This is a genomic window from Tildeniella sp. (assembly GCF_059505325.1).
The window spans coordinates 1-57671 of sequence record NZ_JCACKI010000029.1; the positions used below are offsets into that span (position 1 = coordinate 1).

At 48.4% G+C, this 57671-nt stretch carries 51 protein-coding genes and 3 pseudogenes; 29 read left to right on the plus strand and 25 right to left on the minus strand.

Translation table 11 applies throughout. The annotated features are described in order from the left end of the window. Positions 1-248 precede the first annotated feature (248 nt). Positions 249-614: a hypothetical protein gene (locus AC5JO6_RS11735; RefSeq protein WP_496081246.1), complete on the minus strand. Its 366-nt coding sequence runs from the start codon at positions 612-614 to the stop codon at positions 249-251. Positions 615-950: 336 nt separating this feature from the next. Then, complete coding sequence (locus AC5JO6_RS11740) at positions 951-1157, minus strand: hypothetical protein (protein WP_496081247.1); 207 nt, start codon at positions 1155-1157, stop codon at positions 951-953. A 393-nt stretch (positions 1158-1550) separates the two neighbouring features. On the opposite strand from AC5JO6_RS11740, the gene AC5JO6_RS11745 reads away from it, so the two are divergent. After that, entirely contained in the window at positions 1551-1829 is a 279-nt protein-coding gene (locus AC5JO6_RS11745) for a hypothetical protein (RefSeq protein WP_496081248.1), read from the plus strand. 240 nt (positions 1830-2069) lie between these two features. After that, positions 2070-2621 (plus strand): hypothetical protein, encoded by a 552-nt coding sequence (locus AC5JO6_RS11750; RefSeq protein ID WP_496081249.1) that lies wholly within the window; start codon positions 2070-2072, stop codon positions 2619-2621. Between the two features lie 150 nt (positions 2622-2771). On the opposite strand, the pseudogene AC5JO6_RS11755 reads toward AC5JO6_RS11750, so the two are convergent. Then, positions 2772-3361: pseudogene (locus AC5JO6_RS11755) on the minus strand (transposase); the annotation flags it as partial. A 135-nt stretch (positions 3362-3496) separates the two neighbouring features. Between AC5JO6_RS11755 and AC5JO6_RS11760 the strand changes: the two are divergent. Further along, positions 3497-4003, plus strand: coding sequence for a hypothetical protein (locus AC5JO6_RS11760; protein WP_496081250.1), 507 nt, complete (start codon positions 3497-3499; stop codon positions 4001-4003). Between the two features lie 129 nt (positions 4004-4132). Here the strand turns inward: AC5JO6_RS11760 and AC5JO6_RS11765 are convergent, their stop codons facing one another. Both AC5JO6_RS11765 and AC5JO6_RS11770 read right to left on the minus strand, forming a co-directional pair. Beyond that, complete coding sequence (locus tag AC5JO6_RS11765; RefSeq protein WP_496081301.1) at positions 4133-4969, minus strand: IS4 family transposase; 837 nt, start codon at positions 4967-4969, stop codon at positions 4133-4135. Further along, a pseudogene (locus tag AC5JO6_RS11770) lies at positions 4952-5071 on the minus strand (transposase DNA-binding-containing protein); the annotation flags it as partial. The pseudogene AC5JO6_RS11770 and the gene AC5JO6_RS11765, both read right to left, overlap by 18 nt. A 1551-nt stretch (positions 5072-6622) precedes the next feature. On the opposite strand from AC5JO6_RS11770, the gene cas6 reads away from it, so the two are divergent. From cas6 to AC5JO6_RS11830, 12 genes are all read left to right on the plus strand, one after another. Then, positions 6623-7285: a type I-MYXAN CRISPR-associated protein Cas6/Cmx6 gene (gene cas6 / locus AC5JO6_RS11775; protein ID WP_496081251.1), complete on the plus strand. Its 663-nt coding sequence runs from the start codon at positions 6623-6625 to the stop codon at positions 7283-7285. Positions 7286-7299: 14 nt separating this feature from the next. Continuing rightward, positions 7300-8808 carry a type I-MYXAN CRISPR-associated Cas8a1/Cmx1 gene (gene cas8a1, locus AC5JO6_RS11780; protein ID WP_496081252.1) on the plus strand — a complete coding sequence of 503 codons (1509 nt, stop codon included), beginning with the start codon at positions 7300-7302 and terminating at the stop codon, positions 8806-8808. Positions 8809-8851: 43 nt separating this feature from the next. Beyond that, positions 8852-9763: a DevR family CRISPR-associated autoregulator gene (locus AC5JO6_RS11785; RefSeq protein ID WP_496081302.1), complete on the plus strand. Its 912-nt coding sequence runs from the start codon at positions 8852-8854 to the stop codon at positions 9761-9763. Continuing rightward, positions 9760-10398, plus strand: a complete 639-nt coding sequence (gene cas5 / locus AC5JO6_RS11790; protein ID WP_496081253.1) for a type I-MYXAN CRISPR-associated protein Cas5/Cmx5/DevS — start codon at positions 9760-9762, stop codon at positions 10396-10398. Before AC5JO6_RS11785 ends, cas5 begins: the two co-directional genes overlap by 4 nt. 656 nt (positions 10399-11054) lie before the next feature. Next, complete coding sequence (locus AC5JO6_RS11795) at positions 11055-11909, plus strand: TnsA endonuclease N-terminal domain-containing protein (RefSeq protein WP_496081254.1); 855 nt, start codon at positions 11055-11057, stop codon at positions 11907-11909. Next, complete coding sequence (locus AC5JO6_RS11800) at positions 11910-14276, plus strand: TnsB C-terminal domain-containing protein (protein ID WP_496081255.1); 2367 nt, start codon at positions 11910-11912, stop codon at positions 14274-14276. It abuts the gene before it with no gap. Continuing rightward, positions 14266-16014, plus strand: a complete 1749-nt coding sequence (locus AC5JO6_RS11805) for an AAA family ATPase (protein ID WP_496081256.1) — start codon at positions 14266-14268, stop codon at positions 16012-16014. Before AC5JO6_RS11800 ends, AC5JO6_RS11805 begins: the two co-directional genes overlap by 11 nt. Before the next feature lie 77 nt (positions 16015-16091). After that, positions 16092-17048 carry a TniQ family protein gene (locus AC5JO6_RS11810; RefSeq protein WP_496081257.1) on the plus strand — a complete coding sequence of 319 codons (957 nt, stop codon included), beginning with the start codon at positions 16092-16094 and terminating at the stop codon, positions 17046-17048. A 752-nt stretch (positions 17049-17800) separates the two neighbouring features. After that, positions 17801-19495 carry a beta-carotene ketolase CrtO gene (gene crtO / locus AC5JO6_RS11815; RefSeq protein WP_496081258.1) on the plus strand — a complete coding sequence of 565 codons (1695 nt, stop codon included), beginning with the start codon at positions 17801-17803 and terminating at the stop codon, positions 19493-19495. A gap of 70 nt (positions 19496-19565) precedes the next feature. Beyond that, a complete protein-coding gene (locus tag AC5JO6_RS11820; RefSeq protein WP_496081259.1) occupies positions 19566-20687 on the plus strand; it encodes a saccharopine dehydrogenase family protein in 1122 nt (373 codons plus the stop codon). A gap of 226 nt (positions 20688-20913) precedes the next feature. Then, the gene (locus tag AC5JO6_RS11825) at positions 20914-21663 is read left to right on the plus strand and encodes a DUF561 domain-containing protein (RefSeq protein WP_496081260.1); all 750 of its coding nucleotides are present in this window, start codon (positions 20914-20916) and stop codon (positions 21661-21663) included. Positions 21664-21829: 166 nt separating this feature from the next. After that, complete coding sequence (locus AC5JO6_RS11830; protein ID WP_496081261.1) at positions 21830-21991, plus strand: DUF6888 family protein; 162 nt, start codon at positions 21830-21832, stop codon at positions 21989-21991. Here AC5JO6_RS11830 and AC5JO6_RS11835 read toward each other — a convergent pair. From AC5JO6_RS11835 to AC5JO6_RS11850, 4 genes are all read right to left on the minus strand, one after another. Further along, positions 21960-22205, minus strand: coding sequence for a DUF4351 domain-containing protein (locus AC5JO6_RS11835; RefSeq protein ID WP_496081262.1), 246 nt, complete (start codon positions 22203-22205; stop codon positions 21960-21962). The genes AC5JO6_RS11830 and AC5JO6_RS11835 overlap by 32 nt on opposite strands. A gap of 36 nt (positions 22206-22241) precedes the next feature. Then, positions 22242-23366, minus strand: coding sequence for a THUMP domain-containing class I SAM-dependent RNA methyltransferase (locus AC5JO6_RS11840; protein ID WP_496081263.1), 1125 nt, complete (start codon positions 23364-23366; stop codon positions 22242-22244). Between the two features lie 610 nt (positions 23367-23976). Beyond that, positions 23977-25305 (minus strand): ATP-binding protein, encoded by a 1329-nt coding sequence (locus AC5JO6_RS11845; protein WP_496081264.1) that lies wholly within the window; start codon positions 25303-25305, stop codon positions 23977-23979. A gap of 10 nt (positions 25306-25315) precedes the next feature. Further along, complete coding sequence (locus AC5JO6_RS11850) at positions 25316-25723, minus strand: Fur family transcriptional regulator (RefSeq protein WP_496081265.1); 408 nt, start codon at positions 25721-25723, stop codon at positions 25316-25318. 819 nt (positions 25724-26542) lie between these two features. Between AC5JO6_RS11850 and purS the strand changes: the two genes are divergently transcribed. Next, entirely contained in the window at positions 26543-26818 is a 276-nt protein-coding gene (purS, locus tag AC5JO6_RS11855) for a phosphoribosylformylglycinamidine synthase subunit PurS (RefSeq protein WP_496081266.1), read from the plus strand. 31 nt (positions 26819-26849) lie between these two features. Here the strand turns inward: purS and AC5JO6_RS11860 are convergent, their stop codons facing one another. Both AC5JO6_RS11860 and AC5JO6_RS11865 read right to left on the minus strand, forming a co-directional pair. After that, positions 26850-27092, minus strand: a complete 243-nt coding sequence (locus AC5JO6_RS11860; protein WP_496081267.1) for an RNA-binding S4 domain-containing protein — start codon at positions 27090-27092, stop codon at positions 26850-26852. Positions 27093-27158: 66 nt separating this feature from the next. Then, complete coding sequence (locus AC5JO6_RS11865; protein ID WP_496081268.1) at positions 27159-28253, minus strand: glycosyl transferase; 1095 nt, start codon at positions 28251-28253, stop codon at positions 27159-27161. Between the two features lie 467 nt (positions 28254-28720). Between AC5JO6_RS11865 and AC5JO6_RS11870 the strand changes: the two genes are divergently transcribed. Then, positions 28721-29953, plus strand: a complete 1233-nt coding sequence (locus AC5JO6_RS11870) for a DUF3095 domain-containing protein (protein WP_496081269.1) — start codon at positions 28721-28723, stop codon at positions 29951-29953. Between the two features lie 28 nt (positions 29954-29981). Here the strand turns inward: AC5JO6_RS11870 and AC5JO6_RS11875 are convergent, their stop codons facing one another. Then, positions 29982-31190 carry an aminotransferase class V-fold PLP-dependent enzyme gene (locus AC5JO6_RS11875; protein ID WP_496081270.1) on the minus strand — a complete coding sequence of 403 codons (1209 nt, stop codon included), beginning with the start codon at positions 31188-31190 and terminating at the stop codon, positions 29982-29984. A 92-nt stretch (positions 31191-31282) separates the two neighbouring features. Between AC5JO6_RS11875 and AC5JO6_RS11880 the strand changes: the two genes are divergently transcribed. Beyond that, positions 31283-32746 (plus strand): TM0106 family RecB-like putative nuclease, encoded by a 1464-nt coding sequence (locus tag AC5JO6_RS11880; protein WP_496081271.1) that lies wholly within the window; start codon positions 31283-31285, stop codon positions 32744-32746. A 38-nt stretch (positions 32747-32784) separates the two neighbouring features. Here the strand turns inward: AC5JO6_RS11880 and AC5JO6_RS11885 are convergent, their stop codons facing one another. Continuing rightward, on the minus strand, positions 32785-32988 hold the full coding sequence (locus tag AC5JO6_RS11885; protein ID WP_496081272.1) for a hypothetical protein: 204 nt from the start codon (positions 32986-32988) through the stop codon (positions 32785-32787). 99 nt (positions 32989-33087) lie between these two features. After that, complete coding sequence (locus tag AC5JO6_RS11890) at positions 33088-33969, minus strand: LysR family transcriptional regulator (RefSeq protein ID WP_496081273.1); 882 nt, start codon at positions 33967-33969, stop codon at positions 33088-33090. 142 nt (positions 33970-34111) lie between these two features. Between AC5JO6_RS11890 and AC5JO6_RS11895 the strand changes: the two genes are divergently transcribed. The 3 genes from AC5JO6_RS11895 to AC5JO6_RS11905 all read left to right on the plus strand — a co-directional run bounded on the left by AC5JO6_RS11895 (position 34112) and on the right by AC5JO6_RS11905 (position 36085). Continuing rightward, positions 34112-34474: a SnoaL-like domain-containing protein gene (locus AC5JO6_RS11895; protein ID WP_496081274.1), complete on the plus strand. Its 363-nt coding sequence runs from the start codon at positions 34112-34114 to the stop codon at positions 34472-34474. Positions 34475-34567: 93 nt separating this feature from the next. After that, positions 34568-35542, plus strand: a complete 975-nt coding sequence (locus AC5JO6_RS11900) for a glutathione S-transferase family protein (protein ID WP_496081275.1) — start codon at positions 34568-34570, stop codon at positions 35540-35542. 204 nt (positions 35543-35746) lie between these two features. Then, positions 35747-36085 carry a hypothetical protein gene (locus AC5JO6_RS11905; protein WP_496081276.1) on the plus strand — a complete coding sequence of 113 codons (339 nt, stop codon included), beginning with the start codon at positions 35747-35749 and terminating at the stop codon, positions 36083-36085. A gap of 47 nt (positions 36086-36132) precedes the next feature. Here the strand turns inward: AC5JO6_RS11905 and AC5JO6_RS11910 are convergent. Continuing rightward, positions 36133-36369, minus strand: a pseudogene (locus tag AC5JO6_RS11910) (IS1 family transposase); the annotation flags it as partial. A 291-nt stretch (positions 36370-36660) separates the two neighbouring features. Beyond that, positions 36661-36984, minus strand: coding sequence for a hypothetical protein (locus tag AC5JO6_RS11915; protein ID WP_496081277.1), 324 nt, complete (start codon positions 36982-36984; stop codon positions 36661-36663). Positions 36985-37154: 170 nt separating this feature from the next. On the opposite strand from AC5JO6_RS11915, the gene AC5JO6_RS11920 reads away from it, so the two are divergent. Then, on the plus strand, positions 37155-39326 hold the full coding sequence (locus AC5JO6_RS11920) for a hypothetical protein (protein ID WP_496081278.1): 2172 nt from the start codon (positions 37155-37157) through the stop codon (positions 39324-39326). A gap of 166 nt (positions 39327-39492) precedes the next feature. Here the strand turns inward: AC5JO6_RS11920 and AC5JO6_RS11925 are convergent, their stop codons facing one another. The 4 genes from AC5JO6_RS11925 to AC5JO6_RS11940 all read right to left on the minus strand — a co-directional run bounded on the left by AC5JO6_RS11925 (position 39493) and on the right by AC5JO6_RS11940 (position 44212). Continuing rightward, entirely contained in the window at positions 39493-40911 is a 1419-nt protein-coding gene (locus AC5JO6_RS11925; RefSeq protein WP_496081279.1) for a 1-acyl-sn-glycerol-3-phosphate acyltransferase, read from the minus strand. Positions 40912-41072: 161 nt separating this feature from the next. Next, on the minus strand, positions 41073-42437 hold the full coding sequence (locus AC5JO6_RS11930) for a recombinase family protein (RefSeq protein WP_496081280.1): 1365 nt from the start codon (positions 42435-42437) through the stop codon (positions 41073-41075). A gap of 30 nt (positions 42438-42467) precedes the next feature. After that, positions 42468-42830, minus strand: coding sequence for a VOC family protein (locus AC5JO6_RS11935; RefSeq protein WP_496081281.1), 363 nt, complete (start codon positions 42828-42830; stop codon positions 42468-42470). A 41-nt stretch (positions 42831-42871) separates the two neighbouring features. Further along, on the minus strand, positions 42872-44212 hold the full coding sequence (locus tag AC5JO6_RS11940) for a lipid-A-disaccharide synthase-related protein (protein ID WP_496081303.1): 1341 nt from the start codon (positions 44210-44212) through the stop codon (positions 42872-42874). A gap of 93 nt (positions 44213-44305) precedes the next feature. Between AC5JO6_RS11940 and AC5JO6_RS11945 the strand changes: the two genes are divergently transcribed. From AC5JO6_RS11945 to AC5JO6_RS11960, 4 genes are all read left to right on the plus strand, one after another. Continuing rightward, the gene (locus AC5JO6_RS11945; RefSeq protein WP_496081282.1) at positions 44306-44605 is read left to right on the plus strand and encodes a hypothetical protein; all 300 of its coding nucleotides are present in this window, start codon (positions 44306-44308) and stop codon (positions 44603-44605) included. Continuing rightward, positions 44602-44850, plus strand: a complete 249-nt coding sequence (gene yidD, locus AC5JO6_RS11950; RefSeq protein WP_496081283.1) for a membrane protein insertion efficiency factor YidD — start codon at positions 44602-44604, stop codon at positions 44848-44850. The genes AC5JO6_RS11945 and yidD overlap by 4 nt, the downstream gene beginning before the upstream one ends. An 85-nt stretch (positions 44851-44935) precedes the next feature. Then, the gene (locus tag AC5JO6_RS11955) at positions 44936-45679 is read left to right on the plus strand and encodes a M15 family metallopeptidase (protein ID WP_496081284.1); all 744 of its coding nucleotides are present in this window, start codon (positions 44936-44938) and stop codon (positions 45677-45679) included. A 195-nt stretch (positions 45680-45874) separates the two neighbouring features. Further along, entirely contained in the window at positions 45875-48193 is a 2319-nt protein-coding gene (locus AC5JO6_RS11960) for a protein kinase domain-containing protein (protein WP_496081285.1), read from the plus strand. Between the two features lie 7 nt (positions 48194-48200). On the opposite strand, the gene AC5JO6_RS11965 is transcribed toward AC5JO6_RS11960, so the two are convergent. The 3 genes from AC5JO6_RS11965 to patD all read right to left on the minus strand — a co-directional run bounded on the left by AC5JO6_RS11965 (position 48201) and on the right by patD (position 51210). After that, positions 48201-49967 (minus strand): dipeptide ABC transporter ATP-binding protein, encoded by a 1767-nt coding sequence (locus tag AC5JO6_RS11965; RefSeq protein ID WP_496081286.1) that lies wholly within the window; start codon positions 49965-49967, stop codon positions 48201-48203. A gap of 174 nt (positions 49968-50141) precedes the next feature. Further along, positions 50142-50702, minus strand: a complete 561-nt coding sequence (locus tag AC5JO6_RS11970; protein ID WP_496081287.1) for a TFIIB-type zinc ribbon-containing protein — start codon at positions 50700-50702, stop codon at positions 50142-50144. A gap of 139 nt (positions 50703-50841) precedes the next feature. Next, entirely contained in the window at positions 50842-51210 is a 369-nt protein-coding gene (patD, locus tag AC5JO6_RS11975; RefSeq protein ID WP_496081288.1) for a heterocyst frequency control protein PatD, read from the minus strand. A 369-nt stretch (positions 51211-51579) separates the two neighbouring features. On the opposite strand from patD, the gene AC5JO6_RS11980 reads away from it, so the two are divergent. From AC5JO6_RS11980 to rpsU, 3 genes are all read left to right on the plus strand, one after another. Further along, on the plus strand, positions 51580-53862 hold the full coding sequence (locus AC5JO6_RS11980) for a RelA/SpoT family protein (RefSeq protein ID WP_496081289.1): 2283 nt from the start codon (positions 51580-51582) through the stop codon (positions 53860-53862). A gap of 579 nt (positions 53863-54441) precedes the next feature. After that, positions 54442-55737, plus strand: a complete 1296-nt coding sequence (locus tag AC5JO6_RS11985) for a Sll1247 family protein (protein WP_496081290.1) — start codon at positions 54442-54444, stop codon at positions 55735-55737. A gap of 305 nt (positions 55738-56042) precedes the next feature. Next, entirely contained in the window at positions 56043-56222 is a 180-nt protein-coding gene (gene rpsU, locus AC5JO6_RS11990; protein WP_496081291.1) for a 30S ribosomal protein S21, read from the plus strand. 259 nt (positions 56223-56481) lie between these two features. On the opposite strand, the gene AC5JO6_RS11995 is transcribed toward rpsU, so the two are convergent. Both AC5JO6_RS11995 and AC5JO6_RS12000 read right to left on the minus strand, forming a co-directional pair. Then, the gene (locus AC5JO6_RS11995) at positions 56482-56844 is read right to left on the minus strand and encodes a hypothetical protein (RefSeq protein WP_496081292.1); all 363 of its coding nucleotides are present in this window, start codon (positions 56842-56844) and stop codon (positions 56482-56484) included. A gap of 403 nt (positions 56845-57247) precedes the next feature. Further along, the gene (locus AC5JO6_RS12000) at positions 57248-57553 is read right to left on the minus strand and encodes a hypothetical protein (protein WP_496081293.1); all 306 of its coding nucleotides are present in this window, start codon (positions 57551-57553) and stop codon (positions 57248-57250) included. Positions 57554-57671 lie beyond the last annotated feature (118 nt).

The window sequence follows — 57671 nt, forward strand, 5'->3', positions numbered from 1 at the left end:
CGCATCACTACATTCTCAGCTTGAGTCTCAAAAAAGTTTTCTACACCACTAAGGCCCCCACGTTCATTTTGGGCTAGGGAAATGGCTCTATGAGACGACAATGAGCAGCTTCCCAACTTTTGGCGCAGTCTTGGATGACTGACCAAAGCGACCATGTTTGGGAGCAGATCATTGAGCAGACGTTTCGTCTGCTAAGTAATGCCTATTCGCTCCATCCGTATGTTGCTTGCGCAGCTTCAAGCGGTTATTCAATTGACTGCATCATTGCTCGCGCTTGACAGCGAAGGTGCCCATATATTTTCAATTTTGAGCTCTTCAAGTGATTGAATCTTCATCGGTTGAATCCTTACCATCTGTATCCAATCGTCACATACCTGAGTTTGGTTAATGAGTCTCAGCAATGCTTGTGGTGTCAAGGCATCGGTTTGAAGCCGCTGCCACAGGCTGCGAATATCAGTCTCATCTGGGTAGAGAGTTTCCAATAAAATTTTCCAGCGCTCAGGATTTTCAAGCATATCCTGAGCGATCGCTATGAGTGAATCGGCCTCAATCAAGATGCAACTGCCGGGATGAAGATGATCAGCATCAACACGAAGAATCGCAAAGAGTGGCATAAAGGAAACACCTCAGAAATATGCTTAAGCGTCAGTGATGATGAGCGACTAGCTGAGTTTTACAGGCGCTATGGCACCAAGTTGCTGCCTCAGGGCTTCAATGTCCCGGCTGAGCACAAGCGCCTGTTCCACGGCAGAACTGCATGCCAGTATGCCAGAACCGTACAAAACGGTACTCACAACGGTAAAACATCAGCCGCAAAGTCTTCTAGAGCGGGTGCTTCTTGACCAGCATGGCGACAAAGCTGTTGCATGGCCTCAAGGCGGTTGAGCTTTGTGGTACCAGTCATTGATAGAAGGTCATGTTGTTGGGCCGTCTCAAGTAGAACCAGTAATTTATGAACGGAACGAATCATATTGCAAGCGTGCTTCCAAGCGGCGCTTCAGCGATGCTAGACAACCAAGCTGCAAAGTGTAGTAAGCCGCTCGCGGTGCAGTGTCTTTAGCGGCTCGGGCAGCTTCGGCAAACAGTTTCCTGTCTTCGTTGTTGGACACCTTTTGCTCATCGGCAGCCCAAAGACCATAGAGCTGTACTTCAATCATTGGTTGACCTCTGCTGCATCACGAGCTAGATAGTTTTTCCTCAAGGCTGACCCTTTAGTACTTTCTTACGAGGCATCAAACCCTTATTGAACACTAATCCCGTGAAAATGCAGCCGCAATCAGGTTGCTGTGTTGCAATCATTTGCTCTGCTTAATGCCTTCAATTTGTTTGTAGCAGATTCTCCTTATCACTATTAAATCTATTTCCCAATGAACTTAACATTATTGAGTCATTAAAAGGGTGAAACATTCTTGATAAATACTGGATAGTATCCAGTGTATAGAGGTAAAAACAGTGCTAAGTTAACCCCACAGTTTCCCCCCGACATCGCTTCAATGTTTCACACGCGGAGTAAAGGTAGATCATTTACCACGAATGATTTGCCAAGAAGCATGAAGCCCAGAGAATTTTGTCGTGCCTGGTTCCACGCCACGCCGGCAGCAGAAGAAACGCGAGGTTACCGCAGACAGTGCGTTAAGCTCCTTGCTGAAGTGATTGGCTTAGAGGAAGACACCGTTGAACGCTGGGGTTCAGGGCTTGATTTCCCTGGCATGCCTGCTCAATACGAAAACACACTTGGCTATGCTCTTACCATTAAGCAGATGTTGGAAGCGGCTGGTAGTCAACGGAGCATTTTTGAGGCGGTTCTGGAACAGAGGAAAAAGTTATAAATCTTTACATCAAATTTCTTACTGGAAGTCATACACTCTTTGTCTTGACCTTCAGACGTAGCTTTTCTATTGTGGAAGTTGCTTTGAAAATGCATTGAGTGCCGTCGGTAGAAAACCAATAATCAGCTAAAGCTTCTAGGGGTTAGCTGAAATTTTGCCATGGCACTATGAGAGCGATCAGCGCATCGCTTGCCATCAAATGAGTCATGTCGATCACTCAACCATGTGTGCTTAGAGCCTATGAACCCGATTATTTACGCTTGTTGCCAGACGGAAGATCGCCTCAAACGTTCTGAAGCACCCTACCGTTTGGAGTGGTCCACTGTCGCTCCTCAGCTAGGCACAGTCATCTCAATGGGAGCTCAAGCGCGTTGGAGTGTTGTAAAAATAACGGTTTATCGCCCCGAGACGGCTCAAACAGTGGCTAGTATCTACTTAGTTTATGTCCATCCAGAAGGGCTTTCCGTTCCACCAGATTCAGAATGGGATAACGACTTCATCATGGACTCAGAGCATGGTCTTTATCTTGAAGTTGTGGCCATCGGCGAAGAAGAATTAGCACTCGGCGCACTTGGAAGTTCGCGTATACCCAAGGTCGGCGATCAGGTGGAAAGCGATGTTGATCCAATGGACGCAGACATCATTATTTATGATCCACCCAAATTTTGGACTATGCGTCAAGTCGTGTCTTACTCACCAGTGATGGAAATGCGCCTCGTAACCTCAGAGGAAATTAATGCAAGGGCTTTTTTGTGTTGGTGTGAACCTACAGAAGTAACTTCAGCCTCTTAAACCAAGAAGTGGTTAGGCGAAGTTTTGCTCTGCGTGCAAATTTTCATCAACTTCGGGCTCTTGTCCACTTTTAATACTGCTGGTGAAATATTGCTTAACCTGTGCTGTATTTCCACAACTTCGTGAAAATTTGCAACTTGCCAACGGAGTCACGAGCCTTACGTACTGAGAAACCCGAGTCTTTGCTTGTGGATTTCAACTAGCCAATTGAAAATCCGCTTCAAGTTGATCGCTGTGGCGGTCATCAAAGGCTGTAGATGGATTTTGGCTAGACCCACATAGCGAGCATGACCGAGCCCATCAACACAAACCCCTTCCGAGAGGGTGCCTTCGATCCCTGCACAACAGGCATACTCTTTTTTATAGTCAATTATTGTTTCTCGTTGTCGAACGGTCTGTAATGCTTTGTACTGTTGTTCTAGACGGATAGTGATTGTCCGTCTTTATCGCTTGCTCTGAGTATAGAAGGATAAACTGGGACAAACCGAGCAGTCAGCACGCAAGAACTCAACTTTGATCACCTCGTTATGTCGACCAGCGATCGCGGGTATCCAAGAGGGGCTGGTCTTTCCTCCAGGGCTGGTCACGACTTGCTGTTGCCAGTCGACCGTAAAGTCATTGGCTGCAAATCTTTTTGCTTGCTTCGATTGTCACCAATGGTTGAGGCGAGTCGGTCCGAGTAAATCTACTTGATAATCGGCTTAAGCGGTGACTAACAACTCAGCGTCGAGACAGCCAGTAAGAAGCGGTATGGTAACGGAACGTAGTCACTTCTTTACGATCTCCTGCACGTCTCACGGAATGTAAACGCCTGTAGCAACAGCCCCTGACGTATCAGTCATGACCATATCTTGCCCTTATAAAGAGGTACCCGCATGACAGACCTACAGTTTGATCTCCTTGGCGCTGACTATCGACGCATCCACCACTTTCTGATCGAGCAGCGCACAGAGGGCAATATCGTCATTATCACGAGCAACATTACCCGTGATGTCCACGGTAATCCCATTAACACGCCTAATCCACAAGCTGGACAGGACATCTGTCACCACACTAGCGACCTGCTGTTACCCAGTCGAGCCTACTGGTCACCGCGTCAGTTTAGTGGCTACAACTACCGCCTCAGCTGGCGCAAAAGCCGAGACGATTACGACACACTCAACCCCGAATACGAGCGGCTGAAAGACTTACTGGCAAGGGACGGTCAGATCCCAGACTACGAATACACGCTCTATCGCACAGACGGTGCCTTGTGTCGCTATCAAACCAGCTATTTCCTGTGTCAGGACTACTTGGGTGATGCCGTCAGGATTGGTGTCAGTCGTCCGCAAGACTGGCAACTGCTGGAAGCAGCACCCACCGCACCCACACCTGAAGCTTAAGTCGCACTATCAGAGGTGTCAGGCGAGCCTTAACAGATGAGCAACGTGGAACCTTAATGCTTCTGAACCAGTGGGGGTGTCACTTTAGCCATAACGGGCTTACTACTCGTGTGGTCATAGCTATTATCCTCATTCACAGCACCTGAACTGTTTGCCGCCAACGAAGCCGTCACGATCTTCCTTGCCAATGTCACTGTCATTTCTGTCAATCGGTAGCGTCGTCAGCAAGAGCCAGCGAATGGGCTTACCCTCGGTTGGTGGAGTGACTTCTTCGACCAACAGCACATTTAAGGTCACTGGTTGACACTGCTTGGGCTGTTTGTGATGACGTGGCACTTCAATCGTTACCTGCAGCCCACGCACCGTTAAGGTCGCACTTCGAGCCGGTCGTTCAGGGTTGCGCTCCAGTGTCAGCGTCTGTTGTCCCAGCACGGGCGCTTGCTCAATCGCTGGGATGAGATAGCCCAACTCGTGCTGGACTTTGCGGTTAGACTCAGCGCGAATGAGCAAGGCACTGTTGGCACGCCTGGGTTGGACAAAGAGGTCGTAAATGTCGGCTTCGCGGTCCCCTACATGCACTAGGCACACCGTCTCATCAATCCCTTGTTCGGCGGCTGTTAACGTGTCGAGCCAACGCTGACTCTCCTTCTCACGGGTGGCTTTTTTGCGCCGTTCTCCCCGCTTGCCCGCTCGTGCCGCTCGGGTCCAGGTGTGCTGCGGCAAGAGTCCCAGCGGTGCGCCACTGCCATTGACGGCAAAGCAACTATGTACTTTAAGCCCTTGCTGCTGGCTCTGGTTGATAAAGCCCAAGCCGCTGGTCTGCTTCAAACCACTGAAGTCTAAGTCCGTCGTGTCTTGAATCGCCAGCACGACCCCTGCCGCCTTAGCCCGCTCCACTACACTGCCACGATGACTCGCCAAAATTTGTTCCGGCTGCACCCGCTCATTCGCCCAAAACCGATCGATACTCTGACTCTCAGCATTGCTCCCACTTGCTTGTGGCACACTCGCTTCCGGCTGCTCAGCGAACAGGCGCACTGTTTCCCGTAAGCGTTGCCCATGCCGAAAATCACCGAAGGGATGACTTTTGCTTGCTTAGCGTGCCCAATCTCGCATGATGCCCTCTTGCTAGATTATCCAACAACTTCAATTAAAGCTCTCACACCCGATGCTCCTAAGCCATGCCCTGTAATGCTTCTATGCACTTGTGCTTAATGGATAGCTCTAAGAAGCCCTGTGATCTTTAGTAGAACACTCAGTTCCTTAGATTTCGTCTTTTTCAGCAAGCACTAACGAAACTGGTCAGCCTCCACTTGCGATCGCACTCAAGTATCGCAATGTTTGTTCTCATCGACACTGCTCACCACAGGTTTATGTCACTGAATGATCAATTTAACCGTGTTTTCCTCATCGCTTAAGTAAAAAATATTGCTCGTCGGCTACATAGAATCAATTTAATTTAATTATTGCGCTAGAAAAACAATTCTTCAAAGCCATAAGGCTTCATAGTTTAATCCTTTTAAAGCAATTTTTTCTCGTAAATCAAGAGAGGTTCCCTCGTTAGACGAGGAGCATTACCAAAGCATTGCCAAGCACTTATTTGAGGTCTCTCAACTATAGTCACCTCTTCAGACTCCTACTGGAAGCCAGATACAAGTTTTTGCGAAAACAAAGAAATTTCATTATTTTCTTGACAACTTCTAGAAGAATCTCTATGTTTATGGAATGATTCAATTAACAAAGCGCGTTTCAGCTATGCATTAATTAAGGCATCTAGAATGAGTTCTACTTACATGTTTGAGTCCTACCGACTTGTAAGCAGGCAGTTTACCTCCCAAGACATGGCTCCTTCCTTTGAAGAGAAAGGTTAGAGACTGAACTGAATTGAACTTTATTTATTCATGCCTCTAAACTTTCTGAAGAGCTAGTCTTTTCTTTGATAAGAGTTCTCTCTGGCTCATCTTAGAAGCCTGGAATGTTAACCCATCCAAGCAGCTAAATTTGAGGTTTTTAAGTCTTCTACTGTCCTAAAAACTTATTGAGCTATAGATGATGATTAGTAGTTGATCTAAAGTTTGTCTCTGTTGCTCAGTAGATGCTTTTCTACTAGAAGAATCGGAGCTTATCAAACTTGCATATGAAGTTTTAGGTTAACTCGTAGAACTTTCTTACGCTTGATCTAAAACTACGCTTGGCTAGCTCTAGCTGAAGTTTTTAAAGCTGGTTTTTTTCCCTTGACAACGACTTTAGCTAGAAGGAGAGACGAGGGATTGTGAGGCGAAAAGCCTTCTGTAATCACTGTTCTGCTACTAAAAGCAAACATCCAGTGGCATCAGTCTGGTTCTAGTTTAACTACCTTCCATCGCTACTTGGCAGAAAGGTTTTTAGAAGCTAAACGCTTTTACTATGCACAATCAGATCCCTAGAGAGCGGTTATAAAAACGTCAAAAAAATTAGAAATCTAGCTAGTTAAAAAAAGACGCCAGCCTGCATTCCATTTTTGGTTAATTTAAACCTATTCGCCTAATGTCCTTAAAGTTGCCAGGAGTATTGATAACAGGAAGCCATAAGGGGCAGAGCCTTGTCCAATAAAAATAGCTCTACTAAAGGTAACTAAGTATGACCTCAAGTGTTTGGAAAACGACGTTGTCAAATCATTTGTCTTCCAATAATAAATATCAGCTATTAAATCAAACTTATGCAGATTTGGTTTTTGAGCTAATAGGACAAGAAATAAGCCGCGACTACGGTTACAAGTTATATGCTGCACTTTCACATTGTAAGCCTTTATTGCATTCCCTTGAGAGCATCAGTATTCAGCTAATCAACGGTTCCCCTACTCAAAAGTCACGTTTACGAATGCGATTACCTGCTGATCACATTCCGAATTTTTACTCTTTAGCAGGCAAGACACTTTCAATCGGCGATCGAAAAATTCGTTTGGGTGTTCCTCAAATCCATCCTCTAGAAGCGGCACAGAATCTTTACTCACCCATTGTGGTAATTAGAGGTTACCAAGAACCATCATCATTTCTAGAGGCGGCATATCGACAATTTCAAAAACTTGGTATCGAGGCAGAAATGAACCTCCTAGTAAATCGTAATAGTGAACCCAGCCGGAGAGTAATGCGAGTCAAGCAGTTCACACTTGTAGGGTTTGGTCTTGAAGTAACTAATCTTTGTGAGCAGGATTCTTTACTTTTACAAGTTCATGGCATAGGCGGAAAACAAAAAATGGGCTGTGGTTTCTTCACTCCTCAGCTAAAAATTGGCAATCGCTAAACCAGAACAATTCTATGAGTATCAGATTGAGGATTGACTGCCCTGCAATGACACTTTTACACCTTGCTGGGTTTGTGGGGCTTTGGATGACACTCAGAAAGCTACAAGAAAATTACCCTACGGAAAACTTAAGGCCAGGTAGGTTAAATTGGTCTCTCGCTCCCAGTGAGATCTGCATCACCTGGAATGGGGAAGACTTTGAAGTTTTAGATTGGTTGCTTAATCGAGCTTTTCAAGTAGACAATAAAGGGCTCATAGTTTTAACGGGTCTGTACTCAGATCAGATGAGTATTGAAGCCCAATTAGCACGCCATCAATGTCTAACGAGAACCTTCTTGCAGCACAATAAGTCTATAAGTTCAGACGGACAGGGAAGTGAGTTTATTCGATTAAGTGGTCGCGATGTTGAAGTTAAATATAAAAAAGTGAAAAGGTATGGACATCAGGACTTTGCAAAGAAGCTTTGTGATGAGAAAGGAATGCTGAGAACGGAACCAATAGGCATTGTGAGTTGGCTATATCCAGGATTAACAGTACGTCATTATGCCTTTAAAGAGCATACTAAATTTGAAGAGCCTGTGGAATTGATTTTTGTTTTACTCTTTGCTATTGTTGCTTGCAAGTATTTCATACTTCTAAATAGCGCCGAAGGAAGCAAGAGGCAATACGCTTTAGTCATTCCTGAATTTACTGATTTGGAAGGCTACCTTGGAAATCAAAAACAAGCTGAAAAACTTAGTTATGGAGACTTTTTTGCTTTTGGTTTAGGTGATGCTGGATTGAAATCTATTACTTGTCAGCCCGGAAAAGAGTTTTCGGAAGAACTTCAACCTTATCGAGGTCAAGTTATCTTATTTAATCAAGCTCCTTGGTCACTGCAGCAGAATACTCGCAGCATTATTTTACATTTATGTATCAGAGAAGAGACTTTAAGCCCTTACAGCGTTTTTCGCGAGTTTGATTTGCAAACAATGGTCTGGAACTGCACTAGCCAAAGAAGCAAATTGGCTTATAGTTTTGCTGGCAAAATAATTACAGAAAATTTAGCAAATAATCAGCCTTGGTGGTCTAGTTTCTCTGAATATTCTCAGAATGAAGAATTTTTCCAGCTTATTTTAGATGCAAGGAAAGTGTTGCTCTATATGTTGAGAAAGACAAAGCATGATAGTAGAGCAGAAGAATTATTTATCCAGGCTTGCCATGAAACGTTTAGAAGAATCTACGCCAAAATTTACGATCGCACTCAAGACGGAGAGTTTGCTCAGATTGAACGGAAAAATCAGCAACTTCGCTATCGACTAAGGCTTTGTAAAAATGAAGATGCTTTTCGAGGGTTTCTCACGGGCTTTCTTGCCGAAGCCGTTCCGAACTCAGTTGTTGTAAATAATCAGACTGAATTGATGCCAATTCTTACAGGTCAAATTGATTGGAAGCTCACAAGAGATCTCTTTCTACTTTCAATGGTTAGCTACAAAAAGGTTGGAAATTTAGCAGAAGAAAGCGTATCTCAGAAAGGTGAGTAGATGTTTGAAATTTCAAAAGTGGTTAAATATTTTGGAGACAAAGATGAGACATCTGTTTGGAAACTTTTTAACTCATTATGGGATTGCCGCTAATAATCGTGGAGAGAACGAAGGTAATCTAGCTACCCTGCAGAAGATTTTATGGAAGGGTGAAGTCCATTCGACAGTCTCAGGGGAATCAACTCGATGGTCACTTAGGTACAGTTTGCAAAAAAGAGGCTATGACGTCAACCGTGAGTGGAATGATGACACTTGCAGCTTTACTCTAAAAAACCCTGATTATGATAGTGAAGCTTATGCAGATGATGACATTTTCGGCTTCCTGCGCTTAGAGGCAGCAAAGGTTGATGGCTCTGATCAAATTCAGCAGGAATCAAAGTCCAAAGCTAGTAAATCAAAGCTCACTCAAGAGCCCAAAGGCACAAATATTTCTAGAAGAGGTGCATTAGAAGTAGCTCGCGCCGTTTCCATAAATTCTTTTATGGGAGATACCATTTTCAACGCTAAGTCTGGCGAGAAGGGGCGGAATTCTCTTTACAGCACTGAGGTTCACGCGACCAAGTACCAATATGGTTTCGCCTTAACTCCTGATCATCTAAAGGACAAATCTCGTGCCTTTGCCGTACTTGACTGTCTCATCTCACTCAGCCAGGTTGGGGGAAATCACGCTCGGTTTCTCTATGATTTCTCTCCTAGTAGCCTGGTTTTGCGCTGGACACATGATTTTGCACCTCGTCTTTTGTATTGCTTTGAAGAGGATGAGGATGGGAATATTTCTTCTCAGAACTTAATTCGACAAATCTCCTCTGGAGATATAGATCCAGAGGAGTTATGGGTCGGTGGGCTTTGCTCTGAGGCTTTAGCTGAATGTGGCGCTCACGTTTTCCCAGGTGTAAAGGCTGCTGTCGAAGCAATTAAAAACGTCATCGCCAGAGATTTACAGGTATCACTATGATTGCACTCAGAGTCGAAGTACCGATCGCTTGCTTCCGTCAATCACGCGCTAGGGAATATATTGAAACTTATCTTGTACCACCGCCTGCTACAGTCTACGGGATGCTGCTTTCGATAACCGGGGAAACCAACCGTTATTTGCACTGCGGTACTCAATTAGCGATCGCTCTTACTAAAGAACTAGAAAAATCTACTGTGGTTCGGACAGTGCATCGCTTTAAGACAAGAGATGTTGCTGATTCCAGTAATATTCGGCTGGACTATCAGGAGTTAGTCACTGGTGTTGAGTTAATTGTTTGGGTTGCGGCTGGTTCTGACAAATCTCGCCCGACTCTACCAGAACGCATACAAGAAGCCTTTGCTAATCCCGCTTTAATCACTCGGTTTGGTGGCTTATGCTTGGGTGAAAGCCATGACTTAGTAAATGCTATCAATATTGTAGGAGAAGAACAGCAAGAGGCATTATATTGGCTGGTTCAAAGTAAAACTGGCTATCTAACCTTACCGTATTGGGTCAACCATCTTGGCTTGAAGGGCACATACTGGAAGCGTTATGAGTTGCAGAAGCTTATGCAGCCATATCCTTCAGCTAACGCTTGGACAGAGATTCAGTCCTATCAATATGACAGCTCGTAAATTTTTGCAAGCACCTTCGGCAGTTGACATTCCTGAGTAGCTTTGAGATTAGAAAGGTTCTCTGACAAAGCTTTACAGCTTTTGATCCATTTCAGATGCTTGCAAAGTATCAAAAGCTTCTACAGTACGGACTGCACAAGAAAATGACTCCTAGGAAACCTGAAACATCGAATACTTTTATCTTCTTCTAGCAGGTGCTTGCAAATCAGAGTCAGAACTCAGTAGCGGTAGGAGTTTCAATCACTGCTGCGCAATGAGCTGAGATGTCGTAAGGCGTTAAGAACAGCCAGCTAGCGCTGAACGACTTTTTCGTCGGCACGCGCAATGAGCTGAGATGTCGTAAGGCGTTAAGAACGCGAGTGTTGGCTTGAATAAATGGATTGTGAGTGGCAACTTGATGAACTGAGATGTCGTTAGGCGTTGAGAAATGGAAGGTTGTAGTGGGAGCATCCCAATTTTGTAAAAACATCCTTGTCTAATGGCGAAATAATTATGCTGCCGTTAGACAAAAAGGCATATTGGCAAAAGTGAGATGATCCCGATTGTAGTTAATCTGACTCCAACAGATTTACGCCTTATTGATAATATCGTAAGGCGTTTATTCCTTTCAAGTCCTCATAGCAGACCTTCTTTAGCCTTTAACATGGTGAAATACAATGAGACCCGATCGTGATTGGAGTGAGAAAAAATACGAGAAATACCTTAAGGAAGGACGAGGGGATGGTTGTGGTAAACAATATATACCTTGGATACAGGTGTATAAGTTCCATCCTAAAACTGGAAGGACGCGGATACCTGGTTGGACAACAGGTAGAGAACATCACTTGCTATCATTCCTAGAGCAGAAATTTTTCTTGCTATTGGATTGGTCGGATATTGTTTTTGATATTCAGGAACAGTTTCCCATGCTCGATTATGAGCTAGCCCAGAAGATTGCGAAGGAGTTGAATTGGAAATACCCTATCAATTCTAGAAGTAACTTCCCCTATATCCTTACGACTGATTTCCTAGTTAGTTATAAGGAAAACGGGAGGGAGAAAAAGATTGCTATAGCTATCAAGCCTTCATCCGCCCTTAAGAAATGGGATAAATCCTGCCAACCTGATGAGAAAAATGTTCTTTCAAGACTTGAACTTGAATATCGTTACTGGGAGCTAAAGAAGATTGAATGGAAACTCGTCACTGAAAGACAACTGCCAGAAGTTTTGACATACAACCTTAACTTTATACATGGTGACCTTCATTTAGAAGCGACCACTCAAAATAGTATTGAAGAATTGCAGATTGCTGTCCCGACAGTTAAAGAACATTTTGCTAAATTTCAAGGTTGTGAAAAGTCTATTTATTCTATTACAGATTATTTAGATAGAACCCTCAAATTACAGGAAGGCACGGCTTTTCGTATCTTCAAGCACTTGATTGCCTGCAAGAAAATTATAGTTAATCTGGAGACATTTCAACTTGATGAGAATCCTTCAATGACTTTAGTTAAACAAGTGGTTTTTAGTTAATTGCCAACATACGAAATGAGCATCTACTTGACAGTCAACCGACTAATTGAATGGAATAATGAAGCTGGGGAACCAATCATAGAAAGAATTTTGTGGGTTGCGCCAGATTACACAATACTCTTTGCTATTGAAATTTTTGGTACATCGGCTCTTCCAACGAAGCGGCGAACTTATGATGTTGAAGCGGCTCTATCTGAAGGACATGCTCAGCTTCTAGATGATGATCCGTTTGCAAAGTATATTTCTGAGGAGAGCTTAGCTACTCAACAGAAGAAAGGAAAGAAGAAGGGAACGGAAGAATTAAGTCGTGATAAAGCTATTCGTGACAAGAACTTTGAATTAATCTCCTCTCTTGTCGGCTCTGAAATGGAGCCCGATATTTTTCTTGCTGATAAACGAGGACCTCTAATTGAAGCGATCGTTGAGATGCATAATGCTGGTAAAGAGAAGGGCACGAGGAGGAGCAAGAACAAAAGCAGAGTAAGTGCAAAAACTATTTATGTAAATCTTAAAAAGTACTGGCAAAGAGGTAAGAATAAGAATGCTCTTCTACCTGATTATCCTAATTCTGGAGGCTTTGGTGTTCCAAAAGCAGCAGGTGAAAAAAAGAGAGGACGTCCTAGAAATCCTGAATTAGTTAGTAAGTTTGGAGAAGGGATCAACGTTTGTGAATCTATTAGAAAGATTATCAGAGTTGGTTTTGAGGAATTTTTCAATAGCACGCGTAAGAATCCACTAAGAACGGCGTTTAAGCTGACCAAAAGAAAATATTTCATTGGAAGAGAAATACTTGATGAAAAAGGTAAAAAAAGGAAAGAAGAAATCCCACCCAGTGAGCGGATAACATTTGAGCAGTTTGAGTATTGGTCCCAGAAGGATATTGATATTGAGAAGACTGAAAAATCCCGAAGAGGTTCGATTGCCTATGCTCGCGATGTCGCTCCACATTTAGGGTCAGTTAAGGCACCTGGTCCAGGCTACCAGTATCTCATTGATGCTGTCATTCTTGATGTCTACGTAATCTCACAATTTAATTCAAACTGGATTGTGGGAAGACCTGTTGCTTATATTGTCATGGACGTTTACAGCCGACTAATTGTTGGCATTTATGTTGGCTTAGAGGGTCCATCATGGATGGGTGCAATGATGGCATTAGCTAACGTGGCAGAAGATAAAGTTTCATTCTGTAAAAAATATGGCTTCTCCATTACTGAGGAGGAGTGGCCATGTAGAGAAATGCCGTACGAAATTCTTGCCGACAATGGTGAGATGGCAGGCAAAAAGCCAGACACTTTAATCAATAATCTCGACATTAGAGTTGTCAATGCTCCACCTTATCGTCCTGACTGGAAAGGGGTTTTAGAGCGTTATTTCAGAACGATACAGAAGTATGTAGAGCCTTTCTTGCCAGGTTATGTAGTACCCCGTAGAGAGGGTCCGGACTATCGTTTAGATGCAAAGCTAACGCTTAAAAGTGTTACAAAGATAATGCTTAAAATCATTGTCTGGCATAACAACTTCCACCGAATAAAAAGCTATTCTCGAACTGAGGAGATGATCGCAAATGATGTACCCCCAGTTCCAATTAAATTATGGAATTTTGGACGTAGATATACCGGAAACCCTAGATATTTCCCTGAGGATATAGTCAAGCTAAATCTTTTGCCAACCGCTCAAGCAAGGGTTACACCTAGAGGCATCGTATTCAAGGGTAGGAGGTATTATTCTGAAAGCCCTCAAATCAAAAAGCTGATCCAACTAGCCAATGTAGGTTACCTGACAGAAGGGGAGAAGAATTTAGACATCTCATTTGATCTAAGGAGACCTGACGTTATCTATGTTAGGGAAGAGCGGGGAAGAACGTATGAGAAATTGTTTCTCCATCCATCTGAGAAGAAATACTTTGGAAAATCTATCGAGGAAATCGAGTATTTGATCAAACGAGAAAACCTTGATCACAAATTGGGCGAAGAAGATGAGTTTCAAGGTGAAGCTCAATTAATGGATCAGATTGAGGCAGAAGTTGCCGAGACAAAATCTGAGGCAAAAGCTCAATATGATCCAAGTTTAAGTAAGACAAAGAAGCTCTCTGGTATAAGCAACAACCGAGGGCGCGACAAAGATGCTAATCGAGCCGTTGAAGGTGAGGAATATGAGTTTGGTGATCCAGAGCCTTTAGGCTTGCTTGAAGTTGAACAATCACTAGAATCTTTAGGTGCAGTTGGATCTGAGCAAGAAACTAAAATTGGTCATTCAGATTCTACCGAAGCTCTTGATGAATCAAAAGTTCAGCCCGAACCTTTATCAGCTCGTGCAAGGCGTAGGAATTCCATCAAACAGGCTAAGGAGAAAGCAAATGGATCCTGAAAATCAATGGATTTTACTTCCTAGTGGAATTTATGCTCATGTAGCAGACTATAAATTGCATGGGGTACCAGAGTACGATTGCAATCCCTTGCTCCAAGCACTTCCTGCAGTTCTAGAGGAGCATGAGTTTTTTGAGAGGGTACAAAGCTATCCCAGTTCTACTAGCGAGGAACGGAATCAATCACCTAGGACAAGGCACCAATTTGTGCATCGATTGACTGGACCCATACCAAACCTTCACTTCTACCATCTCACTCCAAATCTTAAGCCTGTAGTGAATGGATATTTCCATCCACTTCCTGAGCACATTGGCATATATGATGCCATCAATGGAGCTATTATGCAGGGCTATATAGCGAGAGGGATTTACTCTCCTAAGGATGCAGAGCGTGCACAACAGATTCATGGAGCAGCTGTCCAGAAAGCTGGGCATAATCTCGCTCAATTTATTTCAGCTTCTTCTTCTGCACATGGAAATATTTTGATTGGGCTCTCCGGATGCGGTAAAACAACGGCTGTTCTCCGCGCTCTTAGTGTTTATCCTCAGGTTATCTATCATCCTGAATATGATTTTTTGCAGCTTGTCTACCTCGTAGTTAACTGTCCCCATGCAGGCTCTATTAAAGAATTGTGTCTGTTTGTTTTTCGGGAAGTTGATAGAACATTTGGATTAGCTGGCAAGAAAAGTTACGCCAATAAATATAGTATAAGCACTACTTCTGAAGGAACTCTCCTTGCTGAAGTTGCAGCCATTGCAGACAAGTATCGGTTAGGTCTTTTGTTTATCGATGAATTGCAAAACCTTACTGCCGCTAAGAAAGAACTCCCAGAACGAATGCTGAATTATTTCGTTAATCTTGTAAATATCGGCATTCCAGTCTTTCAAGCTGGTACTAGAAGAGCTGCGAAACTGCTTCGAGGAAGCCTTAGCAAGGCGCGGCGAGCAGGAGGAGTTCAGTGGGGACGAATTTTAGATAAGGAGGATTGGTCTAATTTTATTCAGAGTCTATTTGAATCACAATGGACAAGAACACCAACGCCTTATACAGCAGAAATAGGTGAGGCTTTCGTTAAAGAATGTAAATTTATTCCTGACCTTGCTATTAAACTGCATAAGGCATGTCAATGGAGAGCAATTGCTGATGGAGGAGATGAAATTATTACTGCAAAGTTGCTCGGTGAAGTTGCACAAGAAATCTTTATTAACCTTCGACCCTTACTTGATTCCATTCAAGATAATAATTCAGAGAATATAGATTTGTACGAGGATTTATTAGATAACTTCGACATTGAAGAATTTCGAGAAACTTGCTCACAGAAGACTAAGAAGAGGGAAAGCGATGAGCTTCATAGGAGATCAAAGGAGCGGCGAAAAAAAGAGGAAGAGATTGTTCTCAAACAGCAATTCCTCACTAAAGCCCTCTACGAACTTGATGAAACTCTCGATTCCTTCTTAGTCAAAGCTTGTGTGGAAAAGGCATTAGAGTCGAATCCTAAGGAAGAGGACTTACAGTCTCTTATTACAGCAGCTCATAAACTAGCGCTAGATAGTTTGGTCTCAAAATTCAGCAATGTGGCGAACAAGAAGCAGAGTAAAGCAGTCTTAGAATATCGGGAGAATGACCTTAGATTAATTACTAAGAAAGCCCAGGAAAGCAATATATCTGAGTTTGAAGTTTTGCAATCTTATGGAATTTTTATGGATCCTGTAGAGAAATTTCTTGTTCAAAATGGTTGAAATTCGACTATACTTTGTCTTTTTTCATAAGTGCCCTTCTCAAGATATGTTCTGTTTTAGTGGACAACCTATTTTCAATGGGATACCTTATTCTCAATATTAAGCCTTATCCAGACGAACTGCTGTGTAGCATCATTGCCCGCTATCATATAAGAACTGGAAACGAAAGCTTTTCACGAACTCATAAAGAGTTCTTTGGGAAATCATCTCAACAAACAAGAGACTTTTTTTTACCTTGTGACATAGGTGATTTCGTCTCAAACTTGTACTTAAAAAAATATACTGTAGACGGAATTATCCAAAATCATACTTTGTACCCCTTCTACAAAGCGTTTTTGACAGATGCAGAGGCTTGGCAAGTTAGACGATCAATGGGTGGAGTGCAAAATCGCTCTATCTCGGAACTAGCACGAATTTCTCTCATCGAAGAAGCATATTTTCGAAAATTCTTGCGATTCTGTCCAAATTGTCTACAAAATCACTTAGAGCAATATGGCGAGTCCTATTGGAATAGACTTCACAACATTCCTGGGATTTCTGTCTGTCTAGTTCATGGCTCCCATTTGCTAGATAGCAAAATTAAAATTCAAACACAGAAAATAGAGTATCAAGCAGCAAGCTTAGAAAACTGTGTTTTTAGCGATCGAGTAAGCAGCTATAGAGAAGAAACTTTGCAGGCTTTGTTGAGCTTTGCAAAGGATACTCAATTCATCATGAACCAAAGTTTTGTCTTTAAGGGCTTTTCGTGGCTTCGTAAAAAGTACAAAGCGTATTTGGTTGAGAAAGGTTATTTGAGGTTCTCCAGAATGGGAGAGGCTAATTTTGATGCCCAGAAGTTTGCGGAGGATTTTACAAGCTATTACGGGCATGATTTCTTAGAAAGCACTCATCTTAGTTTGAGCAACAAACCGGAGGTGTACCTTAGTCTTTGCTTGCTTGCTTGCGATATACAACCAGCAATTGATCGCATTGCTCATATCTTACTAATAAAGTTCCTTGTTCCTTCCATCACAGATTTTATATCTGATGCTTAGAGTTAATGGTTGGTTTAGTCTTAAAAGGTATGGATAGAATCGACACTAACCTTCTCAATTGCCTCTGGAAAGAGAGAGCTAGAACTTCAGACGCTTTATACTCTGAGTTGTATTTTTGAGCTGCAAATAGGATAGGTGTTACCTTCTACAGAGAAAAAAAAGAAAAGCCCTGACGTTCTGCCCTAAAAACAGAGCTTGACAGGTATGTATGACTTTTTTTCCAATAGGGTGATGATGATATAGCAGTTCTCTGTCAAATGAGATACAGGTGAGACGATACAGGGCAAGGGTTTGAGCCCCTAGCTTGTACCTTACGGGAGCTGGAAATGCCATGCATACCCTTGCGAACATTTATATGCAAAGGAATATGTGTATTTCATCACTAAAAGTCAATCCACTTATTGTAGCATCTTTGTCAAGACTCCAAATTGTTTTACTTTTTTATCCTATGTTTTACTTTTTTATCCTGTGTTTTACTTTTTTATTGGTTAACACTCGCCACTGCGGAGATCAACAGTCTTGATTTCTGCATCGGCTGCCAGATTGCCGCTGACAATCCACTTGTTTAAACCCACACTCGACATAAAAACCTCCTGGTAGAAAACCTTTATTGCAGAATTCCCCGGCTAATAAAAAATGGAACAGGCAGGTTCAAAAATTTGCTCTAAAAAAATCAACAATTCGGTCGATGGCTCGTCCGGCAGCGTTATCTAACCTAAACTTACGAAATGTAAGCCTCTGGAGTGGTACGAATGCAAGAGTACGATGTCGTCGTCATTGGTGCGGGGCATAATGGGCTGGTATGTGCGGCGTATCTGCTGAAAGCTGGCTATCGTGTGTTGCTGCTGGAGAAGCGATCGGTGCCCGGTGGAGCCGCAACGACCGAAGCAGTGATTCCAGAGTTGCCTGATTTCAAGTTCAATCTCTGCGCGATCGACCACGAGTTTATTCATCTCGGTCCTGTGGTCGAAGAGCTGGAGCTAACAAAGTACGGGCTGGAGTATCTCTTTTGCGATCCAGTCGTCTTTTGTCCGCATCCGGATGGGAAGTACTTTTTGGCGCACCAATCGATCGAGAAGACCTGTGCCGAGATTGAACAGTTCAGTCCACGTGACGCGAAAAAGTACGCTGAGTTTACAAATTACTGGCAGCGGGCGATCGGGGCGATGATTCCCATGTTTAACGCGCCGCCGAAGTCGTTGATTGATATTGCAGGCAACTATGACATTGCCAAGATTAAAGATTTGTTCTCTGTGATTGGTTCGACCGACAAAACGCTGGACTTTATTCGCACAATGTTGACCAGCGCGGAAGATATTCTCAATGAGTGGTTTGACTCAGAGTTTCTCAAAGCGCCCCTTGCCCGCCTGTCATCCGAATTAGGTGCGCCACCATCCCAAAAAATGCTGGGCATTGGAGCCATTATGATGGCAATGCGGCACAATCCTGGTATGGCACGACCCAAAGGCGGTACGGGTGCGCTGGTAGAGTCATTAGTCCGATTGATTAAAGCGCTGGGTGGTGACATTCTCACAGAACAGCACGTTGCCAAAATTTTGGTGGATGATGGGCGTGCGGTGGGTGTGCGCGTGGCAAACGGCACAGAATATCGTGCGACCAAGGGCGTGATTTCTAACATCGACGCGCAACGCCTGATGGTGCACATGGTTGATCCTGCCGATTTGAATGCGGCTGACCCTGAGCTACGAGAACGTTTACAGCGGCGCATTGTGAACAATAACGAAACCATTCTCAAAGTTGATTTGGCAATGGATGAACCGCTGCGCTTTGAGCATCACCATCATCGCGATGAGTATCTGATCGGTTCGGTGCTGATTGCTGATTCGGTGCGACAGGTGGAAATTGCCCATAGCGAGCCGTCGATCGGCAACATTCCCGACGCTGACCCATCGTTCTATCTGGTGCAGCCGACGATGCTAGACCCCACAATGGCTCCCGATGGCAAACACACGGTTTGGATTGAGTTTTTCGCGCCCTACAAAATTGCGGGGCTGGAAGGCACCGGGCAGCATGGCACTGGTTGGACGGATGAACTGAAGAACAAAGTCGCCGATCGCGTGATCGACAAGCTGGCAGACTACGCGCCGAACGTGAAAACAGCGACGATCGGGCGACGCGTGGAAAGTCCGGCTGAGCTAGGTGAACGATTAGGTGCCGTCAATGGCAACTACTACCACATCGACATGACCCTCGATCAGATGGTGTTTTTCCGTCCCCTGCCCGAAATTGCCAACTACAAAACGCCGATCGACGGACTGTTTCTCACGGGAGCCGGAACCCATCCCGGTGGTTCTATTTCAGGGATGCCAGGACGCAACTGTGCGCGGGTCTTTCTGCAAACACAGCAGCCATTTGTCCAAACGTTGCGCGATGCTAGAGAGTCGATTAAATCGACCGTGCAATCCGTTTTTCGCTTGAATGAGTAGATTTTGGATGAGATTGCCGATTGCTTAAGGTAATTGGCAGTTTGGGTGAGCAAATTTTTTAAGTGTAACGATGACAAAGCGAGTGTTAATTCTGGGTGGGCAAGGGCGCATTGGTCGCCAGGTTGCCGCTGATCTTGCCGCCAACACGGATGCGGAAATTACGATTACTGGGCGCAATGAGTACTCTAAGCAGAATGCTGCTCTGGGCGCACAGGTTCAATTTTTAGAGCTGGATTTGGACGATCGCGATACCCTTACTGCCGCCATTCGTGCCTTGCAGACAGACGATCGCCACAGTCGTAATGTCGTCGTGCATTGTGCAGGACCGTTTCATCATCGTGATGGCAGAGTGCTGGAAGCCTGTATCGCTGCGGGGGTGAATTATGTGGATGTGAGCGATCACCCGTCCTATACACGCAAGGCAATCGCCTACCGTGAGGCGGCAGAAGCAGCGGGAGTCATGGCGATCGTCAACACAGGTATTTTTCCCGGCATCTCAAATAGCATGGTGCGACAGAGCATTGAGCAACTGGATACCGCTGAAACGGTGCATCTTAGCTATGTGGTGGCTGGCTCTGGTGGGGCAGGTGTGACGGTGATGCGAACAACGTTTCTCGGCTTGCAGCGTCCCTTTCAGGCATGGCTGAAGGGGGAATGGCAGGCAGTGAAGCCGTACAGCGATCGCGAAGTCGTCGAGTTTCCCCCGCCTTATGGTCGCGTTGGCGTGTACTGGTTTGATGTGCCCGAAGCATTCACTATCCCCAGTGCGTTTCCCGTCAAAACAGTCATCACCAAATTTGGCACCGTACCCGACTTCTACAATTTTCTCACCTGGAGCGTGGCTCGCTGGTGGCATCCTCGCTTGCTGCAAACGCGCGCTGTTATTGAGTTTTTATCCTACGTCAGCCACTTTATGACCGATGTGACCGATCGCTTTAGCGGTATTGGGGTTGCCATTCGGGTTGAAGTCAGCGGTGAGAAAGACGGTAAAGCAGCCAAAAGCTACGCCACGCTGATGCATGACAATACGGCGATCGCCGCTGGCTATGGCACAGGCAGCGTTACCGAGTTGCTGTTGTCAGGCAAACTCAACAAACCGGGTGTGTGGGCGATCGAAGAAGCATTGCCCACCGCTTTATTTGAGCAAACCATGCAGAGCCGTGGAGTGAACATTGAGCGGGCTTTACGCTGATACTGCGGAGGCGCAGAGGGCAGGAGGCAGAGGAAGCAAGGGGAGGCAGGGGAAGCAAGGGAGACAGAAGGCAGAGGACAGAAGGCAACTTCAACTCAAAACTCAAAATTCATAACTCAAAACTCTTTCCCCACACCCCACTCCCCACTCCCTCTTCGTCAAACGCTGGAATCTCCGAGCATTGGGTGGCAAAATGGACGGTACGAATTTAACGAGAAAAAGCACCATGATGACTCATCCCGCGCTACAGAATGCTCTGGACAATGGACGCGCCCTCAAGATTATTAGCGGTCTGCACAACTTTGATGCCGATCGCGTGGCTGCTACGGTCAACGCTGCCGATCGCGGGGGTGCCACTTTTGTAGACATTGCTGCCGATCCCAACCTGGTACGATTGGCAAAACAACTGACCCATCTGCCCGTCTGCGTCTCTGCGGTAGAGCCAGAAAAGTTTGTCATTGCCGTTGATGCGGGAGCCGATCTGATCGAAATTGGCAACTTCGACAGCTTCTACGCGCAAGGTCGTCGCTTTGAAGCGGATGAAGTGCTGGCGCTGACCCGCGAAACCCGCGAACTGTTGCCCACCATTACCCTTTCCGTCACCGTGCCTCACATCCTGACGCTCGATAAACAGGTGCAACTGGCAGAAGCATTGGTACAAGCCGGAGCAGACATCATCCAAACCGAAGGCGGTACTAGCAGCCAGCCCACTCACTCCGGCACGTTGGGACTTATCGAAAAAGCCGCTCCCACCCTGGCTGCTGCTTATGAAATCTCCCGTGTGGTCAAGGTTCCCGTCTTATGCGCCTCCGGTCTGTCAAATGTGACGGCTCCACTGGCGATCGCCGCTGGTGCATCCGGCATCGGTGTGGGTGCCGCTATCAACCAACTCAACAGCGAAATCGCCATGATCGCCGCTGTTCGCAGTTTGGTCGAAGCGTTGGCAACCGTCAGCCGATCCAAAGTTTACGCTTAGCGCGATCGGTTTGTGATACGAAACTTTCTGTCTATTATTCTGAATTGGTAGACAGAAAGTTTCTGTCAAAATCTAAAGCATGAGGTGACTGAAACAATTGCTAAGATGAGCAAAAAAGGGTGTAATGTAACGACCTGTAATGCCTACTGCTGAATAACTAGCGAGTTTGTATCGTATTGGCTATCAGCTAACGTTTACGATGCTTCAACCGATATATTTAATTTGCGTTGATGTGAGAACTCGGAATGTGTACATCCTCGCTGGATATGACGAAGAACTTGAGTTCCAAATTCTGCCTAATGGAGCGTTGTCTCATGAGCCAGATTAACTATTTGCGATCGTAGCGAATCGGGCAGTTCTCCTACTCGCCGGTTGAGAAGTTGGAGGATCAACAAGCGAGTTCCGTGTTCAGCACCTTGCTGCATCCCTCGTGCTTCCGTTTGCCGTTCCCATTGCAAATAGGCTTGCGATAGAGTTGCCATCGGTGCTTGATCCTCGTTGTCGATCGCTTCACTACCCTCGATTGTAACCTTCCAAATCATCGGCAATCTCTGCAATGCTGCCGCTTAGCGCTTGATTCAGTACAGTTCATACTTCATCAACTGACAGGGCAACGTGCCATTGTAAACGGCAAACCGTTGGGAGGATTTCAGCCCGATCGACTGCGAGAGTTCCTTATTACCACTCAGCACAAACGCCGTCCAGCCTTTGAAGCGTTGCTTCAGCACATCGCCTAACCGTTTGTAGAACGCACCCAGATCGCTATCCCGTCCTAACCGTTCGCCATAGGGCGGATTGCAGAACAACACGCCGCTGTCTGAGGGTGCGGCAACGTCTTCAAGGTCGATCGCCGTGAAATAAACGTGGTTCGACACACCACAGTTGGTTGCGTTGGTCAGCGCTTGCTTAATCACATCGGCATCGCGATCGCTGCCCCAAATTGGTGCGGGAAGGCTATCTAACTGACTGGTTTCCGCTGCTTCAATCAGTTTTTCTAACAAAGACAAATCTGCGTCCAGCCAGGTTTCAAAGCCAAACCGATCGCGAAACAGTCCCGGTGCAATGTTGAGCGCTTTCAAACTTGCTTCCAACGGCAACGTACCAGAGCCACAGAGGGGATCGTAAAACATCTGCTCTGGTCGCCAGTCCGACAGTTGAACCAAAGCTGCTGCCAGCGATTCCTTCAACGGTGCAGCACCAACCGCTGGACGGTAGCCTCGACGGTGCAGACTCTGACCCGAACTATCCAGGCTGACGGTACAGGTGTCGCGTTCAAGATGGACGCTGATTTGCACATCTGGTAATTGCAGTTCGACATCAGAGCGATCGCCCGTCCGTTCTTGCTGCTGCTCGACGATCGCCCGTTTGACCTGAAGCGCCGTGAAATGGGTATGGTTAAGCTGCTCAGTTTTGCCCGTCGTATTGACCGCTAATGTCAGGTCAGGCGTGAGATACTGCGACCAGTCGATCGTCTGAATTCCCTGGTAGAGATCCTCTGTATCCCGGCAGGGAAACTCATGCAGTTTCATGAGAATGCGGAATGGTAATCTAGCCCAGAGGTTCACGCGATACAACAGGGTGCGATCGCCTGCAAACGCAACACCACAAAATCCTGGTACTACCGCATTGGCACCCAACTGCTCTAACTCCTGCGCTGCCAGCGTTTCTAGCCCCCGCGCCACTGTTGCAAAATACTGATTCATGCATGAGGCTCATCACTGTAAGGCACTGCGAAGCTACTGCCCTTCACAATTGTATCGATTGTAGGAAGACGTTTTGCTTCAGCTTAAGTAGCTGGGTGAAATTAAACGTAGGATGTGTTAGGCATAGCCGTAACGCATCAAAACCTTTAGCAGCATGGGTTACGCTTCGCTTTTCTTGAATGCCGAAGGCTATACCCATCCGACGCAGATTTTATATTTAATTGAACCTTCCTACTTAGGGGATTGCAAGAAAATAAGATACCCGTGGTTTGGGTTTCGGCTACGCTCAACCCGCTATGACTGAAGGTTGAGCGTAGCCGAAACCTGGTTAATTGGTCGGTTATTAAACCGCAAAGCCTTAGTACGAGACTTCTAAATCTCCCCGTCCATTCATTGTGCGTCTAAGAGGTTGTTTTAAAAGTCGGTCAGTCCGTAAAGAAGCTCACTCGGTGTAAGCTGCTTGCAGGATCTATAGCCTAACAACTTCCATCATACGGCTACAAAGACTTTGCGTTTTGTTCCAATCGTATCTGCCGCCACTGATTAGGAGCGTTAGTTATTAGTTTTTAGAAAGAGCAGTAAGCGCAAGTTTAGGTTAGCAACGATACCCTTACTTTGCGTCTCCTTCACCATTTCCTACTCCTGCCAAGTCAGCGCTGAGAAAATCAATAAACTGTCGCGCACTGCGACCCGATCGCCCATTATGTCGCGTTGCCCACTGAAGCGCCTGAAATTCCAACGCCTCTGAATCAAGCTGAATTCCTGCTTGCTTGGCGAGATGGTGAATGATTTGCAGATAGGTTTTCTGGTCAGCGGGTTCAAAGGTGAGGGTCAAGCCAAAGCGATCGCTAAAGGAGAGCTTTTCCTGCACGGTATCCCAGGCGTGAACTTCATCGCCATCGCTGGGACGGGGACGATCGCCAAAGAACTCGCGGATCAAATGCCGTCGATTGGACGTGGCATAAACCACAACGTTCTGCGATCGTGCGGTCAGATTTCCCTCCAGCACGACCTTCAGCGCCTTGTACGCATCCTCATCCTCTTCAAACGACAGGTCATCGACGAAGATAATGAACTTCTGCGGCAGGTTTCGTAGTGGCTCGACGATCGCGGGCAGATCCGTCAACTCCGCCTTTGCAACCTCAATCAGACGCAGCCCATCATCCCCATAGCGATGCAACAGCCCTTTCACCAATGAGGATTTACCAGAGCCACGACTGCCATAAAGCAACACGTGCAGCGCGGGATAGCCCTTGAGCAAAAACGTCGTATTCTTCAGCAGAGCTTCTTTTTGCGACTCGTAGCCCACTAAATCTGTCACCTGGACGCGATCGGGTGAGCTAATGCCAACCAATCGCCCCGATTGCCACTGCAACGCTTTGTACTGAGCAAACAGCCCGACACCCTGCTTGCGATAATGGGCTGCTAATGGCTCTAGACCCGTACCCCAGTCGGGTGCCGAGTGGAAGGTCGATCGCAACCAGTCCAGGTTTGCTGCCTCTTCATAGCTCCACACGACAGGTGCTGCTTTTAAATGCGCCGCTACTTTAACCAACTGGCTCAAGTGTTGGCTGCTAAACGCATAGATCTGCTGCAACACCTGGAGATCATGCCGCGCTGCTGCGACTAGCGCAGGCGATACGTCGCTCAAAGCAGTTCGCTGTGCCTGCTGCGTGAATGGGTTGTCAGCATGTAAAACTTGGGTAAGCAAATGGTCTTGCCAGCTTTGCTTACCGTCTGCCAGCGCACTGAACCAGCCGCCATACGCGTGCAGACATTCCGTATTTTCGGCGGCAGCATTGCGCTCGGCATGACGAATCGCTTGCAATAGTGCTAGAAATGCCTGACCAGGAGTGTCACTGAGAACAGCCTGGTAGACCAGGAGAGAGGCTGCCTGATGCAGCAGGGCTTGAACCGGGGCGATCGCGTGCGTACTCATTCACATCCAGCTAATTAACAGACTCACTTGTAGCATTAGCCGCTTGGCATTGCGTGCAAAGCCCAAAGAACTCCAGCATGTGATAGTAGATTTTGAACTGGTACGACTGGTGCAACTGCGCTTCTAATTCATGCACTGGACACGTGTCGATCGGAATCGAACCACCGCACTGTAAGCAAGTGAGATGATGCTTATCTTCTTGCACCAAACTATACAGCGACTCCCCGCCTGCCATCGTCCGCGCCTGCACAGCACCCTCCAACTTCAACGCCTCCAACGCACGATATACGGTCGCCAGACCCATCGCCTGATCACGGTTCCGTAATTCGATGAACAGATCCTGGGCGGAAATTGCCCGGTTGATGCTTTTCAGAATGCTGATGATTCGTTCCTGGCTACGAGTGCGACTGGCTTTCATGGAGGAGGTGAGGAGTGAGGAGTGAGGGGAGAGGGGAGGCAGGGGAAGCAAGGGGAGCAGGGGAGGCAGGGGAAGTAGGGGAAGCAAGGGGAGCAGGGGAGGCGGGGAAGGTTTGAGTTTTGAGTATCGAGCTTAGAGATCGGAGTGTCGAGCTTAGAAATCGAAGTGTCGAGCTTTGAGGTCGGAGTGTCGAGCTTTGAGGTCGGAGTGTCGAGCTTAGAACTCGGAGTGTCGAGCTTAAAGGTCGGAAGATGGAGGTTTTGGGTCGGAGTATCGAGCTTTGAGGTCGGGATGTCGAGCTTTGAGGTCGGAGTGTCGAGCTTAAAGCTCGGAAGATGGAGGTTTAGAGTCGGAGTGTCGAGCTTTGAGGTCGGAGTGTTGAGCTTAGAACTCGGAGTGTCGAGCTTAAAGGTCGGAAGATGGAGATTTTGGGTCGGAGTGTCGAGCTTAGAGGTCGGAGTGTCGAGCTTAGAGGTCGGAGTGTCGAGCTTAGAACTCGGAGTGTCGAGCTTAGAACTCGGAGTGTCGAGCTTAAAGGTCGGAAGATGGAGGTTTAGAGTCGGAGCGTCGAGCTTTGAGGTCGGAGTGTCGAGCTTAGAACTCGGAGTGTCGAGCTTAGAACTCGGAGTGTCGAGCTTGGAACTTGGGAATTCGAGCTTAAGGCTCGGAGGATTACCTTCTGCCTTCTGCCTTCTGCCTTCTGCCTTCTGCCTTCTGCCTCCTGCCTTCTGCCTCCTGCCTTCGACCTTCTGCCTCCTGCCTCCTGCCTCCCATAAAGCGATAGCATCAGTAACGTCAACTCCATTACAGGAAACGAAGGTGGCTCAGACATATCAGGCTCAAATCTATGTTACTCTGCGACCGTCGGTTCTTGACCCCGCCGGAACAGCCGTGCAATCAGGACTGAAGCACATGGGCTACGAGAATGTGGCACAAATCAGAATCGGTAAGTACATCGAAGTGACCCTGGATGCCGCCAGTGAAGAAGCTGCCCGCGAACAACTCGATCGCATGTGCGATCAACTTCTGGCAAACCCGGTGATTGAGAATTATCGGTTTGATTTGCAGGCAATGTCTATCGGTGTGAGGGAGTAGGGAGTGGGGAATTGGGAGTCCGGGGGAAGGATCATGCCCACGGGTTTGGCTCACCAGTGCTGGGAGGTTGGAGGGTTAAGGGTTCAACGTTGAAGGTATTGCCCATTGTAGAGACACGATCGCCCAACACCAGCTTGCGTCCCCGCCGTGTCTCCACCGTGCCATTCACCTTCACTTCTCCTGCCTGAATCAGCAGCTTTGCCTGCCCTCCAGACTGCACCATCCCCACCACCTTCAAAAACTGATCCAGCTTAATTGTGTCTGTCGCCGTCATGCTCAACCCTAATTTGCACTCAACTCATAGCTGAGAGCGTTACCTTTACACTCTACTTCTAACTCTCTACTCCCCGCTCCCGCTATCAGCCATCAAGTAATCAATTACCGCTTGAGCAATAGCTTGATTGCCATCCGTGATGATGGGCTTAGATCGTGGTGGCTGCAACGGCTCATACAAAAAGTCCCAACTCCCTTCAAAAAACTCGGTTGGCGTGAGAATTTGCGACGGCACATAGTCTTGAATGCCATCCAGCAAAACGGCAGCTTCGGCAAAGTCATCGCGGGTGATAGAGACGATCGGCGTACCTAACCGACACGCTTCCGAGAAAGTGCTGTAGCCCGGTTTTGAGAGTAAGCGTCCGCAGGCGGGCATCAAATCAACGGGGCGATAGTGGTTGTCGGTAATTTTGATCAGGTTCGGCAGGTCAGGCGCAGTGCGATCGAACGTCAAAAACTGCCAGTCCGCAAACTGCTGCAAGTTTTGGTAAGGAATAGCACTCAGCCCCAAGCCGCCAAAGGTCATCAGCACCGTGCGATCAATATCCGTCTTCAACCCAAAGGTTTCTCGCAGTTGTGCAACGCTGTAGCGGGGTGTGCCGCCAGTCAACCCCACATCGGTCACGTTGGGAAACGCAGTCATCGGCTCATGCAGCGGCAGACGAAACAGGCGATCGCACTTGCTAAAGCATTCGGCAATCCAGTCTGCTATGTCTACAAACTCACCACCCCAGGGACGATAGATAAAGTCCCAGCCAAAATTGCTCATCATCCAGCACGGCACCTGGGCAGCCTTTGCCAGCAGCGTCGCCAACGGTGGAATGTCTGCCAGGATTAGCCCCACACGGTTTTGCTTGATAAAGTTCACCTCGGAGGCAATCAGACTATTTTGCTGCGATCGCAACTCCTTAAGACGTTCCAAAGTTGCTGGCTGATCCATCGTGACGCTATCGGTTTGTAGAATGCCGATGTCAAAGGCTCTGGGGCGGTGGATAAAGTCGGTATGGATGTAAGCTTCCAGCAGCCAGCGCGGTGCTGTCGTCACCAAGATGATCACGATATCGGGGCACAACCGCTGAATTTCGGCAACTACAGACGCTGCACGGGTGGCATGTCCAAACCCATGATTTGTGATCGCAACATAAAGAATTGGTTGTGGCATGGAGTTAAGAGGTTGTTTGAAAAGTGTCTGGCGGTTAAAACCGCGACTACGTAAACAAAGTCCGCCTGCGCGGACTACCGCAGAGTAAGGGTTTTATAACCTGCGTAGGCAGGTTTTGTGCGTGTAGCCGCGACTTCAGTCGCCAGAGCTACACGCATCTGGACTTTTAAAACATCCTCTAAGAGGCGATCGCGGCAATAGGGTGGGCAGCAAGTGACTCACAAACATAGCCAGCTTAACGCCTCAGAAAGGGTAATTCAGCAATCCAGCCCAGTAACTCGCGTGGAAAAGCGGTGTCAGCACACATTTTTTTGAGCCACAATGATGACAGCGATCGAAGAATAGCCCCAAATGATCCAGACATCCCTATTTCAGCGGCAGGTTCATCAGCTAACCATTTGATATCAGTTGGTTAGAAATGGGGTGTTGAAACCGTGATAGTTAACGCTAACTCGATAAAATGATCTATGTCCACGGAAACGTTCTACGCCGATCTGGCACCCCTGGATAACTTTGCCGACATCACCAAAGCGGCAAAATTTGTCCCTGTACCTAACGATTGGTACGTTTTGATTACTGATATTGTTGAATCAACTAAAGCGATCGAGCAAGGACGCTATAAGGATGTCAATCTTTTAGGCGCTTGTTCGATTATTGCTGTCTTAAATGTGGCACAAAAGATTGATATTCCTTTTGTGTTTGGTGGTGATGGCGCTTCAATGTTAATTCCACCCATCCTATACACTGCCGCCAAGCAAGCCTTACTGGCAATGCAGCAACTTGCCCAATCAGAGTTTAATTTGAATCTTCGTATTGGCATTGTCCCCGTATCTACTGTTACAGATGCTAACTATGCCTTAAAGATTGCAAGATTAAAAGTTTCAGAGAACTATAGTCAGGCAGTGGTTACAGGTGGTGGACTCACTTACGCTACTCAGCTAGTCAAATCGTCTGACGACGATAATCTCTATCGGTTGATGCCGTCTGAGACCTTTGAAAATGTTGATCTGTCAGGCTTAGAATGCCGATGGCAAGACCTTCCTAGCCTGCACGAAGAAATACTGAGTCTGATCGTTCTAGAAACATCGCAGGCATCACGAAACTCATACAATGTTTATCAAAAGGTGATTGACCAGATTGAAACAATCTATGGCGACGATCTGAGCTATCATCCAGTTTCCGATCAAAACACTAATCTTACATTTTGCACAGAAGCGCTTATTAAAGAGACCAAGCTACGCGCTAAATCACGCCGCTGGTTCGACAAACTGCTCTATTTGTGGAAGATTAAGTTAGAGAACTTGCTTGGATTGGTTTTCATGCGCTTCAAGCTCAAGTTCGGTGAAATGGATTGGGGTATTTACAAAAAAAACCTGACCAATGCTACTGATTACCGCAAATTTGACGACATGCTGCGTTTGGTGATGTCTGGCACTGTCGTACAGCGAGAAGCGCTCGTGAACTATCTTGAGGCACAGTATAAGGCTGGCAATTTAGTCTACGGAACGCACATTTCCGATCGCGCTTTAATGACATGCCTGGTTTTTGAACATAACGGACCTCAGGTTCATTTTATCGATGGTGCAGATGGCGGCTACACGTTAGCAGCAAAAGCAATGAAAGTAAGAATGCACCGCAAAGTGCTGAATTGGAATGCGTATGTTTCACTGAACAAGCGACAACAACACCTGTTCAACTAAATAGACAAACACGCTCCTCTCGGCTTCCCTAACTCTTTTTCGCTTCAGTTGAGATGAATTGTCGAATCGACTCTACTAGCTGCTCCACTTCCGCTTCCAGAGTCAGGTAGTGTACACAGGCACGAACGCAATCGGGATCAAGAATGAGGCGAATCATGACATTCTTTGCTTCTAAAAATTTCACCAGTTGACTGTGGGAGTTGTCCGTCAGTTGGAATGAGACCAACCCTGTGTCTGGCGGCGACGATCGCAGACAAGATACATCCGGTAGTAACCGCAACTGCTGCCACAGTTGCTGGCTGAGTGCTTGCAAGCGCTGATAGCGATCGTGGGCAGTGCCCCATTCATCTTGGAGGGCGATCGCAGCTCTGAGTCCTGCATACAGCGGATAGGCAGATGTTGCCATTTCGTAGCGCAGTCCGTTTGGTTTCCATCCCGTTGGATGTCCCGTGCGATCAACGGTAATGCCCCGCCAACCAGCGAAGGTGGGATGTAACGTGTCTAACGCCTCGGGGCGAACGTACAGCCCACCCAAGCCTTCGGGTCCGCACCACCACTTATGTCCTGTAAAGGCGTAGAAATCTGCCTGTAGTTCGTCCAGGGAAAGGGATATCATGCCCACCGACTGAGCGGCATCAACCAGCACTCGCATCGGCTGATGGCTCGGATAGCTGTGGCAGACGGTGATCATCTCTGCTAAAGGAAGTAACTGCCCTGTGTTCCAAAGAATATGGCTGAGGACAACCAGGCGCGTGTTGGGTCGCAAATGTTCCGCGAGCACTGCTACCGGGTCGCCCTCATTGAGCGTGGCTTGCAGCGGACAGGTAGAGACTTCGATCGCAAACCGACGCTGAAGCTCTTGCACTGAGGCAATAACGCTGTGATGTTCGCAGTCAGACAGCAGCAAATGATCGCCCGCCTTCCAGTCAATGCCCCACAGCGCAATGTTGCAGCCTGCGGAGACGTTTTCCGTCAACGTGATGGTTTGAGGTGTGGTGCCCAGTGCTGACGCGATCGCTCCTCTAGTACGCTCTGCCTCCTCCACAACCCACTCATAGCTCCGACTGGAGAACGGTCCCAACTGCTGGATTTGAGTATATGACTGTTGAATTGCCTCTAGCGCCACCTGCGGCATCGGTCCCTGCCCACCATAGTTGAAGTATGCCTTGTTGGCTAAACCCGGAAACTGTTTGCGATAGTCAGTCAGAGAAATTTGGGAAGCAAAAATGCCTGTCATGGTAACGTACTGGTAGAGACAAAGCGTTAGCATTCTAGCAGTAGACAACATCTACAACGGTCACCCTGCACTTTTCCTGTTAGCTTGAAAGCATGTTATTGAATGCTGAACTGCTACTTAACTATCAGCGCTGTAGCCGACGGGCGTTTCTAGACCTGTATGGCGATCTCAGCCAGCGAGATCCACCCAGTGACTACCTGCTCAAGCTGCTGCAAGATAGCCAAAGCAACCAGCGATCGCTCCTCGCTGATCAAGAGATTCGTCAGCCCCGCTATGCGTCACGAGACTGGAACGCTGGCGCACAAGCAACGTTGGCACTGATGCAGCAAGGGGTAGAGCGCATTTACCAGGGGGTGTTGTTAGCAGAAACTCCGCAGGGTGTCACGCTGGTCAGCAATCCAGATCTGTTAATTAAGCGACCAGGGGAATCGCATTTTGGCGACTGGCTCTATGAACCAACTGAAATTAAATTAGGCAAGCGCCCGAAGCTGGAATACCAGATTGTGACGGCATTTCACATGCTGGTGCTGGCGCAAGTGCAGGGAGCCTGGTCGGAAACAGCGTGGCTGATGCTGCGAGAACGTGGTGCCTATGCCGTAGACCTGTGGGAAATGGTGCCTCGAATGCAGGCAATCTTAGAGGAATGCATTCAGGTGCTGTCGCGATCGGAAGCCCCAGAAGTCTTCATTGCACGTAACCGCTGTAGCTTATGTCATTGGTTCGGGCATTGCTACGCGATCGCCAAAACCGAGCAACACCTCTCTCTGCTGCCTGGAGTGACACCTACCCGCTATCTGCAACTCCAGGCGTTGCACCTGACGACGGTGAAAGCCGTTGCTGATATGAATGCGACTCAGCTTGCACCATTACCAGGCTTTGGCAGCGAAACAGCCTATAAATTAGTCCGTCAAGCGCGATCGACCTTGCACAACCGGGCGCTGCTGATTGAAAGTATTACCAATCCCAATTTTTTAGAAGACATACCGACCGCTCCAGTAGAACTTTACTTCGATATTGAAGCCGAGCCAGCGCTGAATCTGGTCTATTTGCATGGCGTGCTGGTCATTGATCGCCCCGCTCAAACCGAAACGTTCTATCCACTCCTTGCCGAACGACCTGAAGACGAAGTGCTGGTGTGGGAACAGTTTCTCGATCTGGTCTGGCAGTATCCCACTGCTCCCATCTTTCACTTCTGCCCATTTGAAGTCCAGACAGTCGAACGACTTGCCAAACTCTACGGCACGCCACCACAACGAATACGTCCTCTCCTAACCCGCTTTGTTGACCTGCACGAGCGGGTTACGCGTATAGTGACACTGCCTGTCGAAAGCTATGCGCTGAAACCGATCGCCCGCTGGTTAGGCTTTGACTGGCGTGACCCTAGTGCCAATGGTGCCCAATCCATTTACTGGTATGCTCAATGGCTCTCGACGGGCGATCGCACTTACCTTGATGCCATCCTCACCTACAACGAAGATGATTGCCGCGCGACCTATCACGCCAAAGATTGGCTCGTGAATTTCTTGCAAGAGACGTATCAGGCAGAACTTGCTTGAGCATCAATCAAATTCACGCGTACAGTAGCTGATTCACTCTAATCGGATGATGCGGTTACTTCATGCAACTGACAGCGAGAGGCGATCGCGCTTTTCTCAGTGGGGCGATCGTGGTTAAAGTCATCCTCAACTCCTAACGGTGAAGTTGTGCGGCGACAAGCAACACCGAAGCGAAGCAATAAAACCCTGCAAGTTCGCTCCAAAGGCTTGTTGGGCTTTCGACCAACCGATCGCTCCTCCATCTTCTTACTCCTACCGATCGCCCCAAACCGCACAGTTTAGGGCACTCCAGAGCGATACCAGCACAGCGGCACGAGTCTGATCGGCGCATCTCCAGTCATTCAAGACAGTCTAAGATTGAACTCATCCAGAAGAAAGTTAATAAAGCATTTCACCTTTGCTGATTGAAAACGTCCTCGCCGATAAACAGCGTGAATGGGCAGCGGGTCTATTTCATATTCTGCAAGGATAACTTTAACCGCTTGAATTTGTATTTCATGACTGTACGCCCACATCGGTGCTGTGCCAATGCCAATGTCGGTCAAAACCGCTCCACGATGTGCTATGGAGCTATTGACTTGCAAATTTCCCTGCACCTTTACCGTTGTCCCTCGAAACGGCCATTCATTGCCCGTGGACTGGGGCGTATAAACAATACAGTTATGCTGCAAAAGGTCTGTGGGCACCTGTGGTTCGCCAAATTTCTTTAAATATTTCACCGATGCTACGGTCACAAATCTAGAGATACCAATCGGTTGTGAGATTAAGTTATGGTCAACAGAACCGCCAATTCTAATGCCTAAATCAATGCCCTCTCCAACTAAATCGGCAAAGTGCTCAGACATGTTGAGGTCAACTTTGATATCGGGATAGCGATCGAGAAACTGCTTGAGGCGAGGAAGCAACTGCATCTGTCCAAAAGCTGCTAAGCAATTGATCCTTAGCGTTCCAGAGGGTTTTTGTCGTTTTCCCACACTAGACTCCGCCTCAGATAACGCTTCTAAAACCTGCTGACAATGCTCATAAAAGCGTATCCCCTCATCCGTCATGTTCATTGTGCGCGTCGATCGCACTAGTAGTTGCACATCTAAATATTCTTCTAGGGCAGCAATCTGTTTACTAATGGTGGGCTGACTCGTATTCATCTCTCTGGCTACGGCAGAGAAACTACCCGTCTCCACCGTTCGCACAAAACTTTTCATACAAGTAATGAGATCTAGCATGGAGATTTATTCCATCTAGGAATGAACGATATTCAATTCTACCGTCTTCTCAAATCCAGAAGAATGAATCATCATAAATCTTGTAGGTTCAATTCAGATGTTTAGTTCAACACCCCAAATCACTTCTAAAAGGAGAAAAATCATGATTACAGCGACCGATCTCAGCGCAAACTTTGAAGCTATCAAGAGCCTGGTTTTGCAAGGAAAAACCATGGAAGCTTTCGAGAAATACTATGGCGATGATGTGGTAATGCAAGAGAATGAAACACCCGCTATTTTTGGGAAAGCTGCGAACCGCAACCGAGAACTGAACTTCTTCTCTAAAGTGACTGAATTTCGTGCAATGGAAGTGAAGGCGGTTGCCTATGGTGAGGATGTGATTATTTCTGAATGGTTTGTGGACTATACCCACGCAGAATGGGGCAAAGTCACGCACGATCAGGTGTCTGTACAACGCTGGAAAGATGGCAAAGTTGTTCACGAACGGTTCTATTACGCGACTTAGGACGAATAAGTTTACTGCTCGTCTCGTTGAACAAGGCGAGCAGTAAAAAACTTGCTTTTATCAGAATTACGCCATGACGATTCGGAGGAAATTATGGCATCAGGACTAATGATCCAGGGCAAATGGACAACTGAACGCAAGGATCAAGATCAGAGCGGTAAATTCAAGGAGAGAACGACAACGTTTCGCGATCGCGTGACTGCTGATGGATCGAGCGGGTTTAAGGCAGAGACAGGACGCTATCACCTCTATGTTTCTCTGGGATGTCCGTGGGCACATCGCGCGTTAATTATGCGAGAACTCAAAGGGTTGCAGGATGTGATCTCAGTCTCTATCGCCGATCCGATTCTTGGCGACAAGGGGTGGAGTTTTTCGGAAGCACCAAGCGCGATGCTTGACTCGGTCAATCACGTTCAATATTTGCAAGAGATCTATGCAAAAGCCAATCCCAAATTCACTGGACGAGTGACAGTTCCGGTGCTGTGGGATAGGCAAACCCAAACCATCGTCAACAACGAATCTCGTGAAATCATCCGAATGTTTGACGTAGAGTTTGCAGAATTGGCAACGCAGAAAATCGACTTATACCCACATAACCTACGACAGAAAATTGATCAAACGATCGATGCAATCTACATGCCGATCAACGCGGGTGTCTATCGAGCTGGTTTTGCGACTTCACAAGCCGCCTACGAAGAGGCGGTGACTGAACTTTTCGAGCATTTAGATCGGTGGGAAATCGTTCTGAACAAGCAGCGCTATTTATGTGGCAAGCAACTCACTGAAGTTGATATTTGTCTGTTTACCACCCTATATCGCTTCGACTCAGTGTATTACGGTCACTTTAAGTGCAATTTGCGGCGAATTATCGACTATCCAAACCTTTGGAACTACGTCAAGGATCTCTATCAGCGTCCTGAGTTCAAAGCGACGTGCAACCTGGATCATATTAAGCGCGGTTATTACATGAGTATGACTGAGATCAATCCCAATCGAATTGTGCCAAAGGGACCAATTCTCGATTTTGACGAACGGCACGATCGCGATCGCTTTGCCCATGCTGGTTAAAAACATGAATTCAAGGACACGAAATAGTTGCATTATCCAGTTTAATTTAATGGAGTTAATCCCACGATTCATCATATTTCGATCGCTGCACACAATCCTCTGCATGTTAGCCAAGTGCTAGCAGAAGTGTTGCAAGGAACATCGATCCCCTTTCCGGGTTATCCTGGCAGCTACGTCGCTCTGGCTTTAGATTCCCAAGGAACCATGATCGAAGTTCACCCATTCGGTACTGCTTTATTCCCTGGTGACGCAGCGAATGAAGCGAGCCATCTCCGATCCAATCCGGCATCATCCCGTTACTCCGCGAACCATACTGCCATTTCTGTGCCTGTGAGTGCAGCCGAAATTCAAGCGATCGCAGATCGTGAAGGTTGGCGCATGGTGCTATGTCGGCGTGGTGATGATTATTTCGATGTCATTGAATTCTGGTTGGAAAATCAATTACTGATCGAATTGTTACCTCCAGAGCTTGTCACACAGTATCTCACCTTCATGGAACCGCGATCGCTGCAAGCATTTGCCGCGCAATCCACAACAGCTTAATCAACGACACGCTTCAACCTACGTTGAACATCAGGCGGTAGTGCCATTTAGGAAAGGATAGGGGAAATAGGGTGGTTTCGTGCGATTGTGCGTCGCTGTTGCTCGTTGTAGTGATGAATGAAGTTCCAGATTGCAGCAATGTGATTGTTCACATCTTTAGAAAAGGACAGCGTTTTTCGCACCAATCGGGACACCCGTTGCCGCAGGGTATTGTTGAATCGCTCAATGTAACTCGTCAAGCCTGTTCCCTTGCCTACTGCTCGATGCCGCTTACTCGGTAGCGCTACTGGATACGAAACCTGCCTACGCAGGTTCCAAAACCCTCGTGCTGAGGTAGTCCGCGCAGGCGGACTTTGTTGATGTAGTCGCGGTTTTAACCGCCAGACACTTTTCAAACACCCTCTAAGGACGATCGCAATGTCCGAGGTGACTCTGCGTGATTCGCTGCTCTCTTGGCGGACAACAGCAGAGCGTTTGGCTCGCATGAAGGAGCCTGTGGAGCGATCGCGCGTCCTCTTCCACTCATTCAGTCAGCAAAAGGGACATTTGCTTTCTCATTTCGCCTGTTTGCCTTCTCATTTCATAGATTGCGTCAGCAAAACGGCAATTTGCTTACTCGTTTTAAGCCTTTGCTTTCTCATTTCAGTAAATCGCGCACTCATTTCAATGGATCGTGTAAGCAAAACGGCAATTTGCTTACACGTTTTAAGCCTTTGCTTTCTCATTTCAGTAAATCGCGCACTCATTTCAATGGATCGTGTAAGCAAAACGGCAATTTGCTTACACGTTTTAAGCCTTTGCTTTCTCATTTCAGTAAATCGCGCACTCATTTCAGTGTTCTCTTCAAGCAAAATGATCTTTTGTTCGCTTGCAGAGGCAAGAGTTGCTTTTGTAGTCACGGCTTCTATTTACCGGATGGAGGGCGTTCTGCCATGCGGACACGATCACATGAACGCACTAAGTTTTGTTTAAGTAAAGAGGCAACCTTTCCATAGGACTGTATAGTACTCTTGCTCATTCGCCAGCCTTAGGGTTTGAATGGGTTCTGTAGCTATCGGGGTCAGTCTCTATGGGTTTACCGTTTGTTCTAGATGTTGCGATCGGCTTAATTTTCATCTATTTGATTCTGAGCCTGCTTGCATCAGAGCTTCAAGAGCTACTCACGACGCTGTTTCAGTGGCGAGCGAAACATTTAAGAGACGCGATCGAGGTTTTTCTGGCGGGTGGTATTAGTACCCCTGAAGAAGAACAAGTCAGGGCGTTAGTGAGCAATCTCTATGACGATCCGCTGCTGAAAAACGTTAATCAAGTATCAAAAAGCTTTATTGCCAGGGGGGCGCGTGCAATCACTCGCTGGTTCATTCCTGGAAACAGAGAGGGTGCGTTTGGTGCTCACCAATCTTCAGGACCGTCTTATATTGCTCCAGAAACCTTTTCGACTACGCTACTAGAACGATTGGGGCTGGCAACTTTAGCTAGAAAGCTGACAGAAGTAAGGCTCGAAAAGTTTGCCATCCGAATTGTGGGAGGCTTCAAGGTGCAAGAGGGTGAAGCGCCGTTGAGCGATTGGGAAAAAGGCAGAATTAGGCTCATTGCTGAGAAGGCTAAAAAAGATTTAACCAGTGATGCTAACTTCGCAACTCTTGTCGAAGAGTATGCTGATGTTCTCCATGACTTTACTGTGGAAGCCACAACGTTAGCGACCTGCGTTGAGCGTATGGGCGAAAGTCTGGATGCTTATATTGCCAATTATCCGCTGCCAGCGTCTCAAACGGCTACACCGATCGCGCCATCGACGGTTGCGGTAGATGTGTCTCAGGGTTTTGATCCGGCAACACCTCAACCTGAAGCACCGGAGCTGGAGCCATCCACTTCATCTAGCGGTGAAGATTTACTTTACTTCTCAAAGCGCTTAAGAGCGTTTAAGCTGAGTCTTTTTGGTCAGAATAACGAACGGGCGATACTGTCTGGCGGTTTGCGTCCCAGCTTGGCAGAAATCGCTCAATTGGTTGATGAAAGCAGCACTACCTATCAAGAAGTGGCTCAATCATACAAATCGCTGCTTGAAAAGGCAGTGCCACTTGAAGCTCAAGTGAATCCTGAACTGGAACAACAGCTTTTAGATGCGTATCCAGAAGCGATCGAAAAAGAAATTGTGCAGGCATATCCTGAGACGGTTGAAGAGCAGTTGTTGGCGATCGCGCCAGATGTCTTTCAGAGTGTTGAAAAGCAGTTAACCGATCGCCGCCGCAAGATCTACCGGGCGAGGCTCAATCCACAAATTAATTTATTGAAGCAGCAAAAGCGAACGCTTCATAAAGCATTGAGTCAATTAGGTGGAGAACAACGGCAGCAAGTTTTGAGTGCTGTTCTCAATCAGTTTGGTGGTGATGAACGGACACTCGTCATCAACAGAAGCCTGGAAGAACTGAGCAATGAACAACGGTATGTGGTCATCAACATTGTCTTTGTTAAATTGGGTTTGACGAATGCCGATCGCTCAGTCTATGACAACTATCAGACTTACAAAACGATTCAGCAGGCATTAGGAGCGTTGCCAAACTCGATCAAAGATAGCTTTTCCATTCTTGCCAGACGAGCACAGTCTAAAGTTGAGCAAGCAAGTCATGATCTGAGTCAGTTCCGCCAGGAGGTCGAAGTTTGGTTCGATCGCTCAATGGATCGTGCTTCTGGTGTTTACAAACGCAATGCAAAAGGCGTAGCAATGGTCATTGGTTTAGTGTTGGCAAGCGTCACAAACTCAGATGCCTTTTTTATTGTCAATCGCTTATCAAACGATGAAAATTTACGCCAGGTCATTACGAACAAGGCGGCAGAAGTTGTTCCCGTCCGCGATCCTGCAGCACCAGTCAGCCCTATCGATCTGAATGCTTTGAAGCAACAAACCGATGCAGCACTCAAAGATCTATCGCTTCCCATTGGCTGGAAACCAGAAAATTTTGTCAGGCAGTTTGATTGCCCCTCGAATGTCGCCGCCGAAAGTGGCAGTCCTTGCGAAGCATTTTCTAGTCAGCCAGGGTCTTTAAATGCTTCTACGATTGTTCAACTCATTGCGGCGAAACCGATCGAGCTACTCAAGCTCATCATCGGTTGGATTGTAAGTGGGCTTGCGATCGCGATGGGTGCGCCCTTCTGGTTTGACCTGCTGGGTAAGGTGATGAATGTACGAAACTCCGGCAGCAAGCCACAAACAGCCGCAACGAAGGAGACGGCAAAGTGAGGGATGAGAAGATAAGGGAGCGGAGGGAGCAGAGGAGGCAAAGGAGTTTTTGAGGTTTGGCTTCGAGTGAGTCGCCAACGATTTGTATGAATCGCGAATACCAAAACTTGTTTTAGGTTACTTCTTACTTCCCCTGCCCCCTTGCTCCCCCTGCCTCCCCCTTTCCCTACTCCCTGACTGCCATCTGCTCTAATGCTGTTTGTAAATCTTGCGTCAGGTTAACGACGGCTTGCTTGGCGTTACGTCGATTGCTTTTGTAGTCGTCCCAGCGATCGGATACAGAAAGCGGTTGTCCAATGGTCAAAACTGCTTTGAGTTTGCCCAATTTAGGACGATCGAAGGGATTGCTGCCTTTAATCCGAGCAACCATATCCCACATCAGTAAGGTGGTTTCGGCAAAGCGCTCGACGCTGGGTTTTTCCAGCACGTACTTGCCTGTGACAGCAACGAAGCTTTCGACGATGCGCATGTGCCATAAGCGAAGATCGGCTTCTTCGGCAATACGGTCAGCCAGTCCGTGTTCCAGCGATGAAACCTGTTCGAGCGACTTCAGGTCTTCACGATAGATATAATCCCAACCTGCTTGCTCCAACCGACGACAGCGATCGATGACGCTGCCTTTGGGCTGCAGGTTGAAGTATTCCTCTGCTACTTTCAACGCGGCATCCATCAAGGCGCTCAGTCGGGTGGCAAACTCTTCGTGAGAAACGGGTGCGGTAAGGTCTGGTGGTGGTGCGGTGCTGCCATCCTTTACTGTCGCTAGAGTCTGATGATAGAAACGGCTGTAGAACTGCTCCATTACCGATAGCAAGTGTTCGCCTAAACGGTACAGCCGTCCATAAAGTACCTGCTCGTTTGAGGCATCACTGGGATGAATTGCCGTCACAGCCAACCCTGCATCAACCTCTAACTGGCTCAAGAGTCGATCAATTGCCTGCCAGGGTGGCGTGATGTAGCGATACTGAATGCCGATCGGCACGACCAGCACCGTCTCAGACCGATCGGCTTTCGCTAAGTCTTCGGCACACCAAAAAGCAAGCTGGCTCAGTCCCGGTTCTAGCGGACTCACAATCTCAGTATGCCCATTAGTGGCACCTTCAGGCGCGGCGGCTAAGGGCAACGAGCCATTGACGAACAAATCGCGGGCAGACCGCAAACCGACGCGATCGACCTTACCACGATGAATGGGAGTGCCGCCCAGACGTGAGTAAAGCCAGCCCATCAACGAGCCAGCCCAAAGTGGAATGCCGCGATCGTACATAAAATGAGCATGAATCGGACGCTTCAGGGTAACTCCTTGCTGACGCGCGATCGTGGGTACAAGGCGAGAGAGCAAGTACGCCAGTGAAAACGGATCGGTCGCGCTGGGGTGCCGAAACGCCAGCAATAATCGGATCTTACCTGCCTGAAATTGGTGAAAAAGGTCAACTAAAACCTCAACATTGCTTGCCTCGACCTGACGAATTGCCGTCCGCGATCGCATGACGACAGGCAACAGCCATTGCAACACTCTCACAACTGTCAGATTGAGCTTTGGTGGAATAAATTCTAGCGGCGGTTGAACTTGGCGAATGAAGCGCGGCAAGGGAGTCTCCTTTTTAGTTGTTGGTTGGAAAGCCTTCGGCATGGCTTCGCTAGGGTTGTTAGTGTGCAGAAACCAAGTTTAGTGACCAGAAACCGGGTTTCTCGACGAAATTGTTTGTTCGACCAGATTCCTTTCAGAAACCCGGTTTCTTTCCAGCACTTCTAAAAAATAAACATCAACTTCAGTTTCCACGCTTTACCCTCGCGGATCAGTTCAATTTGGCGGATGAATTCACGGAAGTAGAAGCGGCGTTCGGGTTCAGAAAGGTCAAGCCAGAATTGAGGGATAGAAACAGTCTGAGCGATCGCCTGCAAATTGACTGGCGGAAGTTGTGCCAGTTTGCCTTGAAGCACGGCAATTTCAGTCCGTAGTTTGTAGGTACGCAGGTCAGCGGTTTCTTGATCCAAAATGCCACTGGTGACCAATGGGGGTAATTGGGCGAGGATGGCATTTTTGGCAGCGATCGCGCCACCAATGCCCTGCTTTATGGTGCCCACATCAGGCAGATCAACATCGGCGACAGCACGAGGCAGGTCTTCGCAGATGCGTTCGATCGTTTGCTGAAGGATGGCATCGTAGGCGATCGCGCCACAGTTGGGTGTTTGAGTGCATCCGGTTGGGCGGAGATAGAGATACTCGCGATCGCGGCGTGGAGCAGAAACACGAGTAACCGTCATGGGCGATCGGCATTCATGGCAGATGACCAATCCGGCTAAGGAACGCGGTGCGCTGGCAGTTCGGGGTGGCAATTGGCGGTTGCGTCTGAGTAGGCGATCGACTTGCGCAGCTTCTTCACGCGAGATGATGGGCGCGTGGGTATCACTGACCAACTCACCATTTTGATATGCCAGATCACCTCGATAAACGGGATTGGTCAGCCAGCGATGCCCTGTAGAAACCGCGATTTTCTTACTGTACTTTTTTGCCAGATAGCGGACGGCTCCGCTGAGTGATCCGTAGAGTAAAAACTGCTCGAAGAAATCCTTCACGACTGGAGCCGTGCTGCGATCGACCACATAACGACTGTTGCTGCGTCGATAGCCATAGGGGGCTTTTCCCGGTGGTGGCAATGCCTTGAGGCGATTCTGGGCGTGCCCCTGACGAATGCGACGGCTCTGCTGTGCGCGCTGTACTTGCTGCAACAGCTTGAGCAAATCTGCCTGCAAGTCTGTACCCTTGAGAATGGGTTTGTCAGCTAAAGCAGGATATATCGTGCTGGTTGCTTGCTCCGTCACAATGAGACGAATGCCCAACGCTTCCAGTTCAGCCAGTCGATCGCCCACTGCCTCCACAGAATTACCCAACTCTTCCACGCGCCGAATGAGCAAGTAAGCGGCGGGTTCTGCCCGACAGTCTTCGAGCAGTTGCTGCCACTGCTGCCGAACGATCGCGCTCTCTTTCCCTTTTTTCGGCACGGTGGCGATCGCTAGATCTTGGTAGACGCGGTCAATCTCCCAGCCCCACAGGTCGCGATCGGGCGTTGATTCTAACAAAGGGTCGCTGTAGAGATAAGCAATAATCTTCATCGTGCCGGGTGCGATCAGTCTGTCACACCGCTAAACCTCACCCAACTCAATGACATTGCCATCAGGGTCTTGAGTAAACAGTGCGGGACGACCAGAAGCACTCATTTGCATCGGGCAATTGTGAGCCAGAAGCCGCTCTTTCGCTGCCTCTAAACTGACAACTGAAAAGGCAATATGTCGGTTACGCCCCCATTTTTCGGGATTACCTAGTTCACCCGACTTGGCGTTTGCAACCATCAAATGAATCTGAAAGCCAGACACCTCATACCAGGCTCCAGGGAAGCGGAGAACGCGATCGACTTTCTCTAGCCCCAGCACCGATTCGTAAAAGTGCTGCGATCGCTCCAGGTCTGAAACCAGCAGTGCAGCGTGAAGGCAGCGAGTAATCTTCATGGTGGTCAACCTGTGAGCATCAACCTCCAGAATACCGGAACTCACTCCGTACAAGGAGCGTTTTGTGGCATGTGTAGCTCCATCAAGCATTGTGCAATCCGTTTCGCGGCTCCGGGTGTGCCCATGCGACGGCGACCATTTTCAGCGATCGTTTGCAGCGCATCGGGATTTTGCAGTAAGGATTGGATGACAGCCGCCACGCGATCGGGTTCCTTCACCAATAGGACAGAGGCACCCAGCAAACGGGTTTGAGCTTCAGCAAAAGCAGGTGTAAACTGCGGACCTTTCCCTGGCATGATGATCGCAGGTTTGCCCAGTCCAATAAACTGTTCCGTTGCAGTGCCTGCCATCGCGATCGCCACATCGGCTCGATGCAAACACTCGGCAAACCGCTTTTGCGCCAATACTAGCGTCGATTTGCGATCGCCCAAGCCAACAGTGTAAGAACCTTCTGTTACCTGCTGCCAGCGATATGCCATGAGTGCTTTGTGGAGCGTTTCTGATTCCAATCCAGGCGCGATCGCCGCTAAAAACGTCAACGGTCGCGGCATCTGGGCAATCATCCCATTCACCGCTTGCAAAATTGTTTCCCAATTGGCGTAGGCTTCGGGTGGACGCGAACCAGGCAGGAGGGCGATCGTTAAGGATGAAGGAGAAAGGCTAAAGGCTAAAGCTTGACTTCTATCCTTAATCCCTAAGCCTTCATCCTTTTCTTCACCCCAGTCCAACCCATCCATCATCGGATTGCCCACATCAAACGCTGAAATGTCTCGACGTTTGAGGCTCATTGCGGTGATTGTGTCTCTGGGAAAGACCGCTTTGCAATTGGGATGACTCATGAGCCAGCGTTCCCACGGGTGGTAAATACAGCCTGTCCAACGCTCAAGGCGATCGTCCCACCAGGACTTTCGTGGCAACCACCCACCCTCATCACGCAGGTAGTATTCCGACTTTGCCGTGCCCACAAACGCGTAGGGAAGCCCACTGAGACGGGCGAAGAAGAGGGGAACGATATCGCCGACGGCAAGAATGAGGGAGTGGGGAGTGGGGAGTGGGGAGTGGGGAGTCATGTCTCTGCGTCTCTGCGTCTCTGCGGTAGTTGCCCAAGTGCGAATCGCGCGGAGTTGTGCGAGGGTAAGCTGGAGCAAGCCGCCCCGAATATCACGTGCAAGCTGTCGCCCATCCTGGTAGATAAAGCCACCAGAGGGCATGGTTTTGACGGAGCCAATGAGGGGAATACCGCTGTCAGTATAAGCATGACCTTCGCCCACGATCGGCAACGCTGCGAGTTCTGGTGGATTGGGCTGTTGCTGGAGTTCGCGCAAAATGCGGATGGCGATCGCATCTTCACCATGACCATTGCTAAGACAGAGTATGCGCATGAGAGGCATGAGACTGAGGACTGATGGCTAGAATAGAGCAGATAGACGACGAACACATAGATTAGTGCCCATCACAGAAGGGAGACTGCTCTTATGCCTCATCCCACCCTCAGTAGCGAAGAAATTGCTCAACGTGGTGAAAGCCTGCATGAGGAACATATTCGTGTTCATGTCGAGACAGCGGCGAATATTGGCAAGATTATTGCGATCAACCTTAGTACAGGTGATTACGAAATCGACCACGATCTGCTTGCAGCTTGTCATCGCTTAAAAGCCAAGCAACCCGACACCGTGACGTGGATACAGCGCATTGGCTATGATGCCGTCTATGCCATTGGTGGCACCTTGACTAGGACAGCAAAGTTGATCAGCGGTACCGTTGTTGAGTTATGAAGCTTTTGCTTATGGGGCTGATTCGTAGCTATCGGGTGTTGCTTTCACCGTGGTTGCCGCCAGCATGTCGTTTTCAGCCAACGTGTTCGCAGTATGCGTTGGAGGCAGTCGATCGCTTTGGTGCCATACAAGGCAGTTGGTTAGCCGCTCGACGCATTTGCCGCTGTCATCCGTTTCATCCTGGCGGTTATGATCCTGTACCTCAGCGTACTCAACCTGAACCGTTGGATACAGACACGCTTTGAGGATCTGGCTATCAGCTATCAGTTATCAGCCTGAACTGACTGCACACTCCACCACGAATTGACGTTTTAACCGTCTGAGTTTTTGATGAAGCCCTACCAGTCCATTGCGATCGCCGAATGTGGCGAGCCTCTGCTACCCATTCCTGACACACTCTTCGCGTTTGTGTCTCCCCATCCTTACGAAAAAGTGGGAGCACCCTACGGCAAAAAGTCGCCCTTTTACCTGCGTGAAGGCGTACTCAAGCGGTTGACTGAGGCTCAGGCTCACTTACAACAGCAGCATCCTGGCTGGCGGCTACAAGTGTTTGATGCGTATCGCCCGATCGCGGTGCAGCAATATATGGTGGACTATACCTTTCAGAAAGTGGCGCACTCGAAAGGGTTATCGTTAGATTGCCTCACTGAGTCGCAACGTGAAGCGATCTTAGAATTGGTCTATGAGTTTTGGGCAGTGCCAAGCCGCGATCCAGCAACGCCACCACCACACAGTACTGGAGGCGCGATCGACTTGACGCTAGTAGACGAGACTGATCGTGAGGTGGACATGGGAGCACCAATTGATGAACTCTCGCCTCGATCGTATCCTGACCACTTTGTCACATCTGATCACCTACGCGATCGTTCGTTTCATCAGCATCGTCAACTGCTGCGATCGGTGATGCTCTCCGCTGGCTTCCAGCAACACCCCAACGAATGGTGGCACTTCTGCCTGGGCGATCAGATGTGGGCATGGCTGACCGATCAGGCAACGGGAGTGGAAACAGTGGCGCGGTATGGGGCGATCGAGGTAGCGGAGGGGCAGGGGAAGCAGGGGGAGTGGAGAAAGTGATGAAAGAGCGTTGAGTTGCGCTTTAAATGGTGTTGCTAGAAGGTGTTGCTAAAAAGTGTTGAGGTTGGACGTTCTCCTTGCTTCCCCTAACTCCCTTGCTTCCCCCACATCCCCTGCCTCCCTTTCTTCCCCTGCCTCCCCCACTCCTCACAAACCGCTTATCATAAGCATCTAGTTGCTGGTTGCTCCCGCTCTATGAGCTACTGCCTCAATCCAACTTGCCGGAAGCCTCAAAATCGAGACAGTATAGAGTTCTGCCGCAACTGTGGTGCAACGCTGCGGCTCAAAGATCGTTATCGTCCGATTAAAGCGATCGGGCAAGGTGGTTTTGGCAGAACGTTTCTAGCGATCGACGAAGACAAGCCATCGAAACCGCGCTGCGTGGTGAAGCAATTTCTGCCCGCCAACCAGGACGCGCAGCATTTGAAAAAAGCGGCTCAGTTGTTTGAACGAGAGGCAATGCGGCTGGAAGAACTGGGCAACCATCCACAGATTCCGACGTTGTTAGCCTACTTTAGGCAAGAGCAGCAGCAGTATCTAGTGCAAGAGTTTGTGGATGGCAAAAACCTAGCCGAGTTGCTGCACGAACACGGCGTTTTTACCGAAGTGCAGGTGCGGGCAGTGTTGGTTGGGCTGTTGCCCGTGCTGGAGTTTATCCACAGTCACAGTGTTATCCATCGTGATATTAAACCCTCTAACATCATCCGCATGGCGGTGGGGCAAGCGATCGGGCACACGCCTGTCTTGACCGAGTGGACTGAGCTATTGCAGGCACTCTCGCTGGAAGCCGCACAAGGATACATTGATGTTGCAGTCGATCGCCGCTTTAGCGATCGGCTCCGTGAGGGCTTTGCTCAACCACCCAAAGCCGTATCGATCGCCACTTATACGCACTGGCAGCAACTGGCAGCACAGTTTGCCAACTACGCCGATCTGCCCTTTGTTCAGCGGCAACACCTGGTAGCAAACGCAAGTCGCTTGCTGAATGAAAGGCGGCAGCAGGCTGAACGCTCTACGACGACGCACGAATATCAACTAGCACTGGTCGATTTTGGCGCGGCGAAAGCTGCTATTGGTACGGCATTAGTCAGAACCGGAACGACGATCGGTAGCCCGGAATACCTGGCACCAGAGCAAAGTCGGGGTAAAGCGGTGTTTGCCAGCGATTTATTTAGCCTGGGTGTGACCTGTATTCATTTGCTAACCAATCGATCGCCCTTCGATCTGTTCGATACCAGCGATAATACCTGGATCTGGCGCAAATACTTGACCATGCCTGTCAGCGAATCATTGGGGCACGTTCTCGATCGCCTTTTGGAACCGGGAGTCAATCGGCGCTACCAGTCTGCAACAGACGTTCTGCACGCTTTGGAGGCGACACTGCCAGAGGCGATTTCCTCTTCCTCTAACGCACCCTTGCGTTCAATGTCACCGCTTCAGTCAAACCCGCAGTCAAACCCGCAGTCAAACCCGATCGTGGTGCTTGCTCAACCAGCCCCAGCGCCAGGTACTATGCGCTCAGCCGCATCTGCTGCGGTACAGGTGATTGCTCAAGCGATCGCGCCCAAGCCGCAACCTGCCAAAGCTGCTTCACCACGGCGCAAAACCTCAAAAGCCAAGCCACTCTGGCACTGTGTTCACCAACTACTCAATCCTGGGAAAGTCTACGCGATCGCGCTCAGTCCCTTAGAGCCGATTCTGGCAAGCAGCAGCGGCACCACCATTAAGCTCTGGGACGTGCAAACTGGGCAGCCACTGCGCACCCTGACCGGGCACCTGGATATCATCTACTGTCTCGCTATCAGCCCAGACGGCAAGGTGCTGATTAGCGGTAGTGCTGATAAAAGCATGCGGCTCTGGGATTTACAGACCGGACAGCGTGTTGGCACGATCGCCCTACACACCGATACCGTTCTTAGTCTTGCCCTTAGCCCAGACGGACGGACGCTGGCAAGCGGTAGCCTCTACGACCCCATCAAACTGTGGGACTTGGAGGTGAACCGGGAACTGGCTAGTCTCTCTGGACAAACAGGACGCATTGAAGCGCTGGCATTTAGCTCAGATGGTCTCTGGCTTGCCAGCGGTAGTAGTGACAGTACTGTAGCGCTTTGGGATATGAAGCTGGAAAATCTGGTCACAGGACGAGAACTGCGGCTTCTGAAAGGACACACCTCAACTGTTGCGGCTGTAGCGTTTGAACCCGATGGCAACACGCTTGCCAGCAGCAGTTGGGACAGCACCGTCAAACTGTGGAGCACACGCACACAACGGGAGAAACGCACGCTTCAACCAGACGCTGGTCGAGTCACTACGCTGAGCATCAGTCCTGACGGCACTCTGTTCACTGGCAGCGACACGCTTAAACTCTGGCAACCTCGAACGGGTAAGGAACTTGCTACGCTGGCTGGACATACCTCAGTCGTATCAGCGATCGCCCTAACCAAAGATAGCAAAACCCTGATCAGCAGCAGTTGGGATGGCACCATTCGGATCTGGAACAACGGGGATGCGTAAGTCCGCTTTATTGGCTCAGGCGATCGCCTTGTGCCAACAGCGGTGCCGCTTGGAGAAGCGCCTGCGTATAGGGATGCTGAGGACGCGTAAAAATATCCTGCGTGTCACCCAATTCAACAATTTTGCCTGCCTGCATGACTGCAATGCGATCGCAAAAGAACCGTGCCACCCAAAGGTCATGCGTGATAAACAAATAGGTCAGCTCAAACTCGCGCTTCAAATCTCGCATGAGCGCCAAAACCTGGGTCTGTACGCTGGCATCAAGCATACTGACTGGCTCGTCGCAGATGATTAGCTGTGGACGCGTAATCAAGGCACGGGCGATCGCCACTCGCTGTTGCTGCCCCCCGGAGAGCTGTGCTGGATAGCGATCGTAAAACGAAGCCGCAGGGCTTAACCCCACACGCTCCAGCATGTTTAGCACCTCTCCTTTCGCTACGTGGGGATCAGCCAACTGATGAATCCGCAGCGGGTCTCCAATACTCTCCCCTACCGTCATCATGGGATTTAGGCACGCATGAGGGTCTTGAAACACCATCTGCAATTGCCGTCGCTGCTGCCGCATTGCCTCTCGCGTCAACCCGACTAAATTCCGTCCCAAAAACTCGACCTTACCTGCAGTTGGATGGATTAACTGTAAAATCGCCCGCGAAAGTGTACTCTTGCCACAGCCCGATTCCCCGACCAGCCCCAACGTTTCACCAGGATAAAGATCCAAACTAATGCCATCCACCGCTTTGATCGTCTGGTCAGCTTGTGAAAACCATCGGGCAATGAAATTCTGCTCCAGCGTATAGTGCTGCTTGAGATTGTCGAGGTGAAGTAGGGGTGTGGGGTGTGGGGTGTGGGGTGTGGGGTGTGAGGTGTGAATGGTGCGTTCTAAGTTCTGAGTTGCAAATCCCCCACTTCTCTGCTCCCCTTGCTCCGGCACTCCTGAATCCTCTCCCCTCACTCCTCTCCCCTCTCCCCTCACTTGCTCAACCGCTTGTAAATGCAGGGCAGCGTTCAGCAGCGATCGCGTGTACTCATGCTGAGGCGTTTGCAACACGTCTTGAGTTGTACCCGTTTCGACAAACTTGCCGTCATACATCACAGCGATGCGATCGCAATACTCGCCAATCATTGCAAGGTCGTGAGAAATGATCAGCAATGCCATTTGCCGCTCGTCGCAGAGACGGGTCAGTTCCCGCAAAATCTGGGCAGCGACGGTGACATCTAGACTCGTCGTCGGCTCATCCGCCACGATGAGTTTAGGGTTCAGCAACAGTGCCAGCGCGATCGCCACCCGTTGCCGCATTCCACCACTAAATTCATGCGGGTACTGTGACCAGCGATTCGCCGGGATGTTAACGGCTTCTAATGTTTCGATCGCCTGCATCTTTGCCTGTCGCCGCGAAAGCCTGGGTTGATGCGATCGCAGTGTCTCTAAGCAGTGATCCCCGATCGTCATGAGCGGGTCAAGGCGCGTCATCGGGTCTTGAAAAATCAGCGCAACGGCTTCGCCTCGAAACCGACGTAAGGCTGCCGAGGAGAAGTCAAAAACAGACTGACCTGCAAAAGTGACGCGCCCCTCAACGAGAGTGTCTTCTGACAGTAGCCGCATCGCCGCTCGTCCCAGCGTGCTTTTACCGCAGCCCGATTCTCCCACTAGCCCCAGCTTCTCCCCAGGGTTAAGGCTAAACGAGACATCATCTACTGCCCACGCGATCGCACTCGACCCACGTTGAGGATACGCCACCCGCAAATGTTCGACCTGAAAGAGCGTGTTTGTCATTGAGTGAGTCATTGGCAATGAGCGTTCAGCATTCAGCGTTCAGCTACTCTATCAGTTGTTAGTCATTACAAATACAGCGCTGAGTCAGTATTCTTGCCTTCTGTCTTCTGTCTTCTGTCTTCTGTCTTCTGCCTTCTGTCTTCTGCCTCCTGCCTTCTATCTTCTGCCTGCCCACTATTTATCACACCGTCGCATCAAATAAGCTACCCCAAAATCACCATTGGGATGCTTTTCCAAAACCTCAGCCAACTCAAAGATTTGTGCTGCCAGCGCATGACCCAATTTCTCGATCGTCGCGCGCCGTTCCTGAGCCAATTGCTCTCTTTCCCGCGTTCGCGTTTGCCAATCATTAGAGAATATGTGGTCAATGACGGTATGTAATCCTAGTGTTTGCAGCGTGTCCCACTCACCGCGATCGCACCAAATGCCCTTACAGTTTGAGCATCGCTCTACATAAAACGGTGTTTTCACGCTCACCTTTGCCCTTGCCAGATAGGCATTGCATTCGGGGCATAGTGCTGCCCTCGCGTCGAACGGCGATCGCGTACAATCCATCTCTAATGCCCGATCGATGAGTGCAGACAGGCTCTCTGCGGTGGGCTGTTGTTCCTGCCAAACCGCATAATCAGCTCCTGTAATCCAGACACCAGCACACTCTGAGCAATGATGAGCCGCCAACTGCTTCACCAACTGACGATCGACTAACTCTACCTGTTTATCCTTCGGACACTGCACTCGCGCTCTCCCCGCTTCAACCAACCCCTCTATTTAACCAAGCAAGCGCCAGAATTTTAGCTTTTAGACGAAGAGATCAGAATCCAGAAGGCAGAACCAACTTCCCACTCCCCACTCCCCACTCCCTACTCCCCACTCCCTACTCTCCCAGCAAAACATCACAGTAACGCTGTAACGTTGCCAGCCGATCGCGCACCTGCTGTCGGCGCTGCTCAGTCGTGACCGTTTGACGTGCTGCTTGCAAAAACACGATGTCCACTTCTAGTAAACGCAGTTGCTTATCAATTTCTACGTGATAAGACTGCACCCAATGCTGTACATCTGAGGAGAGTTCATCTAGCTGTAAACTCAAAATCTGCTCACGGCAAAACCGCTGCAATGCCGTTACTTCAGACCGCAATCTCACCACAGTACTATCTGGTAGAGCTAGTGTCTGATAGGCTTCTTCCAGGATCTGCTTCAACGCCCTGTAGCGCGGCTGGTAGCTCAGTGGCAATACTTTTTTCATTCCGCGTTTCATTCCACACCGACACATTCGTAAGTTATTGTAAAGAATTTTGTCATTCTTGCTAGGATAGACATTAATAGAAACTAACAACCCCAAAACTAGAGGTAATTTGGCTTTAGTATTCTTGCTCTTGCCAAAGAATTTCGATAGGGAGCACATTCGTTCCTGCTGATGATTTTGAGGCTGGCTGCTTTTGTTAATCGGTTTCAGGGTCGCTTACCTCTCGTCTTGTGTGTAACGCCCTAGAAGTTAACTATTCGTTTTTGCACAGCTAAATCGGTTTAACGACCTGCATCAGTTCGCACACTGTGCAGTAAAATCAGCCATACAACAAATCTTTCGAGCCTTCCGATTCTTAAGCCTGATAGCATGCACCTAACGGCTCCCGCATCTCCCATAGAATTTGACGTTCCTGCCTGGTTGCAGGACTGTCTGCACACGCGACGGCTTCAGCCAGATCCGATCGCGCCCGAAACGTCTAAGACCGATGCAGATTTAGTCTGTAGAGCGTTTGAATTCGCCTACGAGCTGCACAGAGGTCAATACCGAGCCTCTGGTGAGCCTTATATCATGCACCCTGTTGCAGTCGCGGGGCTGCTACGCGATTTGGGCGGCGGTAGCGCCATGATTGCGGCAGGTTTTTTACATGACGTGGTTGAAGATACCAATGTCACGGCTGAAGAACTGGGCGAATTGTTTGGCAAAGAGGTTCAACTGCTGGTTGAAGGGGTCACAAAGCTCTCAAAATTTAACTTTTCTAGCAAAACAGAGCGGCAGGCTGAAAACTTTCGCCGCATGTTTCTAGCAATGGCGCAGGACATTCGCGTCATTGTCGTCAAGTTAGCAGACCGTCTGCATAACATGCGGACGCTTGAGCACTTACCCGATGCAAAGCGCCGTCAAATTGCGCTCGAAACGCGCGAAATCTTTGCACCCTTAGCGAATCGTTTAGGAATTGGACGCTTTAAGTGGGAGTTGGAAGACCTGACGTTCAAATATTTGGAGCCTGAGTCCTATCGGCAAATTCAAGAGCTGGTGGCAGAAAAGCGGATCGATCGCGAAACAGGACTGGCTCAAATCGTCGATAGCCTCAAACTGCGCCTAGAACAGGCAAAAATCGCTTGTGCTGATATTAGCGGTCGCCCCAAGCACCTGTATGGCATCTACCAAAAGATGAAGCGGCAGCAAAAAGACTACAACGAGATCTATGATGTTGCCGCGATTCGACTCATTGTGAGCGCCAACGATGAATGTTACCGCACTCTGGCAGTCGTCCATGACATGTTTCGTCCGATCCCTGGGCGCTTTAAAGACTACATCGGGTTGCCCAAGCCTAACCGTTACCAGTCACTACATACCGTTGTCATTGGCAACACAGGTAGACCGCTGGAAATTCAAATCCGGACGCTGGAAATGCATCAAATTGCAGAATATGGGATTGCTGCCCACTGGAAATATAAGGAAGCAGGCAGCTCTAGCAACAATACGCATCTGACAACGGCTGACGAGAAATTTACCTGGTTGCGGCAGCTCCTCGACTGGCAAAGCGATCTCAAAGACGCGCAAGAATATCTCGAAAATATCAAAGATGATCTGTTTGACGGTGACGTTTATGTGTTCACACCTCAGGGCGATGTAGTGTCTCTCAGTCGTGGCGCAACCGCTGTTGACTTTGCCTACCGTATTCATACCGAGGTCGGCAATCACTGTGCTGGCGTGCGTGTAAATGAACGCATGACAACTCTTGACACGCCGCTTAAGAACGGTGACATCGTTGAGATTATTACGCAGAAGAATTCCCGCCCTAGCCTTGATTGGCTTAACTTTGTCGTTACGCCAGGTGCACGTAACCGCATTCGTCAGTGGTACAAGCGATCGAACCGCGAAGAAAATATCGCTCGTGGTCGAGAGCTGCTAGAGCGAGAACTGGGCAAAAATGGCTTTGAGGCATTGCTAAAATCAGTCCCAATGCAGGCAACGGCAGAGCGATGTAACTACCACAGCGTTGAGGATTTGCTCGCTGCCCTTGGCTATGGAGAAGTGACCCTTAACCTTACACTCAACCGCTTACGTGAAGCTGTAAAAGCGCAGCAACCGCTAGCAAAACTCTCCGATAGCCTGAGTGCGTCCTCCCAAGAGTTGCCGTTGCTGCCGACAGGTCCCAAACTTCTACCGCTACAACCGCCTAGCAAGGCTCCTATCATCGGTGTCGAGGGCTTGCTTCATCACATTGCAGGCTGCTGTACGCCTGTTCCTGGTGAAGCCATCATTGGTGTCGTTACGCGTAGCAGTCGGGGGATCTCGATTCATCGTCACGGATGTCCCAACGTAGAGGCTATTCCTGGCGATCGACTGGTGCCCGTTAAGTGGAATACGACCGATCAAGATCAGGGTCGTCCGCAAACCTACCCTGTTGATATTCAGATTCAAGTGATCGATCGAGTAGGCGTACTGAAGGATATTCTGTCCCGTCTGACCGACAATAATATCAACGTCCGTAATGCTCAGGTAAGAACATACCCAGCTCAAACTGCGATTATTGATTTAGGTATTGACATCCGTGACCACGAACAGCTTGAACGTACCTTCAGCCAAATCAGAAAGTTGAGTGACGTGCTCAATCTGCGTCGTTTAAGCCAGGTAGAAGACTAAACAGTGCCGCTCTTGCCCTTTGATCAATCGAGTTTAGTACAAAAGGGGATGCAGGAATGCTGACACGATTACGGCTGCCCTCAGTGCCCATTGACCTCATTCCTACTTTGAAGGAGTCAATCAGCAAGAGCGTCCAGTAAGAAGTCAAAATAGCTAGACTAAGGAGCGTATTGATCCCAAAAGCAGAACTAGAATAGACAGGCTATCTAAGTAAATTTACTGCCACAGCGTTAACTGTGCCAATAGCAACGCGTCAGTTTGTGATCGCTCACAAGTCTTTCCACAGCTAATAGTAGAGTCTGAATATTGCGTTTTGTGATTTGAAGCTGGATTAATGTTTATACTCTAAGATAAAGTATGGTGATTCTAGTCACAGCCTCTGTCTTTACGCTACGGGTACGATTGGAAGCGGGGAGATGGGAATGGCATCGGAGGGCGCGTGCTAGATATACTGCCAGGTCTGCAACAATAGCAATATTCTTTCGTCTAAAAGTGAAGCCTTGTGCGTTGATCAGTACCTTCAGTGCTTGAAGTAGTGAAAATCCACCCTTATCCCTGGGCATGGGAGTTCTAGCCACCGTGAGTACCTGGACACCCAACTTTAATCGACAAATTGACCAAGAGGAGCAGCAGCTATACGATCACTTGCTCCGACTAGTTCAGTCTGAGCTACCTGGGCAACTCATCGAACGCTTTCGTACTCTCTTTGTCGATGGGGTTGGCTATCCCGATGCAGACATTGCAGCAGCGATTAATAAAATTGCGACCTCTAAAGCCGCTGAACAAGAGTTTCGCTTTGTGCTTAACCGCTGCTGCCACATTCTGATCAACCGCTGGCAGACGCGCCCTCAGCTTCAAGCTGCCATACCGGAACTGATAGCGATTTTTGAGACAACGCCCTCCCGTCCGGTTACTGAGTATTCGCGCTCTCGGTCAGCTAGACGGGTGCGCGAATTGGTCAAAGGTTTTGTTGATAGTGAGCAATATGTAACACTCCGTCGCTTGTCACAGGTGATGAACCAGACTAGCGACTTGTACGTCCCGCCAGCACATGAGCCGATCGGTGCGCTGATTCGGCGCTACCCCTACCTCTACGAGCACTGCCTCTTAACCGATGGCAGCACCTATGAACATCAACAAGCGATTCGACAGCTTCAGGCAAAAGCACAGCGCCAATATGAAGTTGACTTGTCGCAGTATGTCACCTACCAAGTACGGCGATCGCAAATTGACGGTGACGTGCCTTTGCAAACCTATAGCCGGGTTCTTCAGCCAGTTAAGAACCCAACTTTGCTGAGCGATCAAGAGCTATGTCGCGCCCTGAAGCAGTTTGCTGGTAAATCTCAAAGCGATGGTACCTATCGCGATTCGGCGCAGCGGTTTCTGACGCACACTAATCAGACACCCACCTTTCAATCATTTAAGGATGACCTCTATCAGTACATTACAGCGTCGGTAGACTCAGAGTACGGTAGGCGGCAGTTCAACAATCAGCTTTACACGCAACTTAAGAGCACACTGCCAGAAAGCGACGACCAAAAACTCAACGATTTTCTGCTAGTCAGAACCTGTAGCCAATTGCTTAACTTTCTCGTGGTAGAAAGCCCTCAACGACCGAATCACTTTGTCTTTGTCGATCTGATCTCCAACATTGGCTCGACCTTAACGACTGGGCTATTGCTGAAAATAGTGCTGATTTGCCGCAAGGTAAAGCCCTATCTGGAAAAGCGCTTTTCCATTCTGTTTAATCACTATGAATTTTGCCGTCGGGATGGTGTTCAGTGGCTCGTTGAAGCCATGGAAACCTTAAATTTGGCGCTGAGCACAAACTTCAGTACGATCGATCTCTCTTTTATTAACCAAATCGCACGCTAGACAAGAACTCTAATACGATCGGCGATTCTTTAATTGACTAAGATGCTGACTTATGTAAGCCGAGAAGACGAGAGCAGTTTTTTATGCTAACGTACGTTTTGAATTGATCTATCGGTAAGCTTGATCGAATGGTCTGTTGTCAAATGGGCTACTCGCTCTTTTAGCGACATCACCTTCAAAGGCGTAACGTAATCTGTACTGAAAAAGACAACCAACGTTAAAGGGGTTTGTCTGAGCGCAATGTGATTGCTAGTCGATATGTGGCAGTTCGCTCATGCAGTTATTTTTGGGAGAGACTAAAAAGAATGACCCAGGTAGTTCTTGGTGAAAACGAGGGCATCGATTCTGCTTTGCGGCGCTTTAAGCGTCAGGTTTCTAAAGCTGGAATTCTAGCTGACTTACGTTCCCATCGACACTTTGAAACGCCGATCGAAAAGAAAAAGCGAAAGGCGATCGGTGCTCGACGCAAACGTCGCTACGGTTGAAGATGCGGATCGCTGCGGGGCTTGCTCTCCTTCGCCACGTGGTGTCCTTATTGAGTTAAAGGTTCAGCAATGTGAATAGCGATTTCGTTCAAGCTGTCTCGGCTAACCCTCGCTTCTAACAACACGAAGGATTCTTCGACAAAGCTTTAGATGCAAATATTTATTTATAAAATATTTATTGATAAACGTGATGAACGCAGAAGCCAGATTAGCTCCTGCGTTCGTTGTTAGAGAATGCGCTTTACGTAGCCTGAGCTAACTAGCCGCCCATTTTGTCTTGAACCTTCTCAAGGGCACCTTTGATGCCTCTCTCAACAGAAGGAGTGCCTTCAGAGTTCGAGGGGCGTTTCATCTCCTTGAGACCCGCTTTGCCTTGAACTTCGTTGAGACCACCGCCTCTAGTTTTCTTTTGCGTTTCGTTCAGATTCGGTGGGTGGTCGGTTGCGATCGCATCGCGTGATTCCTGCTCGTACTCTTTAGCTGCCTGGTTTGCAACAGCGTTTGGTTCATTCTTGATAGGTGCAGCAAATGCAGGAGTCACATAAGAGAACAGCAAGACAGCACAAAGGCAGATCGTCACAAGGTAACGAAGGGGACGTAAAACAGCTAAAACATCTTTCATAGCGGGTTCCTCCAGGCTATAGAAGTTAGGTTGAAAAGCTTGTTGCACAACACAACTAAGCCTCTTCCATATACTCAGATCTAGACACCTATCAACATCTACATCTTGACGGATCTATGTCATTGCGTTTAGTAGGTTTTATCTCTCTCTGGGAGGAGTTAAATGGCAGGATAGCTGCAACAGACTAGGGCGCGTCATCAATTAGCTCCAAAACCTTGCGGTATCAGTATGATCGCGCCCGCCCCAACACACCAGGCTAGGGGCTGAAACCTTTGCTGCAAGCCATGTGTCGTTGTAATTGATGACAGCCCCTAGCGTTGCAAACCGAATCGTCTGCTTACCTGGACTATAAAACCTGTAAAACATTCCAGCTTGTTAGATGGTTGTTGCGGTCTCAGTCTAATTATTTTGAGAGAAACTCAACTTTTGGGAGAAGGGGATCTTGAACAACGCCAACTCCCGTAAAGCTCCATCGCTTGAGCAAGTTGTCAATTTGTGTACCAGGGATTGATTCGACTGTGAAGCGATCGACAACCCCTGAAGCGTGAGTGTTGAGGTAGCTTAAAGCATCAAAATGTTCGCGAAACAAGAGCAAAAAACTTGCACTAGAGCGCTGTTCTTCCTTAGATTTTGCATCAGCATGAGGATGTGCTACTAGATAACTACCGTCCGCTCTCGATCGAATGAGGTAATAGCTTTGAGAAAACATAAGGTAGGGAAATGAGTCGTGAGTAACGCTCGATTAATACGTTTCTTGATGAGGAGACGTTTACAGGGGTACGAAATCTGCGTTGTACAAGGCAATTGCTGCTCAAGCATTATTCTCC

Excerpts from the sequence above, each read along its gene's own strand:
- AC5JO6_RS11735 (WP_496081246.1), bottom strand. The coding sequence starts at position 614 with ATGCCACTCTTTGCGATTCTTCGTGTTGATGCTGATCATCTTCATCCC.
- AC5JO6_RS11740 (WP_496081247.1), bottom strand. The coding sequence starts at position 1,157 with ATGATTGAAGTACAGCTCTATGGTCTTTGGGCTGCCGATGAGCAAAAG.
- AC5JO6_RS11745 (WP_496081248.1), top strand. The coding sequence starts at position 1,551 with ATGAAGCCCAGAGAATTTTGTCGTGCCTGGTTCCACGCCACGCCGGCA.
- AC5JO6_RS11750 (WP_496081249.1), top strand. The coding sequence starts at position 2,070 with ATGAACCCGATTATTTACGCTTGTTGCCAGACGGAAGATCGCCTCAAA.
- AC5JO6_RS11760 (WP_496081250.1), top strand. The coding sequence starts at position 3,497 with ATGACAGACCTACAGTTTGATCTCCTTGGCGCTGACTATCGACGCATC.
- cas6 (WP_496081251.1), top strand. The coding sequence starts at position 6,623 with ATGACCTCAAGTGTTTGGAAAACGACGTTGTCAAATCATTTGTCTTCC.
- cas8a1 (WP_496081252.1), top strand. The coding sequence starts at position 7,300 with ATGAGTATCAGATTGAGGATTGACTGCCCTGCAATGACACTTTTACAC.
- AC5JO6_RS11785 (WP_496081302.1), top strand. The coding sequence starts at position 8,852 with ATGAGACATCTGTTTGGAAACTTTTTAACTCATTATGGGATTGCCGCT.
- cas5 (WP_496081253.1), top strand. The coding sequence starts at position 9,760 with ATGATTGCACTCAGAGTCGAAGTACCGATCGCTTGCTTCCGTCAATCA.
- AC5JO6_RS11795 (WP_496081254.1), top strand. The coding sequence starts at position 11,055 with ATGAGACCCGATCGTGATTGGAGTGAGAAAAAATACGAGAAATACCTT.
- AC5JO6_RS11805 (WP_496081256.1), top strand. The coding sequence starts at position 14,266 with ATGGATCCTGAAAATCAATGGATTTTACTTCCTAGTGGAATTTATGCT.
- AC5JO6_RS11810 (WP_496081257.1), top strand. The coding sequence starts at position 16,092 with ATGGGATACCTTATTCTCAATATTAAGCCTTATCCAGACGAACTGCTG.
- crtO (WP_496081258.1), top strand. The coding sequence starts at position 17,801 with ATGCAAGAGTACGATGTCGTCGTCATTGGTGCGGGGCATAATGGGCTG.
- AC5JO6_RS11820 (WP_496081259.1), top strand. The coding sequence starts at position 19,566 with ATGACAAAGCGAGTGTTAATTCTGGGTGGGCAAGGGCGCATTGGTCGC.
- AC5JO6_RS11825 (WP_496081260.1), top strand. The coding sequence starts at position 20,914 with ATGATGACTCATCCCGCGCTACAGAATGCTCTGGACAATGGACGCGCC.
- AC5JO6_RS11835 (WP_496081262.1), bottom strand. The coding sequence starts at position 22,205 with ATGATTTGGAAGGTTACAATCGAGGGTAGTGAAGCGATCGACAACGAG.
- AC5JO6_RS11840 (WP_496081263.1), bottom strand. The coding sequence starts at position 23,366 with ATGAATCAGTATTTTGCAACAGTGGCGCGGGGGCTAGAAACGCTGGCA.
- AC5JO6_RS11845 (WP_496081264.1), bottom strand. The coding sequence starts at position 25,305 with ATGAGTACGCACGCGATCGCCCCGGTTCAAGCCCTGCTGCATCAGGCA.
- AC5JO6_RS11850 (WP_496081265.1), bottom strand. The coding sequence starts at position 25,723 with ATGAAAGCCAGTCGCACTCGTAGCCAGGAACGAATCATCAGCATTCTG.
- AC5JO6_RS11860 (WP_496081267.1), bottom strand. The coding sequence starts at position 27,092 with ATGACGGCGACAGACACAATTAAGCTGGATCAGTTTTTGAAGGTGGTG.
- AC5JO6_RS11865 (WP_496081268.1), bottom strand. The coding sequence starts at position 28,253 with ATGCCACAACCAATTCTTTATGTTGCGATCACAAATCATGGGTTTGGA.
- AC5JO6_RS11870 (WP_496081269.1), top strand. The coding sequence starts at position 28,721 with ATGTCCACGGAAACGTTCTACGCCGATCTGGCACCCCTGGATAACTTT.
- AC5JO6_RS11875 (WP_496081270.1), bottom strand. The coding sequence starts at position 31,190 with ATGACAGGCATTTTTGCTTCCCAAATTTCTCTGACTGACTATCGCAAA.
- AC5JO6_RS11880 (WP_496081271.1), top strand. The coding sequence starts at position 31,283 with ATGTTATTGAATGCTGAACTGCTACTTAACTATCAGCGCTGTAGCCGA.
- AC5JO6_RS11885 (WP_496081272.1), bottom strand. The coding sequence starts at position 32,988 with ATGGAGGAGCGATCGGTTGGTCGAAAGCCCAACAAGCCTTTGGAGCGA.
- AC5JO6_RS11890 (WP_496081273.1), bottom strand. The coding sequence starts at position 33,969 with ATGCTAGATCTCATTACTTGTATGAAAAGTTTTGTGCGAACGGTGGAG.
- AC5JO6_RS11895 (WP_496081274.1), top strand. The coding sequence starts at position 34,112 with ATGATTACAGCGACCGATCTCAGCGCAAACTTTGAAGCTATCAAGAGC.
- AC5JO6_RS11900 (WP_496081275.1), top strand. The coding sequence starts at position 34,568 with ATGGCATCAGGACTAATGATCCAGGGCAAATGGACAACTGAACGCAAG.
- AC5JO6_RS11905 (WP_496081276.1), top strand. The coding sequence starts at position 35,747 with ATGATCGAAGTTCACCCATTCGGTACTGCTTTATTCCCTGGTGACGCA.
- AC5JO6_RS11920 (WP_496081278.1), top strand. The coding sequence starts at position 37,155 with ATGGGTTTACCGTTTGTTCTAGATGTTGCGATCGGCTTAATTTTCATC.
- AC5JO6_RS11930 (WP_496081280.1), bottom strand. The coding sequence starts at position 42,437 with ATGAAGATTATTGCTTATCTCTACAGCGACCCTTTGTTAGAATCAACG.
- AC5JO6_RS11935 (WP_496081281.1), bottom strand. The coding sequence starts at position 42,830 with ATGAAGATTACTCGCTGCCTTCACGCTGCACTGCTGGTTTCAGACCTG.
- AC5JO6_RS11940 (WP_496081303.1), bottom strand. The coding sequence starts at position 44,212 with ATGCGCATACTCTGTCTTAGCAATGGTCATGGTGAAGATGCGATCGCC.
- AC5JO6_RS11945 (WP_496081282.1), top strand. The coding sequence starts at position 44,306 with ATGCCTCATCCCACCCTCAGTAGCGAAGAAATTGCTCAACGTGGTGAA.
- yidD (WP_496081283.1), top strand. The coding sequence starts at position 44,602 with ATGAAGCTTTTGCTTATGGGGCTGATTCGTAGCTATCGGGTGTTGCTT.
- AC5JO6_RS11955 (WP_496081284.1), top strand. The coding sequence starts at position 44,936 with ATGAAGCCCTACCAGTCCATTGCGATCGCCGAATGTGGCGAGCCTCTG.
- AC5JO6_RS11960 (WP_496081285.1), top strand. The coding sequence starts at position 45,875 with ATGAGCTACTGCCTCAATCCAACTTGCCGGAAGCCTCAAAATCGAGAC.
- AC5JO6_RS11965 (WP_496081286.1), bottom strand. The coding sequence starts at position 49,967 with ATGACAAACACGCTCTTTCAGGTCGAACATTTGCGGGTGGCGTATCCT.
- patD (WP_496081288.1), bottom strand. The coding sequence starts at position 51,210 with ATGAAAAAAGTATTGCCACTGAGCTACCAGCCGCGCTACAGGGCGTTG.
- AC5JO6_RS11980 (WP_496081289.1), top strand. The coding sequence starts at position 51,580 with ATGCACCTAACGGCTCCCGCATCTCCCATAGAATTTGACGTTCCTGCC.
- rpsU (WP_496081291.1), top strand. The coding sequence starts at position 56,043 with ATGACCCAGGTAGTTCTTGGTGAAAACGAGGGCATCGATTCTGCTTTG.
- AC5JO6_RS11995 (WP_496081292.1), bottom strand. The coding sequence starts at position 56,844 with ATGAAAGATGTTTTAGCTGTTTTACGTCCCCTTCGTTACCTTGTGACG.
- AC5JO6_RS12000 (WP_496081293.1), bottom strand. The coding sequence starts at position 57,553 with ATGTTTTCTCAAAGCTATTACCTCATTCGATCGAGAGCGGACGGTAGT.